Source organism: Xanthobacter sp. SG618 (genome assembly GCF_012932745.1).
GTDB classification, from domain to species: domain Bacteria; phylum Pseudomonadota; class Alphaproteobacteria; order Rhizobiales; family Xanthobacteraceae; genus Xanthobacter; species Xanthobacter flavus.
In genome coordinates this window covers 1-55987 of record NZ_JABBHL010000004.1, presented here as the reverse complement: position 1 = coordinate 55987, position 55987 = coordinate 1, and the positions used below count along the sequence as shown (strand labels likewise).

Below are 55987 nucleotides of genomic sequence, written 5' to 3'. Positions count from 1 at the left end.
CACGGCGAGGATGAGCGGCGTGGTCATCGGGCGTCCTCCGCGGCACCTGAGAGGCCGGCGAGGCGCTCCACCCAGGCGGCAAGCCCGACGCCGGGGATGGCCCCCTCCGCGCCGAGCCGCGATAGCAGCCGGTCATAGCGGCCGCCGGCCACCAGCGGGCCGGCGCCGGGACGGGCCGGGTCGTGCAGCTCGAAGACCATGCCGCTGTAATAATCGAGCGGGCGCCCGAAGGCGGTCGAGAAGCGCACGGACGACAGGTTCACCGCATAGGCGGTGAAGAAGCCGGTGCGCCGGTCGAACAGATCGAGGGCCGCGTTGAGGTCGATGCCCGCATCCGCTGCCAGCGCCCGCATCCGGGCCGAGGCGTCGTCCGGTGTGCCGGAGATGGCGAGGTAGCGCGAGAGGATGTCCGAGGTTTCCTTCGAAAGCCCGCCACCTGCATCGAGTGAAGACTGCTCCAGGAACCGTTCGGCGATCTCGGACACGCTGCGCCCGCCCACCGTCGAAATGCCGGCGATGGAGAGAAGATCGGTGATGAGCGCGCGGGCCGCAGCCGGGTCCGCGCCATCGAGCGCCGCCAGCACGCCGGCATGGGCGGGCGCGCCCTCGCGGCTCTTGTCGTTGAGCTGGGCGAGATCGAGGTTCACCCGTCCCTGGCCGAAATCCTTCAGCAGCCGGCGGCGCATGGCAGGCGCCAGCGGCAGGGCGTCGAGCAGCGCCGTGAACAGGCCGACGTCGCCGAGCCGGATGTCCGGCTGCGGCAGGCCGTAGAGCGCGCAGGCGTTGAGGCCGAGGGACAGGATTTCCGCATCCGCCGCCTCGATGTCGGTGCGGCCGAAGGATTCGACGCCGGCCTGCCGGAACTCGCCGGGGCCTTCGCCGCGGAAGCGGAAGACGGGGCCGAGATAGCTCACCCGCGCCGGCATCGCCATGCCCTCGGCCAGCACCGCGCGGGCGACCGGGATGGTCAGGTCCGGCCGCAGGCACAGCTCGTGGCCTTCGGCGTCGGCCGTCAGATACATGCGGCGGCGGATGGATTCGCCCGAAAGATCGAGGAATACGTCGGCCGGCTGGAGGATGGGCGGATCGAGGCGCGCGAAGCCGGCGGCCGCGAAGGTGGCGACCAGCGCCTCCTCGAGGCTCGGGGACGTGCGGGAGGTGAGGGGCGCGGGCGCCGCGGGCGACATGGGTGCAAGGTTTCCGTGAGGTCTTGCGGGCTTCTAGCAAAGCCGGCGCCCCGCGACCACCCCGGCGCGGCCATGCGGGGGGGGCAAGTCAGCATGGCAAGTCGGCATGGCAAGGCGGCGTGGCATCTGGCGCGGCTTTCCCGCTAAGCTGCGGCCGCCGGCGATGGGGCGGCGCAGCAGGGGATCGTGATCGCATGGCGGAAGGGCCGGCAGGAGACGAGGACGCGGGGCGCGAGGGAAGCCTTCCGGGCGCGCCGGGTCACCTTCTCGATCCCACCTTCCGCAACGGCTCCGTCACCGCCATCGGCGTGGTCGGCGGCTTCTCCCTCGCCTTTCTTTCCAACTGGACGTTCATGCCCGGCCGCTGGGGCGGCTCGGCCTTCGTCGCCTTCATCCTGCTGGCGCTGGGCATCGCCTTCCAGCTCCGTGCCCTCGTGGGAATGCTGGAGACGCAATCGCTCCGCCGGGTGCGCTACAACCGGCTGGTGAAGGTCTTCGCGATCGGCATCTACCTCACGGCAGCCGGGGTTCTGCTGGCGCTCGTCGCCGAACTGCCGGTCGTCTCACGCTATCTGCATTTTTGAGCCGCGCTTCGGGTGGCGGCGGGTGTCGTCTATGGTGGGCGCCTGTCGAATCAGGAGGCGGCCATGGCAGGCGCGAGCGGAGCAAAGGGCGGCACGGCGGTTGCCGGCGTCGAAAATCTCTCGTTCGAGCAGGCGCTTGCCGAGCTGGAAGCCATTGTCGCCAATCTCGAGCGGGGGAACGTGCCGCTGGAGGAATCCATCGCCATCTATGAGCGCGGCGAAGCCTTGAAGCAGAGGTGCGAGGCCTTGCTGAAGGCCGCCGAGGCGCGGGTGGAGACCATCACCCGCGACGCCGCCGGGCGCCCGGCGGGCACCCAGCCCCTCGATCCGGACGCCTGAAAAGCGTCCCGAAACGGGACGGTTGCAGGATTTGTCCGGGACAGCAGGGGAACGCAGCGGGACCGAATCGCTTCGGCGCCCGTTTTCCCGGTCTGTTCAGTAGATGCCCGGAATGACGCGCTTGGTGCGACGGGCGTAGGCGTCATACTCGGCGCCGAAGGCTTCCCGCATCATCTGCTCCTCGCGCCCGACGCGGAAGAAGAACAGGATGCCGAAACCGATCAGGCCAGCCGGTCCGGCGATGAAGTTCGGCAGAAGCAGCACCTGCGCCAGGGCCCACAGGAAAAAGGCCGAATACATGGGGTGGCGCACCTTCTCATACACCCCCGAGGTGATGAGCTCGTGCTTGTCCTTGATCTCCAGCGTCACCGACCAATACTTTCCAAGCTGCCGGTGGGTTCGCCAGAACAGCAGGAGCGAGCCGGCGAACACCACCACGCCCGCCACCACCTGAAGCCCAGTCGGCGGGTAGGCGGCGAACCCGGGGAAGCCCGTCGCCGCATAGATCGCGGGGATGATCCCGAGCCCCAGCGTGGAGATGGACAGAAGGATCATCTCGCGCAGATTGCGGTGCCGCGCATCCGCCACGCGCTGGCGTTTCGCCTTTCGTTCGAAGGGGATACGCAGGACGTACCAGGATACGACGCCCACGGCCCAGGCGATCTTGGCGAAGGTCAGGAGGCTCATGCGGCGGTCTCGGATTCCGGGAGGGGGAGGATGCAGCCGGCCGCGTCGAAGACGAGGGGGCGCAGGGTTCCGTCGGGCAGCAGATAGGCCCGTAAGCTATTGGTATGTGAGGCCAAAACGTCGAACGAGAGGGGCCCGCACACATAGGCGTAGAAATCGTGGGTGGAGCGGATGTCGCCGGCGAGGAAGCACTGGCAATGCAGGCGCATCACGTCGAACCAGTGGCGGCGGTAGATGGCCGGCGAGATCATCTGGCGGATTTCCACATGCCGGATCAATGGCTTGAGCGAATAGTCCCCCGGCGGCAGCAGCACCGGGGCGAAGCTGACAGGACCCAGGGTGACGGGGTTCACCTTGTAGAAGGAGACGATGTCGTCGCGCGACTGCACCTCCACCCAGCCGATCTGCTCCGCCGCCGCAACCCGTTCTGCTGCCTCGCGAAAACGTCCGCCGGCGGGGTGCAGGGCGAACTTGGCGGTGGTCGAGCCGAGGGTGAGGATTCGCACCCGCGCGCGGGTGCCGAAGGCGGGGTCGGCAGCGAGCGCGGCGGCCACCGCGCTGACCGCGAGCATGGCGCCAAGGCTGTGGCCTGCAACGATAATCTCGTCCACGCCCTGCGCCGCCGCCTCCGCTTCCACCGCCCGCAGACGGTCGGCGAAGGCGCGGATGCGGGCTTCCACTTGGGGGTGCCGGCCGCGGACGAAATCCACTGAAAATTCAGCCAGATCCAGCGACTGCTTCAGCCGGAAGCGGCGCCCCGGCCAGCGCATCAAAAGCAGGCCGCCGGCGAGGGTCACGGCAAGGCCGGCGACCGTAGCGACCAGCGTGCCGAACTCCGCAAGCCATTGATATGCAAGGATTCCCGCCGCCGCGGCCAGCCCCCAGAACACGGCGAGCAGCATGTAGGTGAAGAGAAAAAACAGGCCGTAGCGCCGGCTGGAGCGGAAGTAGTTGGCGATGGTGCCGCTCGACACCATGTCCGCCATGGCCCGCACCGAGCCCTTCATGTGGCTCCAGACGGAACGGCCCATGTCAGCCCGAGTCAGGTCATGCCACCCGAGGTTTTCGAACGCAGTATCGGTATGCCAGTTGGGGCCGTCAGCTTCAGTTCGCCAGAATCCGCCCGTGGGGGTCGGCACCGGTGCCGAGTCGCGGCAGTGAGTCCGTACATTCCACACGTCGCCGAAGCGTTTTAGCTCGCGGACGAAGATGCGGTGGTGTCCTTCCACCGCCATGGGATCGAAGCCGGCGATGAAGAAGACGTGGCGGCGGCGGACCCGGGCGCGCGCGTCCGCGTCCTGGGGCGGGATACCGCGCGCTTCGGCGTCGGTCCCGGCGGTGGGGCCTGCGAGCGTTCCCTCGGCGTCGTGCATGGGGCGCGTTCTAGCGAAGATGGCCGGGCGTGGCTAGTTGCGGCAACGGCAGGCGCCGGGATAATGGAGCCGTTGCACCTCGGCAGGGCAGGGGCGGCGGGCAGGCCCCTCAACGCGGCGGGCATGGAGAGGGCATGGCGAGGCTGCGGGATCTGCTGACCGCCATGTGGAGGCCATCGGCGCCGACGGGCGGCGATGCGGCCTCCCCTTCGGTGTCCGAGTCTCCGGCCTTGCCCCCGGCCGAGGCGGAACCGGTTGAGCCCATCCCTTTGCCCAGCTTCGCGCCCGGCCTCTGGGACAGCCCCCTGTCTCGCCTCGCCGCGCTTGGTCCAGCGCCATCGCTGCTGGTGGTGAAGCTCGATCACGCTGGGGATTTCGTCACCGCGCTGCCGGCGATCCGGCGGCTTCGCGAGGCATTTCCCGCCTCGCGCCTGACGCTGCTCTGCGCGCCCTTCATTCGCGACTTCGCCGCCGCGACCGGCCTCTTCGATGCGGTCCACGGCTTCGATTATTATCCGGCGCGGGGCCATCCGCCCGCTTCCGTGCCGGACGCGGCGCTGGCGGCGGTCGCGGCGCTTAATCTGCCGGCCGCCGACATCGCCATCGACCTGCGCCACGCCGACGATTCCCGCGCGCTGCTCGCCGCGCTGCCAGTGCGGTTTCGCGTCGGCTTCGCCGGGCTCGGCACCCGCCATGATCTCGACCTCGCTCTGCCGGAGATGGAGGCCTCGGCCCGCGCAAGCGGCCTGCTGGCGCCGCTGCCGGCGGGGGTGCGCCTCTCCGCCCTCGCTGAGGTGCTGGCCGGTGCCTTTCGGGCGGTCCAGGCCGATCCCGCGGCGCCCATCCCCCTCGGTGCCCCGCCGGCTCTGCCGGATTTTCCCGATGGCTATGTGGTGCTCGCCCCCGGCGCCCGCCTCGCCATCAAGCTCTGGCCCGTGGAACACTGGCGGGCGCTGGCGGAGCGGCTGCTGGACGCCGGCGGCCTCGGCCTCGTGCTCACCGGCACGGCGGAAGAAGAACCGCTCTGCGCCGCCATCGCTGCCGGACTGCCGGCGGATTGCGTGGTCAACTTGGCGGGCCGTCAGGATCTCGCCGGGCTCGCCGCTGTCATCGACGGGGCGCGAGCCGTGGTGGCGCTGGATTCCGCGCCCGCCCACATGGCTGCGGCCCTCGGCCGGCCGACCCTGTGCCTCTTCTCCGGCCTTGCCGATATCCAGAGCTGGGCACCGGCCGGCCCGCGCGTGGCGGTTCTGAGCGCCCATGCGAGCTGCGCGCCGTGCCTGCTGAGCGATCTGGCCGACTGTGCCCACGGCCATGGCTGCATGACGCGGCTGACGCCGGACCACGCGCTGGCGGGGCTCGCCGCCCTCGGCCTTGAGTTTGCCGGCGTTCCGCTGCACTAGAGCGCGCATGACGCGCCCCTTTGCGACCGTGGCGGAGGCCCCGCCCGATGAGGACGGCCCAAGGCCCGGTCCCGCCGACGTGACGGTCGTGTTCGTCACCTACAACAGCTCGGCCGTCATCGGCCGGGCGGTGGCGAGCGTTCCGGCCGAATGTCCGGTGGTGGTGGTGGACAATGCGAGCCCCGAGGGGACCGCCTGGACCGCGACGCTCGCCCGCCCCGCCGACATTGTCGCCATGCCGGTGAATGCCGGCTTCGGCACGGCCTGCAATGCGGGCGCCCGGCGGGCGGCGACGCCCTATGTGCTGTTCCTCAATCCCGACGCGGTACTGGGGCCGGACACCATCCCCCGCCTGCTGGCGGCGGCACGGCTCTATGGCGCGCCGTCCATTCTCATGCCGGCCATCGTGGGCGAGAACGGCCGGCTCATGCGCAAGGAAGGCTCCATCCTGGAGAAGGTGCCGCGCAGCGCGCGCCTCGCGCCGGAGGAGATTGCGGGGGATTATTGCACCCGCTTCGTCCACGGTGCCGCTTTCATGGTGTCCCGCGCCGCCTTCCTTGAGCTGGGCGGCTTCGACGAGGCCATATTCCTCTACCATGAGGACGACGACCTCTCGCTCCGCGCGCTGGCCCGCCGCATCCCCATCGTGGTGGTGACGGAAGCGCGGGTGACCCATGCGGGCGGGCGCTCCAGCACGCCCTCCTTCGGCCAGACCTTCCGCATCAATCGCGCCAAGATGCACTCGGAACTCTATGTGCGGGAGAAGTACGGCGCCGCCGGGGGGCGGGCCTCTCGGCTCGTCTGGCTGGGGGCCGGCTGCGCGCTGGCGCTGGCGCTGTTCGACCTCCACCGCGTCGCCATCCGGGCGGGAAAATTCGCCGGCTGCCTCGATGGAGTGCGCCGGAATGCCCCGCCGCACGTATAGATTTCCGACCTAGACGAAGGTCACCGGAAAGCCGCCGTAGCGCCTTCCTTTGTACGTTGCATACCAGCGAGCCCCTGTGTAAGGCTCGGTTTCCCGGTTCGTTCCGGTCGGAGTGGTCCGTGACTTTGCTGAAGACCCCGTTGCTCGATACCATCCGCGAACCCGCAGATGTGCGGCGGCTGCCCCAAGAGAAGCTGGCCCAGCTTGCGGCCGAGCTGCGCGCCGAGACCATCGATGCGGTTTCCGTCACCGGCGGGCATCTGGGCGCGGGCCTCGGCGTGGTCGAGCTGACGGTGGCATTGCACCACGTGTTCAACACCCCCCACGACCGGCTGATCTGGGACGTGGGCCACCAGTGCTATCCCCACAAGATTCTCACCGGGCGTCGCGAGCGCATCCGCACGCTGCGCACCGGCGGCGGCCTCTCCGGCTTCACCAACCGGGCCGAGAGCGAATACGACCCCTTCGGCGCCGGCCACTCCTCCACCTCCATCTCGGCCGGCCTCGGCATGGCCGTGGCGCGCGACCTTGGCGGTGGCGAGCGGAACGTGGTGGCGGTGATCGGCGACGGCGCCATGTCGGCGGGCATGGCCTATGAGGCCATGAACAATGCCGGCGCCATGGATTCGCGCCTCATCGTCATCCTCAACGACAACGACATGTCCATCGCCCCGCCCACGGGCGCCATGTCGGCCTATCTGGCGCGGCTCATCTCCGGCCAGACCTATCGTTCGCTGCGCGAGATCGGCAAGCAGATCGCCGGCCACCTGCCCAAGTTCGTGGAGCGCGGCGCCCAGCGGGCCGAGGAGTTCGCGCGCGGCTTCTGGACCGGCGGCACCCTCTTCGAGGAGCTGGGCTTCTATTATGTCGGCCCCATCGACGGGCACAATCTCGACCACCTGCTCCCCGTTCTGAAGAATGTGCGGGACGCCAAGACGGGGCCGATCCTCGTCCATGTGGTCACCCAGAAGGGCAAGGGCTACGGCCCGGCCGAGCAGAGCGCGGACAAGTACCACGGCGTCGTGAAGTTCGACGTGGTGACGGGCGCGCAGGTGAAGGCCAAGTCCAACGCCCCGTCCTACACCCGCGTGTTCGCCGAGAGCCTGATCTCCGAGGCGCGGCGCGATCCCAAGATCGTCGCGATCACCGCCGCCATGCCCTCGGGCACCGGGATCGACCTGTTCGGGCAGGCCTATCCCGACCGCACCTTCGACGTGGGCATCGCCGAGCAGCATGCGGTGACGTTCGCGGGCGGCCTCGCGGCGGAAGGGTTCAAGCCCTTCTGCGCGCTCTATTCCACCTTCCTCCAGCGGGCCTACGACCAGGTGATCCACGACGTGGCCCTGCAGGGCCTGCCCGTGCGCTTCATCGTGGACCGCGCCGGCCTCGTGGGGGCGGACGGGGCGACCCATGCGGGCGCCTATGACCTCGCCTATCTCGGCTGCCTGCCCGGCATGGTGCTGATGTCGCCCGCCGACGAGGCGGAGCTGATGCACATGATCGCCACCGCCGTGGCCTATGACGACGGCCCCTCCGCCGTGCGCTTCCCGCGCGGCGAGGGCGTGGGCGTGGAGCGGCCCGACCGGGCCGAGGCGCTGCCCATCGGCAAGGGCCGCATGGTGCGCGGCACCGGCGAAGGCGATGTCGCCATCCTCTCCCTCGGCACGCGCCTTGCCGCCGCGCTGGAGGCCGCCGAGCGGCTGGAGGCGGCGGGCTTTGCCGTGACGGTGGCCGACGCGCGCTTCGCCAAACCCATCGACCGCGATCTCGCACTGAAGCTGGCGTCCGGCCATTCGGCGCTGGTGACGGTGGAAGAGGGCTCCATCGGCGGCTTCGGCAGCCAGGTGCTGCAATTCCTCACCGATGAGGGCGTCCTGGATCGCGGCACCGTCAAGGTGCGATCCATGGTGCTGCCCGACATCTATATCGACCACGACACCCAGGCCCGCCAGATCGCCGAAGCCGGCCTCGACGCCAACGCCATCGTGGCGAAGGTGGAAGGCCTGCTGGGCAAGGCCAAGGCCGGGCGCGAGCTGTCGCGGGCGGGGTGAGGTTAGGGGGGGCTGCGCGGGGGGGGGGCTTGCCGACCACGTAACCCTTACCGCCGTCATGGCCGGGCTTGTCCCGGCCATCCACGTCGTGACGCTAGCATCAACGTCCGAATGCTGTTCCCGGCCTAACCACGTGGGTGCCCGGCACAAGGCCGGGTATGACAGGGGTGCGATGGTGGCACGGGCGGTTTGCGTACGGCTCGGAAACCGCCAAACCCCCGCCGCCCCACCCCTCAGCTCACCGCCGCCTGCCCGTCGCGGCGCGGGTCGCTTGCGGCGGCGTAGCCTTCCACCGCCGGATCGCCCATGCGCCAGATGAACTGGCCGGCGCCGAAATCCTGATAGGTGTCGTTGAGCACGGCCACCTCGTGGCCCAAAGCCGCGAGGCCGTCCAGCAGCTCCGGCGTGTTGCCCGGTTCGAGGTTGATGGACAGCCCCTCGTCGAAGCGCCAGCGCGGCGCGTCGCAGGCGGCCTGCGGGTTCTGGGCGAAGTCGAGCATCCGCACCAGCGTCTGCACATGGCCCTGCGGCTGCATGTTGCCGCCCATCACGCCGAAGCTCATCACCGGCTGGCCGTCCTTGGTGAGGAAGCCGGGAATGATGGTGTGGAAGGGCCGCTTGCGCGGCGCCACCACGTTGGCGCGCTCCGGGTTCAGGCTGAAGCCGAAGCCGCGGTTCTGCAGCGACACGCCCCATTCCGGCAGCACCACGCCGGAACCGAAGCCTTGATAGTTGCTCTGGATGAAGCTCACCATCATGCCCGAGGCGTCCGCCGCCGTGAGATAGATGGTGCCCCCGCGCACCGGATTGCCCGGCGCGAAGCGCTGCGCGCGGCGCGAGTCGATGAGGCGGGCGCGGCCGGCAAGATAGTCGGCATCCAGCATGTCCGCCGGGCTGATCTCCATGGCCCTGGGATCGGCCACGTAGCGATAGACATCGGCGAAGGCGAGCTTGATGGCCTCGATCTGGAGGTGCTGCGCCTCCACGCTATCGGCTGTAAGGCCCTGAAGGTCGAAATGGGAGAGGATGCCCAGCGCCATCAGGGCGGTGATGCCCTGCCCGTTGGGCGGGATCTCGTGGACCTGATAGCCGCGATAGTCCTGCGCGACGGGCGTCACCCATTCCGGGGCATAGGCGGCCATGTCGGCGGCGGTGAGGGCGCCGCCATTGGCCTTGGCGTTCGCCTCCAGCGCATCGGCGATCTCGCCGCGATAGAAGGCCTCGCCCTTCGTCTCGCCGATCAGCCGCAGCGCGCGGGCGGCGCCCGGCATGCGCACATGCTCGCCCACGAAGGGCGCCCGGCCCTTGGGCAGGAACACCTCCTTGAAGCCCGGCTGTGAGGTGAGCTGGGGCAGGGTCGCGGCCGCCGCCCATTTGTGCTGCACGTTGGTGGAGACCAGGAAACCGCGCTCGGCGATGGCGATGGCCGGCTCCATGAGGTCCGCGAAGGGCAGCTTGCCGAAGCGCTCCGAGAGCGCCACCCAGCTCGCCACGGCGCCCGGCACCGTCACCGCATCCCAGCCGCGCTGCGGCAGGGTCTTGGCGTCGGCACCGTACCTGGCGCGGAAGTAGTCGGGCGTCCAGGCGGCGGGCGCGCAGCCGGAGGCGTTGAGGCCGTGCAGGCCCTTGCCGTCCCACAGGATGCAGAAGGCGTCCGAGCCGAGCCCGTTGCTGCACGGCTCCACGATGGCCATCACGGCGGCGGCGGCGATGGCGGCGTCCACCGCATTGCCCCCGCGCGCGATCATGGAGAGGCCCGCCTGCGCCGCCCGGGGATGGGAGGTGGAGACCACATTGTTGCCGAACACGGGCAGGCGCCGCGAGGGATAGCCGGCGGACCAATCGAACGACGCAGTCATGGTGCGGTCCCGAAGAAGGAGGAACTCACGGCTGAGGGCCGAATACGGCATCGAGCCGCGCGATGTGGGGCGACAGATCGATGCCGTGCTCGGCGAGCCAGGCATCGTCATACAGGGTGGAGCGGTAGCGCGCCCCGGAATCGCACAAGAGGGTCACGATGGACCCGCCTTTCCCCTGCGCCGCCATCTCCTCGATGAGGTCCACGCAGGCGGAGATGTTGGTGCCGGTGGAGCCGCCGCAGGCGCGGCCGATCACGGCGCTGATCCGCCGCGCGGCGGCGATGCTCGCCGCATCGGAAATCACCGCCATGCGGTCCACCACCGAGGGGATGAAGGAGGGCTCCACCACCGTGCGGCCGATGCCCTCGATGACGCTCTTGCAGGCATCCACCTGCATCACCGAGCGGTCGGCATAGTGGCGGTGGAAGACGGAGGCCTCCGGGTCCGCCACGCACAGCCGCGTGGGGAACTTGCGATAGCGGATGAAGCGCCCGATGGTCGCCGCCGTGCCGCCCGTGCCGGCGCTGCACACCACCCAGTCGGGGATCGGATACGGCTCCCACGCCATCTGCGAGAAGATGCTCTCGGCGATGTTGTTGTTGCCGCGCCAGTCGGTGGCGCGCTCGGCAAACGTGAACTGGTCCATGTAATGGCCGTCCAGCTCCTCGGCGAGCCGGCGCGCCTCCTGCGAGGTGTTCCAGCCGTCGATGAGGTGCGGCTCGCCGCCCTCGAAGGCGATGGCCGCCACCTTCTCCGCCGAGGTCCGCCGGGGCATCACCGCGATGAAGCGCAGGCCCAGAAGCCGGGCGAAATAGGCTTCCGAAATGGCGGTGGAGCCGGACGAGGATTCGATGATCGTCGTGTCCGGCCCGATCCAGCCGTTGCACAGGGCATAGAGGAAGAGCGAGCGCGCCAGCCGGTGCTTGAGGCTGCCGGTGGGGTGGCTCGATTCGTCCTTCAGATAGAGCGTGATGCCCGGCACGCGCGGCAGCGGGATGCGGATGAGGTGGGTGTCCGCCGAGCGGTTGATGTCCGCCTCGATGCGCGCGATGGCCTCGGCCACCCACGCCTGGTCCGGGACGGCGCGGGGCGGGGAGATGACGTTCATGCCGGGGTCCCCACGGCGCTCAGTTCGGCCACCGCGCGCCGCTTCAGCGCGCTGCGGTCGATCTTGTTGGTGGAGGCGAGCGGCATCTGGTCGAGGAACCAGACCCGGCGCGGATGCTGGTAGGCGGGGGCGTTGGCGAGCATGAACTGCTTCAGGGCCTCCTCGCTGATGTCGGCGCCGGCGCGGCGCACCACGAAGGCCACGGGTTTCTCGCCCTTGATATCATCCGGCACCGGCACGACGCAGGATTGCTGCACCTGCGGGTGCTTGTCGAGCACCGCCTCCACCTCGCCGGGGAAGATGTTCTCGCCGCCGCAGACGAACATGTCGTCGGTGCGGCCGAGGAAATAATAGAAGCCGTCCGCGTCGCGGCGGAACACGTCGCCGGTGCGGTAGAAGCCATCCGCCGTGAGGGGCGAGCGCACGTCCGGGCGGTTGTGATAGCCGAGCATCACCGCCGGGCTCTTCATCTCCAGCTCGCCGGTCTCCGGCGCCTCCGGCCCCACGAGGCGCACGGCAACTTGCGGATGGGGATAGCCCACCGAGCCCATGGGCACGGGCCGCCCGTCCGGGTGCCCGGAGAATACGATCGGCCCGCCTTCCGTCGTGCCATAGGCATTGATGATGGCGGCGTTGGGCAGAAGCTGGCGGATCTGCTGGGCCAGCGAATCCGTCACCGGCGCCGAGCCCATGCGCAGCATGCGCACGCCGGAGAGGTCGGCCTGCGCCAGCGCCGCCTTCTCCCGGAGCATCATGGCGATCATGGGCGGCACGGCGGTGAGGAAGGTGCAGCCGTGGCTGGCGATGGCCTCGATATAGGGCACCGCGCGGAACTGGGGCAGCAGCACCGCCGTGCTGCCGGAGGCACAGGCGAGCAGCGCCAGCGCCAGCGCGTTCATGTGATAGAGCGGCGCGGCAATCAGCATGCGCTCGCGGGAGAGGTCGGTCTCGGTGCGGCGGGTGTCCGCCACCCAGCGGTGGGCGGCGTGGGAGAGCAGCACGCCCTTCGGTCGCCCGGTGGAGCCGGAGGTGTAGAGGCTGAGCGCAGGCTCGTCGGGCGCGGGCACCACCGGCTCGAACGGGCCGGGATCGAGGAGGCCGGCGAGCGTGCCCGGCCCGGTGCCGTCGAAGTCCACGAAGGCGATGCCCTCGGGCGGCGTGGCGGGCAGCAGGGCGCGGCGCTCTCCGTCATGGATCACGAGGCGGGCGCCGCAATCGGCGATCACGTCGGCGATGGTCGCGGCCGGGAACTTGAAATTCACCGGCACCGGCACGATGCCGGCGCGCATGGCCCCCATCACCACCGCCACATAGTCCGGGCGGTTGGCCGCGAGGATGGCGATGCGGTCGCCGCGCACGAGCCCCTGGCGGAGGAGGCCGCGGGCCACGGCGTCGGCGAGGGCGTCGAAAGCGGCGCGGGTGAGCACGGTGGTGCCGCCGTCGAAATCGAGGCCGATGAGCAGCGGGTGGTCCGGCGCATGGGTGCGGCAGACGAAATCCCCGAGGTTCGCGGGCAAGCTCATCGGCTGCTCCTGCAGGTCAGGTTCAAATCAAAGGCGGGCAGGCTGAGCACGCCCGCGTCAGTGCCGAGCACCTGCCATCCGGCATCGCTCCGCCCCCGGGCACGCGCCGCGATATCGTCCAGGCTGGAGAAGCGGAGCGTCGCGGTGCGGAAGCCCGCTGTCTCGCCCGGCACCACCAGCACGTCGGCATCGTCCAGCGGGATGCGCCAGCCGTCCGCCACGGGCGTCGCCGTGCTCTCGAAGGCGGTGGCGAGGCGGCGCGCCTCTTCTTCCGGTTCGGGCGAGGAGACGGTGAAGCTGTCGATGGCAAGGAAGCCGTTGGGATGGGCCATCCATTCCGGCCGCCAGACCAGTTCCGGCGTCAGGTGCTCGCAGAAATAGACGCGGCCGGCGGGGAAGGTCTCCGGCGGGAAACGCACGGTGCGGAAGCGGGCGTCGTGCTCCACCCCGTCCACCTCCACCGGCCGCGAGAAGGCCACCGGCCCCGCCGGGGCGAAGCCCGCGGCCGCGAGGCGGTCGCGGGTGGCGTCGGCGTCGAAGGTGCGCAGCACCAGGCCGTTGAGGCCGAACGGGCTGTCCAGCACCTCCTGGCGCTGGCGGCCGGTGTCCGGCACCCCCACCAGCTCCAGATAGGCGCCGGGCGTCATCATCAGGTGGTTGATGGACCCGAGCGAATGGTGCCCCCGCGGCGTGAGCGTGAAGCCCAGCGCCGCAAAGAGGTCCGCGGCCGCGTCCATGGACTTGAGGGTGTTGATCACCACATGGTCGAGCGCGGCCACGGGTTTCCTCCTCAGGCCTTGGGCGGGATCATGTAGACCCCGCGCCCGGAGGCGAGCAGCTTGCCGTCCTCGTCCAGGATCTGCGCCTCGGAAACGCAGAGCTGGCCGCCGAACTTGATGACCTTGCCCACGCAGATAAGGTCGTGCTGCATGGCCGCGCGGTGGTAGTCCACCCGCAGGTCCACGGTGGGCACGCCGCGGCCGGTCTTGGACACCAGCGCCCAGTCGGCGGTGAGGTCCACCAAAGTGGCGAGGATGCCGCCATGGGCATAGCCCCGGTCGGCGTTCACCACCCATTCCGGCCGCCACTTGGCGCGCAGGCGGATGGTGCCCTCGCCCACGTCCTCGACGGTGAGGCCGAGCCACTGGTGGAAGGGGCCCTTCAGCAGGAGGGCTTCGACCTGTTCCTTGGTCAGGGGAGCGTCAGACATGGCAGCCTCTCAGGGGGTGACGACGATCTTGCCCATGACCTCGCGGTCGCGGATCATGCGCAGGCCCTCGGCGGCCTCTTCAAGCGGCAGGACCTTGTCCACCACCGGCTTCAGCTCGCCCTTCTGGATCATGTCCATGAGGGCGGAGAGGTTCTCGTGGTAGAAGCTGTTGGAGCCGATGACCTTCAGCTCGAAGCTCCAGATGTAGCGAAGATCTTCCTTGGGATCGTGGCCGGCGGTGGCGCCGCACACGAGGATGGTGCCGCCGCGCTTCACGCAGCGCAGCGAGGGCACCCAGGTGTCGCCGCCGGTGAAATTCACCACCACGTCCACGCCGCCCTCATAGGTGCGGCGCTGGGGCTTGCCGTACTTCTCGACCGCCCACTTGGAGAAGTCCGTGGTGCGGTAGTTGACGACGTGGTCGGCGCCCAGCTCCTTCAGGCGGGCCATCTTGTCGTCTGAGCCGGCGCAGGCGATCACCTCGCAGCCCATCTGCTTGGCGAGCATCACGCAGCCCGTGCCCACGCCGCCCGAGGCGCCGAGGATGAGCACCTTGTCGCCCGCCTTCACCGTGTTGTGGGTGACGAGCATGCGGTGCGCGGTGCCGTAGGCCACCGGCAGGGAGGCGGCTTCCACGAAGCTCACGCCATCGGGCATCTTGATGAGCTGGCCGGCGGTGACGGCGCAGTATTCCGCCATGCCGCCGTCCATCATCTCGCCCATCAGCCCCACCTTGGGGTTGAGGGGGTTCACCAGCACCCGGTCGCCCACCGACCAGCCGGTGACGCCCTCGCCCAGCTCCACGATCTCGCCGGCCATGTCGAGGCCGATGATGACGGGCAGCGGCACCTTGATGCCGGGCATGCCCTTCACCGTGAACACGTCGTGATAGTTGAAGGACGACGCGCCGACGCGGATCACCACCTCGCCCGGCTTGGGGCTGGGGACGGGATAGTCGTTGACGACCACGAGATCGCTCACGTCGCCATGTTGCTTCAGCAGCAGGGCCTTCATCGTTTTTGTCATTTCTCTTCTCTCTGCTTGGAACGTTTCTTGGGGACGTCGTGGCGGCTTTTGCGCCAGGGCGACTACTTGACGGCCTTGGATGCTTCATAGGGAGAAGGATTCAGGGCCGCGTCGGGCAGGTCGCCCTTTACTGCGCCGACGCTCTTGAAGACTTCGAACTCGGCCTTCATCGAGGCGATGTCGGCGGGCTCCATGGAGACGGTGTAGATGCCGTCCCACAGGGCGGCGTAGGCCTTGGCGTCGTCCTCGGGGATGTTGCCGGCGGCCATGAGGGCCTTGGCGACGGCGGCCTTGTCCGCCTTGCCGGCCTCGAAGGCGTTGCGCATGCCGGCGATGACCTTTGCGGCGGCCTCGGGGTTCGCCTTCATCCACTCGTTGCGCATGAGGCCGACGCCGAGCACGGGCGCGGCCGGCTTGCCGGTGATCTTCGCCCACTCGGCGCGGAAGGTGGACAGCTTGCGCAGCTTCACGTCCGGCAGGAGCGCGATGGTGACGGTGCGCAAGGCGGCGGCATCGATGTTCTTCTGCACCAGGAACTGCGCGAGGCGCGGATCGGCGCCGGGCACGGCCTCGAAATCTCCGGCAGTCATGCCGTAATTCTTGATGAGGATGGCCGAGCTGATGGCCGCGGTGGCGCTGCCGGACGGCGACATGCCGATCTTGTTGCCCTTCAGCTCCTCCATCTTGGTGATGGGGGAATCCGCCATCACCACGAAGTCGAGGTCGGCCACCTGGGTGGCGAGCACGATGCTCATGGGCAGGCCGTCGGCGGCCACCGAGAAGGCGCTGCCGGCGCTCGCGCCGATGGCGAAGTCGATGGCGCTGGCCGCCATGGCCTTGGTGGGCGCGTTCACATCCGGAAACTTCACGAACTCGGCTTCGAGCCCCTGCTTTTCCATGAACTTGCCGGCTTCCAGAAAGGAGCCGAAGCCGAGGCTGACGCCGGAGCTCCAGTATCCGATCCGCACTTTCGCGGCCTCAGCGGGAAGAGATGACAGGCCGATTGCGACTGCCGCGGCCAGTAGAGCAAGACGCTTCATATCGAATCCCCGTAATGGAAGGTTGTAATGTTTCTTGTCTTTATGGATGTCAGGCCGGGCGCGGCTTGCGCCAGGCGAAGAGATGGGTCTCGAGGGGCTTCAGCAGCACCGCCTCGATGAAGATCATCAGGATGACGAGGGTGAGGGTCCAGGCGAACACCTGGTCCGTCTGCACGAGGTCTGCCGCCTGCCGCAGCCGATAGCCGATGCCGCTCGACGCGCCGAGCGCTTCCGCCACGATGGAGACGCGGGCTCCGAAGCCGAAGGCGAGGCGCGCGCCGGCGAAGAACTGGGGCAGGATGGTGGGCAGGTAGATCTTCAGAAGAACCTGCAGCCGCGACATGCGGAATGTCTGCGCCAGCTCGATGAAATCGCGGTTCACCGTGCTCGTGCCCTGCCAGACATTGGTGAGGATGAGCGGCATCGCGGTCATGAACACCACGAAGATGGTCGACCAGTTGGACAGGCCGAACCAGATGAGCGCGAAGATCGCCCAGATGGACGAGGACACCGTGTTGATGACCACCAGCAAGGGCTGGAAGAAGTCGCCCAGCGTGCGGCTCGCCCCGAGCAGGAGGCCGAGCACCACGCCCACCACGGTGGCGAAGATGAACCCCATGGCGATGCGGTAGAAGGTGATGCCGAAATCGGCCCAGAAGCCTGGCGTGATGACGAGCTGCGTCCACACCCCGAACACCCGGCGCGGGCTCGGCAGGATGAAGGCCGGCGCCCCGAGAGAGCCGATCCCCCAGATGCCGATCACGACGATGAGGAGCAGCAGCCTGAGGCCGATGAGGCGCAGCCGGCGGTCCTGGGTCATCTGGAGGGGAGAGCGCTTCATCTGGCTCGGCTTCTGAGAAGGAGGACGGACGCGGCGGAATGGGGCAGGGCCTTGGGGCGTGGGGCTTTGGGCCTGCTGGGGCTTTAAGCTCACAGGCTGAGGCGCAGCAGGCGCACCTCCTCGGCGACCTCGGGCGAGAGCGGATTGCGGGGGTAGGGCAGATCGATCTCGCGGGTTTCCTTCACCCGACCGGGCCGCGGCATCAGCACCACGATCTTGTTGGCGAGGACCACCGCCTCCTCCACGTCGTGGGTGACGAACAGCACCGACATCTGCCGGAGGGCGGCGATGCGCAGCACCTCGTCGTGCATCTGCGTGCGGATGGAGGGATCGAGCTTGGAGAAGGGCTCGTCCATGAGCAGGATCGAGGGCTCGGTGACGAGGCTGCGCCCCAGCGCGGCGCGCGAGCGCATGCCGCCGGAGAGCTCGTGGGGGAAGGAGTCGGCGAACTTTTCGAGCCCTACCAGCTCCAGCACCTGCATCACCCGATCGCGCCGTTCCGCGCGCGGCATGCCGGCGGCCTCGAGGCCGAGGGCGATGTTCTGCGCGGTGGTGCGCCAGGGGAACAGCCGGTCCTCCTGGAACATGTAGGTCATGCTGCGCCAGTCCTTGAAGGCGCTGGATTTCTGGCCATTCAGATAGACCGTGCCCTGATCCGGCGGGATGAGGCCGGCGACGATGTTGAGCAGGGTGCTCTTGCCGCAGCCCGAGGCGCCGACGAGGGCGACGATGGAGCGCTCCGGCACGTCGAGATCGATGTTGCGCAGCACTTCGAGCTGCTCGCCATCGCGGCGCATGAAGCTCTTGCCGACGCTTTCCAGCTGAACGACGCTCACCGCTCCCTCCCGCTCAGGCTGGAGAGCGGGGAAACCGGCACCACCGCGGCGGAATCCCGGAGCGAGGCGATGACCTTCTCCATGGTCATCTCGCGGAACGTCTCCACATGCCGCCGCGCCACCTCGGCGGCGGCCGCCGCGTCGCCGGCCGACAGATATTCGATGAGCAGCACGTGATCGTTGGCGATGTTGGGCCGCACGCCCTGCACGCCAAAACCGAGCGCCACGAGGCGCGTCATCTCGTCGAGGAGGCCGGAGAGCGAGCGGCACAGGCGCTGGTTTCCGGCGGCCTCGGCGATGGCCATGTGGAAGCTGCGGTTGGCTTCGAGGAAGAAGTCGATCTGGTTGCCCACGTCGGTGGGCAGCTTCACCCGGCAGGCCTGTTCGAGGCGCTCCAGATGGGCCCGGTTGACCCGCCCGGCGGCGCCGCGCGCGGCCAGCGGCTCTAGCACGAGGCGGAGCGCGAAGACCTCTTCCACATCCTTCACGGTGATGGGCGTCACGCGGTAGCCGTGGCGCGGCATGGAGGCGACGAAGCCGTCCTGGATGAGCCGCTGGAGGGCGATGCGGCAGCTGGCCTTGCCGATCTCCAGCCGTTCCATCAGCTCGGCCTCGGTGAAGCGCGTGCCGGGCAGGATGCGGCAGGAGACGATCTCGCGCCGGAGCAGGTCGTAGGCCTGCCGGCCCTTCAGGGTCGCGCTCGGAATTTCGAGGACATGCCCCGCTTCCGACCCCCGGTCGCTGTCGCGCTCCTCGGTCACGCTCATCACCTCTCGGCTGACTGGTGAGAAGCCTACAGAAGGCACCCGGTGGGGAGAAGGCTAAATAGATAGCACGCTATGAAAAAATTTATCGATGCAAATCAATTGGGTAATACGTGGCTGTCGCAAAAGCGGGCGGTTTTGGTGGGAGGCTCACAAGGCACTGCCCAAGAATGGTCCAGTCGCGGTGCCGGCGTGCGACTCCGGAGGGGGCGGGAGAGCGGGGCCTTGGAAATCCGGCGCCTCTCCCTCTAAAACCGAAAGGGGGACGCGGCCCGCAGGGGCTGCGGAAGATGGTGCGCGGTGCTCGACGCCCGCCCGGATGGGTCTGCAATCGAGCGGAGGGGTGAGGATGGCGGCCAAAGGCAAGCATCAGGCGCAGGAGACGCAGGCGCCGGAGGGCTTCGAGGTCGCCCCGCAGCACCGGATGACGCTCGGCTATCTCATCAGCCTGCTGGCGCGGCTGCTCGCCCAATCCCTGAAGGTGCGAAACGGGCCGGATGGAATCCTCCCCGGCCAGTATCCCATCGCCGTGGAACTGCTCGCCCAGGACGGCATGAGCCAGCGCGATCTGTGCGAGGTGGTGCGCATCGAGCAGGCCACCATGGCCAATACCCTGAAGCGCATGGAGCGCGACGGGCTGATCACCCGCCGCCAGAGCGCGGAAGACGGCCGGCTCGCTACCATCCATCTCACCGAGGAGGGCGCCCGCCTCGCCCGCGATGCCGTCCGCAACGCCGCCGAGGTGAACAGCGCGGCGCTGGAGGGGCTGGATTTGGCGGCGCAGATGGCCCTGCGGGACATGCTGATCGATCTCACGGAGCGGCTTGAGGCGGATATCAAGCGGCGCGGGTGATCGTCTGCCCAATATTCAGGCATGACGATTATATAGACTTACATATCAAGCTATGTATTATGTCTTCCGTGGTCGCTGGTCTCCGGCCGACCCCGCATGGCGGGCGGAGACCGCGTTTCACCAATGTGAAAACCGACATCGCTCGGGTCGACGGGTACTCCAAAGCGGGTGCCTTCGGCACGACGGGGCATCCTTTGGTGCCTGAGCCTCGCGGCGCGGTCATCCGTGCCACGGCAGCCTATTGAGTGTTGATCCCGCAGCGCCTGACCGGTCCCAAAGCATCGGTCAAGATGCGCGCCCGCAATTGGTGCGCGTTTGCAAGGTTTTCCGTCTCATGACCGATGCGACAACTGCAAGGCGTCCAGATTTCCTCAGTCAAAACCTGACCATCACGCGCGGGTCGTTTCGCTGCGGGCTTGGAGCCTGCGCGGCGCCGTCGAAGTGATCGGGGGCTCGGCGGCAGGCCGGGCCTTTCTTATGGCGCGTCCACGGCACGTGGCGCGTGTGGAGCGTGACAGATGCGGCACGATACCGAGACGTTTCGCGAGTTTCTGGGCCGGCTTCGCGATCAGGGCGAGTTGATCGACCTCCATCAGCCGATCGACATCCGCCACATCGCGACGCTCGTGGACCAGTCCGACAAGGCTTTGTACTTCCACAACGTCATCGGCTACGACGTGCCCGTCGTCTCCGGCATCATCCGCTCGCAGAAGCGGGCCATCATGTCGCTCGGCTGCACCGCCTATCCCGAAATCGAGATGAAGCTGAGGGCGGCCATCGACCGGCCGGTCAACCCCAACATCGTCAACACCTCTCCCACGCAGGAAGTGGTGATGGAGGGCGACGCGGTCGACCTCTACAAACTGCCCATCCCCATGAGTTCCATCTATGACGGCGGCCCGATGATCACCGCCGGCGTGGTGATCGCGCGCGATCCGGAGTTCGGGCTCAACGCGGGCATCTACCGCTTCATCGTCAAGGAAAAGAACCTCACCGGCATCGATATCGTCACGCCCAACAACATGCGCCTGTTCGCGCAGCGGGCGTATGAGGCGGGCCGGCCGTGTCCCATCTCCATCTCCATCGGCACCCACCCCTACGAGATCATGGGCTCGGGCTTCCGCGCGCCCCTCGGCGTGGATGAGATGGCCATCTCCGGCGGCCTGCGCGGCGGCCCGGTGGACCTTGCGCCCTGCCGCACCATCGACGTGCCCTACATCGCCGACGCCGAGATCGTGCTGGAGGCGGAGATCCTGCCCCACGGCTGGATCTATCCGGAAGGCCGCTTCGGCGAGTTCACCCGCCTCATGGGCGGGCTGCACTGGAACCCCATCGTGCGCATCAAGTCCGTCTCCATGCGCAAGGATGCCGTCTATTACGCGCTCCACATGCCGTGGGAGAACACCTGGCTCGCCGCCCCCACCCGCTACGCAGCCATCCGGCAGGCGCTGAAGACCGCCGGCGTGCAGGTGAAGGACATCAACGTCACCCTCGGCGGCTGCGCCTTCTGGCATGCCGTGATCTCCATCAAGAAGCAGCCGGGGGAGGGCAAGAACGCCCTGCTCGCCGCCCTCTCGGTGATGGACCTCAAGCACGTGGTGGTGGTGGACGACGACATCGACGTCTTCAATCCCATGGACGTGGAATGGGCCATCGCCACGCGCGTGCAGGGTGACAAGGACATCATGATCGTCACCGGCGCGCGCGGAAAGCCGCTCGATCCGAGCCTGCCGCCGACGCCGCCCGGCGTGGTGCCCACCACCGCGAAGGTGGGCATCGATGCCACCATCTCCGAGGGCATTCCGAAGGAGCGCTACGAGCGCATCGCCTATGCCTATGCCGACACGGCAAAGATCGGTGACTACGTATCCGGCAAGGCCGACCAGCCCGGCGCCCCGGCGAGCGAGGAAGATGTCGCGGCGCTGGCCGAGAAGATCGCGCAGATGATCGGCGAGGCGCCGCGCTATTACACGGATATCGCGGAAGCGTTCAGCGACTACAACTTCGCCGTGATCGCCCGCGCGCTCGGCCATCTGCACGCCACCGAACGCCTGTGGCAGGACCCGAAGGGCGCCATGTGCCTGCGCGGCTCGCCGTTCGCCGCCAAGCCGCCGGGTGCCTGAGGCGCCCGCGGGCCGCCATGGCCAATCCATAGGCAATTCAAGTCGGCCAGTCCTGAAGACGTAACAAAGAAGAACACATCGCCCGGAAAACAGAATCGGCGAGAGCGCCTGAGGTTGGTGAAGCATTCTTCCACTCTTCAAGAGGGTGAACACATGCGTCGCAGGTTCCAGTCTCTTCTTTTCGCCGCGGCGCTTCTGCCGCTGGCCGGCCTGTCGTCCGTGGCCGCCAAGGCCGAGGACCTGCTCAAGATCGGCGTCGCCCAGCTCTCGGCCGGCGGCCTGCCCATCCTCGTCGCGGATCAGAAGGGCTTCTTCGCCGCCGAGGGCCTCAAATACGAGCGGCTGGACTTCAAGGGCGGCGGGCCGGTGGCGCAGGCGCTCGCCTCCGGCAGCATCGATCTGTGCATCTGCGCCGCCGACCATGCGGTCCATCTGCAGGATCGCGGCCTCGGCGGAAAGGTGCTGGTGGCGCTGGCCGAGCAGCACAGCTACGCGCTGATCGGCAAGGCGGATTCCACCGCCAGGAGCATCGCCGACCTCAAGGGCGAGAAGATCGGCATCACCACGGCCGGCAGCCTCACCGACACCACCGTGCGCTATGCCATCCGCAAGGCGGGCTTCGACCCGGACAAGGACTTCGTCCTGCTCTCGGTGGGCCGCGCGGGCGCGCAGAAAGCCGCGCTTCAGGCCGGCGCCATCGCCGGCGGCATGTTCTCGACGCCGGATATCCAGATCGTCATGGCCGAGAAGGGCGCCTACCGGATCATCGAGGATTTCCGCAAGCTGCCCTATCCGGCGCAGGACCTCATCGCCACCGATACGTGGCTGAAGGCGTACCCGGAAGACGCGCGCAAGGTGGCGCGGGCCGTGGTGAAGGCGCTGCGCCTCATCCAGCAGGACAAGACGGTGCTCTACCCGGCCATCAAGGCCCTGTTTCCCGAGATGAAGGACGACGCCATGGTCGCCCAGCTCGCCGATGACCTGGCCTCCGGCTATCTCTCCAAGGATGGCGTCATGTCGCCCGAGAGCTTCAACTTCCTCATGTCCATGATGACGATCGCCGAGCCGAAGCTGAAGCCGGTGCCCTACGCCGACATCGTGGCCCTCTCCTATCTGCCCAAATGAGGCGCCGCATGAGCGACAGCATCACCACGCGCGGGCCGGCCTTCGCCCGGCCGGGACGGCGGAGCTTCTCCTTCGGGATCGGCACGACGGGGCTGCGGCAGATCGGCCTCATCGCCGTCCTGCTCGGCCTGTGGGAGCTTGCCTCCCACACCCTGTTCAACCCGTTCTGGAGCAGCCGGCCGAGCCTGATCGCGGCGCGGCTGTGGGAGCTCGCCCTCAGCGGCGAATTGTGGCTGCACACCAGCACCACGCTGCAGGAGGCGGGGGCCGGGCTCGTCCTCGCGGCGCTGGTCGGCATTCCGCTCGGCATCGTGCTGGCCCGCGCGCCGGAGGTCGCCCGCACCCTCGATCCCGTCATCATGGGGCTCTACGGCCTGCCGCGCGTGGCGCTGGCGCCCTTGTTCATCCTGTGGTTCGGCATCGGCCTGTTCTCGAAGATCATGATGGCCTTCACCATGGTGGTGTTCATCTTCCTGATGAACGTCATGGAGGGCATCCGCACCATCGATCCCGACCATCTGGACCTCATGCGGTCCATGCGCGCCGGGCGCCTCTATCTGGTGCGCCGGGTGCTGCTGCCGGCGGTGACGCCGTGGATCCTCGCCTCGTTCCGCATCGGCATCGGCCTCGCCCTCATCGGCGCGGTGGTGGGCGAGCTGATCGGCGCCAATCGCGGTCTCGGCTGGTACGTGGAAAGCCGCGGCGGCCAGCTCGACACCACCGGCGTCTTCACCGGCCTCATCGTGCTGATGGTGCTGGCCATGCTGGCCAATCAGCTTGTCGGCTTCGTCGAGCGGAGGATGATCACATGGCGCTGACCGACCTGGCGCTGACCAATTTGGCGCTGACCGCCGAAACGCCGAGGCCCCGTGCCGCGCTGAAAGATCTCTCCATCTCCTTCCCCCGGCCGGACATGCCGCCGCTGGAGGTGGTCTCCGGCATCTCGCTCGATGTGGCGGAGGGCGAGTTCGTCGCCGTGGTGGGGCCGTCGGGCTCGGGCAAATCCACCATCCTGCGCGCCATCTGCGGCCTGCTGAAGCCGTCCGGCGGCCAGGTGCTGGTGGACGGCAAGGCGGTGGCCGCGCCGCCGCCCAAGGTCGGCTTCATGTTCCAGAAGGACGCGCTGCTGCCCTGGCGGACGGTGGCCGAGAACATCCGCGTCGGCGCCGAGCTGGGCGGTACGCCCGCTGGCGAACAGGCGGCGCAGGTGGCGCGGCTCATCAAGCTGCTGCGGCTCGAAGGCTTCGAGAATGCGTGGCCGAAGCAGCTTTCGGGCGGCATGCGCCAGCGCGTGTCGCTGGGGCGCCTGCTCGCCTATCGCCCCTCTTTGATGCTGATGGACGAGCCCTTCGGCGCGCTCGACTACCAGACCAAGATCGCCATGGGCCTCGAACTGCTGAGGGTGTGGGAAGCGGAGCGCCGCTCCATCATCTTCGTCACCCACGACATCGAGGAGGCGGTGGCGCTGGCCGATCGCGTGGTGGTGTTCAGCGCCCGCCCGGCCCGCATCCTTGCCGAATACAAGGTCCACCTGCCGCGCCCCCGGCACATGCGCGCCATGCGCAGCGACCCGGCCTTCACGGAACTGACCGAAGCGATCTGGTCGGATCTGGCGCTGCCGGATTGAGGCCATGAAACAGGAAGCCATGAAACGTCTCGTGGTCGCCATCACCGGCGCATCGGGCGCCATTTACGGCATCCGCGCGCTCCAGCTTCTGCGGGAGCGGGGCGGGGTCGAGACCCATCTCGTCCTCTCCGCCTCCGGAGCGCGCACCGTCATCGCCGAGACCGACTTCACGCCGGACGCGGTGCGCGCGCTCGCCCACCACGTCCACAATCCGAAGGATATTGGGGCGTCCGTGTCGTCGGGATCGTTCGTGACGGAGGGCATGCTGGTCGCGCCCTGCTCCATCAAGACGCTGAGCGGCATCGCCCATTGCTACAATGACGAGCTGGTGGTGCGGGCCGCCGACGTGTGCCTGAAGGAGCGGCGCCGCGTGGTGCTGCTGCTGCGGGAAACCCCGCTCCATGCCGGCCATGTGGAGCTGATGGCGCAGGCCACCCGCAACGGCGCCATCCTCATGCCGCCGGTGCCGGCCTTCTACCACCGGCCGACCTCCATCCTGGAGATCGTGGACCAGACCGTCGCCCGCGCCCTCGATCTGTTCGGCCTCGATCTGCCGACGACCAAGCGGTGGAATGGGAAGGGCGTGGATTAAGGGGGGGGGAGGGCAGAGCCTGCCGATGGCTCACCCCAGCGTCGCCACCGCCTCCACATTCCTCCGGTGCACCGCCTCATAGGGCTCGAAATACGCGATCGCCCCCGTCGCGAAGGCCTGCGCCGCGAACGCGCGCAGGTCGAGCCCCGCCAGCGCCGGCTCGGCCTTCACCCGCAGCAGCTTCTCCACATAGAGCCGCGTCGCGTCGATGAGCGCAGGCCCGTAGCCGCCGGCGGCGATCACGTCCGGGGCGCCGTGGCAGGGCAGGATGCGGGTGGCGCCCAGTGCCGCCAGACGCTCCAGCCCGACAAGATGAGCGGCGAGGCGGTCTGGCTCGTCCACATAGGTGATGGGGTCTTCCAGCGTGTCGCCGGCCAGAAGGATGCCGCCGGGCAGCAGCGCGACGGTGCCGTCGCGGCTGTGGATGTCCACATGGACCAGATCGACGGGCAGGGCGCCGACCGTCAGCGACAGGCGGTCCTCGAACAGAAGGTTGGGCAGGACGAGAGGATTGATGGGCGGGTCCGCCGCCTCCAGCCGGGCGCAATTGGCGCGGAGCAAGGCGTCGGTCTCGCGATTGGCGATGATCTCGCAATCGGCGAAGGCTGCGTTGCCGGCCACATGGTCGTCATGCCAGTGGCTCAGCACCACGCGGATGCGCCGGGCGCCCTTCTCCACCAGCGTGCGGCGGATGAAGCGGGCGTGGGCGAGGGTGATGAGGGTGTCGTAGAGGAGGGCGTCGTCGCCATCGATCACCGCATAGGAGGCGATGCCGAGGGCGAAGGCGCCGTCGTCCAGCCAGTTCTCCTGCGGCCCGTGCAGCCGCACGCCGGGAATGCGCCCGTCATAGAAGGCGAGCACGCCCGGTGCCGGCTCCAGCACGCGCAGGGTGGAGCCGGGCGCGATGGCCTCAGCCCCGCTCGCGTCTCCGTTCACTCCGCCGCTTCGAGATTGTGCCCCAGCCGGTGGGAGAGGGTGCCGAGCAGTTCCTTGGCGGCGTCGGCGATGACGGTGCCGGGCGGGAATATGGCTTCGGCGCCGAAGGCCTTCAGCGCCTCATAGTCCTGCGGGGGCACCACGCCGCCCACCACCACCATGATGTCGCCGCGCCCTTCCGCCTCCAGCGCCGCCTTCAGGGCCGGAACGAGGGTGAGATGGCCGGCGGCCAGGGACGAGATGCCGACGACGTGCACGTCGTTCTCCACCGCCTGCCGGGCGGCTTCCTCGGGGGTGGCGAAGAGGGGGCCGATGTCCACGTCGAAGCCGAGATCGGCGAAGGCGGAGGCGATGACCTTCTGGCCGCGGTCGTGGCCGTCCTGGCCCACCTTGGCGACGAGAATGCGCGGGCGGCGGCCTTCGGCGTGCTCGAAGGCCTCCACCAGCTTCTGCACCTTGCCCACCTTGTCCGTCATGGCGGAAGCCTCGCGCTTGTAGACGCCGGAGATGGCGCGGATTTCGGCGCGGTGACGGCCGAACACCTTCTCCAGCGCGTCGGAAATCTCGCCCACGGTGGCCTTGGCCCGCGCCGCCTCGATGGCCAGCGCCAGCAGGTTGCCGTTGCCGGCGGCGCCGTTGGTCAGCGCTTCCAGCTTCGCGGCCACCTCGGCGGGGTTCCGCTCGGCCTTGAGGCGGTTCAGCTTCTCGATCTGCGCGGCGCGGACCGTGGCGTTCTCCACCTTGAGGACGTCGATGAGACGGTCCTTCTGCGGCTTGAACTTGTTGACGCCCACCACGGTCTGGGCGCCGCCGTCGATGCGGGCCTGGGTGGTGGCGGCCGCCTCCTCGATGCGCAGCTTGGGGATGCCGGCCTCGATGGCCTTGGCCATGCCGCCCAGCGCCTCGACTTCCTGGATGTGCGCCCACGCCTTGGCGGCGAGATCGGCGGTGAGCTTCTCCACGAAATAGGAGCCGCCCCACAAATCGATCTGCCGGGTGGTGCCGCTCTCCTGCTGGAGCAGGATCTGGGTGTTACGGGCGATGCGGGCGCTGAAGTCCGTCGGCAGCGCCAGCGCCTCGTCGAGCGCGTTGGTGTGCAGCGACTGGGTCTGGCCCTGGGTGGCCGCCATGGCCTCGATGGCCGTGCGCATCACGTTGTTGAACACGTCCTGCGCGGTGAGCGACCAGCCGGACGTCTGGGAGTGGGTGCGCAGGGGCAGGGACTTGGGGTTCTTGGCCCCGAGGTCGGTCATCAGGCGCGTCCACAGGAGGCGGGCGGCGCGCAGCTTGGCCACCTCCATGTAGAAGTTCATGCCGATGGCCCAGAAGAAGGACAGGCGCGGCGCGAACACGTCGATGGGCAGGCCGGCGGCGGCACCGGCGCGGCCGTATTCGACGCCGTCCGCCAGCGTATAGGCCAGCTCCAGATCCTGCGTCGCCCCGGCTTCCTGCATGTGGTAGCCGGAAATGGAGATGGAGTTGAAGCGCGGCATCTCCTTCGAGGTGAAGGCGAAGATGTCCGAGATGATGCGCATGGAGGGGGCGGGCGGATAGATATAGGTGTTCCGCACCATGAATTCTTTGAGAATGTCGTTCTGGATGGTGCCCGAAAGCTTGGAGGCCGCCACCCCCTGTTCTTCCGCCGCCACCACATAGAGCGCCAGGATCGGCAGCACAGCGCCGTTCATGGTCATGGACACGCTCATCTGGTCCAGCGGGATGCCGGAGAACAGGGTACGCATGTCGTAGATGCTGTCGATGGCGACGCCCGCCATGCCCACGTCGCCGGCGACGCGGGGGTGGTCCGAGTCATAGCCGCGATGGGTGGCGAGGTCGAAGGCCACCGAGAGGCCCTTCTGGCCGGCGGCGAGGTTGCGCCGGTAGAAGGCGTTGGAATCCTCCGCCGTGGAGAAGCCCGCATACTGGCGGATCGTCCAGGGCTGGGTGGCATACATGGGCGCATAGGGCCCGCGCAGGAAGGGCGCGATGCCGGGATAGGTATCGATGTAGCCGAGGCCCTCGATGTCCGCCGGGCCGTAGAGCGGCTTCACCGGAATGCCCTCGGGCGTCGTCCAGGCCTCCGCGGCGGCGGAGGGGACGGCGGGGGCGGCGGCGCGCCAGTCGATCTCGGCGAAATTGGGGATCCGGCTCATGGCATCCATCCTAGCTCAAATGGACTCGGGTCGCGACGGCGCGGGCCGGAGCGGCGACGGGGTCCGGGATTTCATTTCGTCCAGAATGTCCTGCATTTCGCACAGCGCCAGATGCAGCCGGATGCGCGGCATGCGGGACACCACGTCCGCCAGCGATGTGTTGGCGGCAAAGGCTGAGAGCAGGATTTCGAGTTCGGACGCACTGCTCTGCCGCACCATGGCCGAGAACAGATAGGCGCGCGGGTGCCGCACCGGGCCGCGCCAGCGTGGCGAGGTGCGGATAGGCCCCCCATCGCGTTCCAGCTCTTCCACGTCGGCCCAGATGGCGTCGCAGCGCTTTGCTAGCTCGGCGTCGCTGAGCCGAGCCAGATCGAATCTGAGATTCAAGGCCAGTGTCATTGCGTCCCTGCCCTAAGGGGATGAATGCCAATGGCCTCATTGTATGCCCGCCGCAACCTGAGCGCGAGCCAGAGTCTCCAGCGCATCGCAGCCGGCGAAGATGAAATCGGTTACGCCGACGCCCGCGAGTGTCGCCTGAAGCTCGGCTGCGGGCTTGCCGGCGAGCCAGACGGCGGTGGCGCCGGCGGCCTTCAGCGCCTCGGCCGCCGCCGCGCCCTCGGCGCCGTAAACCTCATCGGAGGAGACGAGGCAGGCGAAGGGCGTGCCGGACGCCTTGAAGGCGGCGACAAGCGCGTCGAGGTCGGCGAAGCCGTCCGGCACCGGGGCGGCAATGCCGCCGGCCTCGAAGAAGTTCTTGGCGAAGGTGGCACGGGCGGTGAAGGCGGCCACCGGGCCGAGGGTCGCGAGGAAGGCCACCGGCGCCTTGGGCGCGGCCTCGGCGGCATCGCGCAGGGCCTCGAAGGCCTCGGCGATGCGATAGGGGGCGAGCGCGCCGTCCGCCACCGGGGCGGGGGTGGGCGAGAGGGGCGCCAGCACCTCCGGCACCTCCTGCACCAGGATGGGGAATTCGGACGTGCCGGTGATGGGGGCCTTGCGGGTGGCGACGTCGGCGTCGCGCTTGGCCTTCACCTCGGCGATCTCGGCCTTGAACCAGCGGTCCTCCAGCACGTCGGCCATGCCGCCGCGCTTCTCGATGGTGCGGAAGAGGTCCCACGCCTTGGCCGCGAGACCGTCCGTGTGCGCCTCCATGGCGCCGGCACCGGCGGCGGGGTCGGCGACGCGGTGGACGTTGCTCTCCTCCAGCAGCATCACCTGGGTGTTGCGGGAGAGGCGGCGGGCGAAGGCATCGGGCAGGCCCAGCGCCTGGGTGAAGGGCAGCACCGTGACGCTGTCCGCCCCGCCGACGCCGGCGGCGAAGGCAGCGACCGTGTTGCGCAGCAGGTTCACATAAGGATCGCGGCGGGTGAGGGAGCGCCACGCGGTGGTGCCGTGCAGCTTCAGAGGCTTTTCCGGCAGGCCGCACTCGCGCAGCACGGCGGCCCAGAGCAGGCGGATGGCGCGGAACTTGGCGATGGTGGCGGTCTGGTTCACGTCTGCGACGAGGGCGGCCTCGATGCGGCCGGCGGCCTCCTCCAGCGCGATGCCGGCTTCGGCATAGGCCTTCAGATAAGCGACCATGGTGGCGAGCACCGCCGCCAGCTCCTGCGCATCCGAGGCGCCGGCCGCGTGATAGATGCCGCCATCGGCGCGGGCGAAGGGGCCCGCAAAGCCGCGGGCGGCGAGGATGGCCGAGGTCTCGGCGAAGCGCTTGGCCAGCAGCGGCCACGCCATGGGCAGGGTGCCGTGGGCGGCGAAGTCGCTCAGGGGGTCGAGGCCGAAGGAGACGGAGACACCCTCCGGCTTGAAGCCGCGCGCCTCCACGAGATCGGCGAAGGCGAGGGCATCCTCGCGGCCCTGGAAGGCGCCGCTCTCGATACGCACGTCGATGAGGTCGAGCAGCACGTCCTTCAGCACGACGGCGAGGTCCGCGCCCTCTGGCAGGCCGAAGCCGTGGGCGGAGGGGGAGGCAGCGAAGACGAGCGCGAGGCCCGAGGCGCCGCCGTCGAGGTCTTCCAGCGCCTGCGCATTGGCCTCGGCAGCGTCGGTCTGGTCCACCCGCATGGAGATGACCCAGGGCGCGCCGGCCGGCCGGCCGGCCACGATGGGCGCATCCGCCTTGCGCTCCGGCAGGGCATCGAGCGCCAGACCCTCATAGGTGCGCGTCACCAGCCGCTTGTCATAGGGCGCGCCCTTCAGCACGCCTTCCACCAGCTTCAGCCAGTCCGCGCGGGTGACGGGAGCGATGTCGGTTGCGAAGGGGAGGGCGGTGGCGTCGGTCATGTCAGGACCTCGGGAGGGAAGGGGAGGCGCCAGTGGGGCGTGTCGCCGGACAAACAATTCGGAGAGCGCAGTCATCATCGTTTGCGCCCCCTCTCCCCGCGCGGGAGAGGGCCGGGGTGAGGGGGTGTTTGACGTTAGACGGAAATGCGGGGCGGAGACGCCTAGGCCCCCTCACCCCCAGCCCCTCTCCCGCGAGGGGAGAGGGGAGGCAAAGGGCGGCGCTTGCTCCCGCCTGCCCCATCACCGCTGCTCCCGCGCGGCGAGCGCGCGCTCGGCGTCCACGATGTAGTCGCGGATCACCGGCACGTCGTCGCGCTTCTCGGAGAGGAGGAGCTGGAACACCATGTTGGAGCCGTGCAGGAAGCCCAGCTCCACGGCGGCGAGGTAGAATTCCCACATGCGGCCGAAGCGCTCGCCCATCATGGCGTCGGCTTCCGCGCGGCGGGCCATGAAGTTCCGGCGCCAGGCGCGGATGGTCCAGTAGTAATGCAGCCGCAGCACCTCGCAATCGTCCACCCACAGGTGCGTGCGCTCGGTGGAGGCAAACACTTCCGACAGCGCCGGCACATAGCCGCCGGGGAAGATGTATTTGCGGATGAACGGCGCCGTGGTGCCGGGGGGCGACATGCGGCCGATGGCGTGGATCAGCGCGAAGCCACCCGCGTCCAAGAGGTTGCGGATGGTGGTGAAATATTCGTCGAAATGGGCGACGCCCACATGCTCCATCATGCCGATGGAGACCACGCGGTCATACTTGCCGGTGAGGTTGCGGTAGTCCACCTCGCGGAAGTCGATGGAGCCCGCCACGCCCGCGGCCTCCGCAAGCCGCCGGCTCTCGGCCAGCTGTTCGGGCGAGACGTTGATGGCCGTGACGTGGGCTCCGCATTCCTTCGCCATGTAGATGGCGAGCCCGCCCCAGCCGGAGCCTATCTCCGCCACCCGCATGCCGGGGGAGATGTTCAGCTTCGCCGCGATGTGGCGGAACTTGTTGCGCTGGGCGTCGGCCAGCGGCTCGTCGGGATGGGTAAAGTAGGCGCAGCTGTACGCCATCGTCTCGTCCAGCCACAGCCGGTAGAAGTCGGCCGGGTGGTCGTAATGGGATGAGACGTTCTCCTTCGCCTTGCCGACGGGGTTCGCCTGCTGGAACCGCCGCACCGAGCGCCACGCCTTGCGCAGCGCCTGCTGCACCGGATGGGAGCCGAGGCCCTTGCGGTTCACCGAGAAGAGATTGAGCAGCTCGAACGCGCCGGCCCCGTCCTCGAAGGAGAGGCGGCCGTCCATATAGGCCTCCGCCGCCACCAGCTCCGGATTGAAGAACAGGTCGCGCTCCAGCTTCTTGTCGTGCATCCGCACCGTGACGGACGGGCCGTCCTTGCCCGAGCCGAACACGTAGCGCTGGCCATCGGCCGTGATGACCGTGAGCTGGCCCTTTTCCACGAAGCGGCTGAGGAGGTGGGAGAGGAGGCGCATTCAGAAGGCTCCGGCAGGCGCCCTGTCCCGCACGAGCGGGAGGGACGGGGAGGGGGCGGGTGTGCCGGACATTTTCACATGACGGTCCGCTAGGCCACCCTCGCGCTCCGGCCAAACCAAACCGAAAGGACTCCCTCTCCCCTTGCGGGAGAGGGTTGGGGTGAGGGGTGTGGCGCCGTTCGTCCCTGCATCCGGAATGCGGCAAGGCACCCCCCTCACCCCCGGCCCCTCTCCCGCAAGGGGAGAGGGGAGGAGCGTGGTGAAGAGATGTCGCGCCGCAAGCATCACGCGAATTCCAGGATCACCGCATCCACCGCGAGGCTGTCGCCGGCCTTGGCGTGGACGGCCTTGACCATACCGTCGCGCTCGGCACGCAGCACGTTCTCCATCTTCATGGCTTCGACGATCGCGAGGATCTCGCCGTTCTTCACCTCCTGGCCGGGCACCACGGCGATGGAGACCACGAGGCCGGGCATGGGGCAGAGCAGCTCCTTGCCGCCGCCCGCATTCTCCTTCTTCGGCATCAGCGCCGCCAGCGAGGCGGACAGCTCGGTATAGACCTGCGCCTTGGTGGAGATGCCGCGATGGGCGAGCACGTAGCCGTTGGGGATGGGGCGCACCTGCACCGCTACCTGGTCGGCGTCGATGGTGCCGGTCCACACCACGTCGCCGGGCTTCCAGGTGGAGCGCAGCAGGTGGATATGCCCGGGGGTGCCGTCCGCCTCGAAGATCTGCACCTTGAAGCCGCCGTCCACCGCCTCGACCTCGCACGGGGTGGAGATGGTCGCCTCGCCGGCCGAGAGGTTGACGATGCGGCGCTTGGCGAAGCGCCACGTCACGCCGGAAGTCTGGCCGGAGATCTGGCGCTTGCGGGTGTTCTGGATGTGGTCGATCACCGCCGCCACAGCGGAGAGCGTATGAGTCAGCTCACCCTCGGGGGCGCGGGCGACGAAGCCTTCGGGATATTCCTCGGCGATGAAGCCGGTGGAGAGGTTGCCCGACTGCCAGCGCGGATGGGACATCAGCGCCGAGAGGAAGGGGATGTTGTGGCCGATGCCGTCGATGGCGAAGGCATCCAGCGCATCCGCCTGCGCCTCGATGGCGATGGCGCGGGTGGGGGCGTGGGTGACGAGCTTCGCGATCATCGGATCGTAGAAGATGGAGATCTCGCCGCCTTCATAGACGCCCGTGTCGTTGCGCACGGTGATGGGGCCGTCCTTGCCTTCCGCCGGGGGCCGGTAGCGCACGAGGCGGCCGGTGGAGGGCAGGAAGTTGCGGTAGGGGTCTTCCGCGTAGATGCGGCTTTCCACCGCCCAGCCGGTGAGCTTCACGTCGTCCTGGGTGATGGAGAGCGGCTCGCCGGCGGCGACGCGGATCATCTGCTCCACCAGGTCGATGCCGGTGATGAGCTCGGTGACGGGATGCTCCACCTGCAGGCGGGTGTTCATCTCCAGGAAGAAGAAGCTCTTGTCCTGCCCGGCGACGAACTCCACCGTGCCGGCGCTGTCGTAGCCCACCGCCTTGGCGAGGGCGACGGCCTGCTCGCCCATCTTCTTGCGGGTGGCTTCATCGAGCAGCGGGGAGGGGGCTTCCTCGACGACCTTCTGGTTGCGGCGCTGGATGGAGCACTCGCGCTCGCCGAGATAGATGACGTTGCCGTGCTTGTCGCCCAGCACCTGGATTTCGATGTGGCGCGGATCGACGATGAACTTCTCCACGAACACGCGGTCGTCGCCGAAGGAGGACTTGGCCTCCGAGCGGGCGCGGTCGAAGCCGTCCTGCACCTCGTCGCGGGAATAGGCGATGCGCATGCCCTTGCCGCCGCCGCCGGCGGAGGCCTTGATCATCACCGGATAGCCGATCTCGTCGGCGATCTTCGCCGCTTCTGCGCCGGAGGCGATCTCACCGAGATAGCCGGGCACGGTGGAGACGTTGGCCGCGGCGGCCGCCTTCTTGGACTCGATCTTGTCGCCCATGGCCTCGATGGCATGGGGGTTCGGGCCGATGAAGACGATGCCGTGCTCGGCGAGGAGCTTGGGGAAGGAGGCGCGCTCGGAGAGGAAGCCGTAGCCGGGATGCACGGCCTCGGCCCCGGTCTTCTTGCAGGCCTCCACGATCTTCTCGGCGATGAGGTAGGACTGGGCGGCCTGCGGCGGGCCGATATGCACCGCCTCGTCCGCCATCTCCACATGGAGGGCGTCCTTGTCGGCGTCCGAATAGACGGCAACCGTCTTGATGCCCATCTTGCGCGCCGTCTTGATGACGCGGCAGGCGATCTCACCCCGGTTCGCGATCAGGATCTTCGAGAACATGGCGTTCGTTCCTTTGCGCCAGCGGCGCTGAATTCTTAGCGGTCCTCTCCGGTGTCTTCCCCTCTCCCCAACGACGTCGGCTGTTGCCGACTTCGTCATTTCTGACCGATCTCGGCGGCTGCCGTGATCGGGCGGGAGAGGGCGCCGGAGCGCAGCGGAGGCGGGTGAGGGGGCTGGCCGGCGTCTGGCGCAGCGGCGCGATACCCCTCACCCCGGCCCTCTCCCGCAAGGGGAGAGGGAGATCACCGAAATCCCGGCCTCACACCGGCATGTTGTCGTGCTTGCGCGGGGGCTGCTCCAGCTTCTTGGTGCGGAGCATGGCGAGCGCCCGGGCGAGGCGGCGGCGGGTGGAGCGCGGCGTGATGACCTCGTCGATGAAGCCCCGCTCGGCGGCGACGAAGGGCGAGAGGAAGCGCTCTTCGTAATTCTTGGTCTGGGCGGCGATCTTGTCCGGGTCGCCCATGTCCTGGCGGAAGATGATCTCCACCGCGCCCTTGGCGCCCATCACCGCGATCTGGGCGGTGGGCCAGGCGTAGTTCACGTCCGCGCCCACATGCTTGGAGGCCATCACGTCATAGGCGCCGCCGAAGGCCTTGCGGGTGATGACGGTGACGAGCGGCACGGTCGCCTGGGAATAGGCGAACAGCAGCTTGGCGCCGTGCTTGATGAGGCCGCCATATTCCTGCGCGGTGCCGGGCAGGAAGCCGGGCACGTCCACGAAGGTGACGATCGGGATCTCGAAGGCGTCGCAGAAGCGCACGAAGCGGGCCGCCTTGCGGGAGGCGTCCGAGTCGAGCACGCCGGCCAGCACCATGGGCTGGTTGGCGACGAAGCCCACCGTGCGCCCTTCGATGCGGCCGAAGCCGGTGAGGATGTTCTTGGCGTAGGCCGCCTGGATCTCGAAGAAGTCGCCCTCGTCCACGACTTTCAGGATCAGCTCCTTCATGTCGTAGGGTTTGTTCGGATTGTCCGGCACCAGGGTGTCGAGGCTGGCGTCGATGCGGCCCGGATCGTCGAAGGAGGGCCACTCGGGCACGCCGTCGATGTTGTTGGCGGGCAGGAAGTCGATGAGGCGCCGGGTCTCCAGCAGCATCTCGACATCGTTCTCGAACGAGCCGTCGGCCACCGAGGACTTGGAGGTGTGGACCTTGGCGCCGCCCAGCTCCTCGGCGGTGACGGTCTCGTTGGTCACCGTCTTCACCACGTCCGGGCCGGTGACGAACATGTAGGAGGTGTCGCGCACCATGAAGATGAAATCGGTCATGGCGGGAGAGTAGACGTCGCCACCCGCGCACGGCCCCATGATGAGCGAGATCTGCGGAATGACGCCCGAAGACAGGACATTCCGCTTGAAGACTTCGCCGTAACCGCCGAGCGCCGCTACACCTTCCTGGATGCGCGCGCCGCCGGCGTCGAACAGGCCGATGATGGGTGCGCGGGTCTTCAGCGCCATGTCCTGGATCTTGGTGATCTTGCGCGCATGCTCCTCGGAGAGGGAGCCGCCGAACACCGTGAAGTCCTTGGCGAAGATGAAGACCTTGCGGCCGTTGACGGTGCCCCAGCCGGTGACGACGCCGTCGCCGGGGATTTTCTGGTCTTCCATGCCGAAATCGACACAGCGGTGCTGCACGAAGGTGTCGTATTCCTCGAACGTGCCGCGATCGAGCAGCAGGCTGATGCGCTCGCGGGCGGTGAGCTTGCCGCGCGCATGCTGCGCCTCGATGCGCTTGATGCCACCGCCAAGGCGGGCGACACCCCGCCGGCTCTCGAGCTCCTCAAGGATGTCCTTCATGCCGGGCGCCTTTCAGTGGGGCCAGAGGTAGATTTGAGACTAGCGGGTTCCAGCGGCCGAGCCAGAGCTTTCCGGCGCGTGGCGCATCTGGCTCCCGCAAGTGCGTCGCAGTTCGGCTAACAGGAGTTGCGGCGTAGTGGAATATGTGAAAAATTGACAATGCGAATTGTAAATCATTCACAATCCGGAACTCGAAGCTCTGGCGGTACAGGACGTTAGGTTGGGTGCGTCCCAATACCATTCCGAGCGTTGGGAGGCGTGATGCGCCAGAAGGTGTTCGCCGGCCATGCGGTGCGCCGGCTGCGCGAGAAGCTGGGCCTCAAGCAGGGCGAACTCGCTCAGCGCCTCGCTGTCTCGCCCTCCTACATCAACCAGATCGAGAGCAACCAGCGCCCGCTCACGGCCTCAGTGCTCATCGCCATCTCGCGCACCTTCGCGGTGGACATCACCTCCTTCGGCGCGGAAGACCTCGACCGTCTGGTCGCCGACCTGCGGGAGACGGCGGCGGACCCGCTGTTCAAGGATCTCGACCTCGGCCTTCAGGACATGAAGGCGGTGGCGAACCTTTCGCCGGCCTTTGCCCACGCCTTCCTGCGGATGCATGTCGCGCTGCGCCGCACGGCAGAATGGCGCGCCTCCCTCGACGACATGATCACGGCCGGCGTCACGCCGGGCGCGGACGAGGCGAAGCTGATCCCCTACGAAGAGGTTCGCGACTTCTTCCATTACATTGACAATTACGTGGATGGACTTGATCGCGCAGCGGAAAATGCCGCAGCGTCACTCTCTATCATGGAGGGGGCGGAGCCCGGCGCAGCCATCGCCGCCCATCTCGCCCGCCGTCACCAGGTGCAGGTGGAGATCGGTCCGGCGGACCCCGACGCTCCCCTCTCCCGCTACGACCCGCGGGCGCGGCGGCTCGTTCTGTCCGGCGTGCTGCCGGCGGCGACGCGTGCCTTCCGCATGGCCGTCACCATGGCCCAGCTGGAGCATGGGGCGCTGGTGGAGCACACGGTCGCTTCCGGCGCGTTCCGCAGCCAGACGGCGGCGGAGATCTGCCGGCTCGCGCTGCAGAACTATTTCGCAGGTGCGTTGATACTTCCTTACCGCCGCTTCCTCGAACTTGCCCGCCGCCTGCGGCACGATCTCGATCGCATGGCGCTGGAGACCGGGGCGAGTCTGGAGCAGGTCTGCCACCGGCTCTCCACCCTCCAGCGGCCGGGGGCGAAGGGCGTGCCCTTCTATTTCGCCAAGGTGGACCGGGCCGGCAACATCACCAAGCGCCACTCGGCGACGCGCTTCCAGTTCGCCCGCCACGGTGGCGCCTGCGCGGCCTGGAACGTCCACGAGGCGTTCGAGGTGGCGGGCCGCACGCTGGTGCAGGTGGGCGAGATGCCGGATGGCGCCCGCTACATTTGCCTTGCCCGCGCGGTGTCGAGCCCGGCGCTGCGCCACGGCCAGCCGGCACGGGCCTTTGCCTTCGGCCTCGGCTGCGAGGTCTCCTTCGCCCATGACATCGTCTATGCGGACGGGCTGGACCTGAAGGCGGCGCCGGTGGCGAAGCTCGGCGTCTCCTGCCGCATCTGCCCGCGCCGCGACTGCGATCTGCGGGCCTTTCCGCCCCTCGATCGGGACATCCGCATCGACGAGAACGTGCGCGATATCGTCCCGTTCACCATCTCCTGACGCAATTCGGCCGCGCCGGCGCTCATGAAACGCCGCGCCTGCGCACACGAAACGCCATGAGGGCGGGTTTAAAGTATCCTCATCGGCTCAATGCGAGTCGCATGGGAGTGGTCCATGAGGGTGCTGAAGCTGACCGGCTGGGTCGCCGGGTTGGCCATGGCGGGGATCGTATCGGCGCAGGCCGCGCCGGCCTTCTCCACGGCAAACGTCAACATCCGGACGGGGCCGGATACGGAATTCCCCAGCCTCGGCGTCATTCCCGACGGCTCGCCCATCGAGGTGGAAGGCTGCCTCCAGGATGAATCCTGGTGCGACGTCATCTGGCAGGATTTCCGCGGCTGGGTGTACAGCGAATATATCGGCTACGAGCAGCAGGGCCGCACCGCGGTGCTGCCCGATTGGGGCCTCGCCGCGGTCGGCGTGCCGGTGGTGGCCTTCGCCGCCTCGCAATACTGGAATACCTATTACGTCAATCGGCCGATCTATGTGAACCAGCCCTGGTACGCGGATCGCTACCGCTGGGAGGGCTACAACCCGCGGCCGCGTCCCGGCTGGGGCCCGCCGCCTCCCGGCCCGCGTCCGCCCGGCTGGTGGCGCACCGGTTATGTGCCGCCTCCCGGCATGAGGCCCCCGCCGGATGCCCCGCGTCCGCCGCCCAACTGGGGCCAGCCCGGCTATCCCGGTAGCCCCGGCTATCCGCCCGGCCGTCCCGGCTATCCCGGTGGACCGGGTGGCCCTGGCGGTCCCGGTTATCCGGGTGGTCCCGGCCAGCCCGGTGGTCCTGGCGGTCCTGGTTATCCCGGCGGCCCCGGTGGTCCCGGTGGTCCTGGTTATCCGGGTGGCCCCGGCCAGCCCGGCGGTCCTGGCGGTCCCGGTCATCCGGGCGGCCCTGGTGGTCCGGGTGGCCCTGGTTATCCGGGTGGTCCCGGTCAGCCCGGCGGTCCTGGCGGTCCCGGTCATCCGAGTGGCCCCGGTGGTCCTGGCGGTCCCGGCTATCCGGGTGGTCCCGGTCAGCCCGGCGGTCCCGGCTATCCGGGTGGTCCCGGTCAGCCCGGCGGTCCCGGTGGTCCGGGTGGTCCCGGCTATCCGGGTGGCCCCGGCCAGCCCGGTGGTCCTGGCGGTCCCGGTGGTCCGGGTCAGGTGCAGCCTGGTCAGCCCGGCGTTCGTCCGGGCCAGCCCGGCGTGCCTCCGGGACAGGGCCAACCCGGTCAGCCCGGCGTTCGTCCGGGCCAGCCCGGCGTGCCTCCCGGTCAGGGCCAGCCTGGTCAACCCGGCGTTCGTCCGGGTCAGCCCGGCGTGCCTCCCGGTCAGGTCCAGCCCGGCCAACCCGGCGTTCGTCCAGGCCAGCCTGGCGTGCCTCCGGGACAGGGCCAGCCCGGCCAACCCGGCGTTCGTCCGGGCCAGCCCGGCGTGCCTCCGGGACAGGGCCAGCCCGGTCAGCCCGGCGTTCGTCCGGGTCAGCCCGGCGTGCCTCCGGGACAGGGGCAGCCCGGTCAGCCCGGCGTTCGTCCGGGTCAGCCCGGCATGCCTCCGGGTCAGGGCCAGCCGGGGCAACCCGGCCAGCCCGGCCAGCCGGGCGCGCGTCCGGGGCAGCCGTCGCCGGCCGAGCGCCAGCAGCAGTTGCGCCAGCAGCAGCAGGAGCTGAACCAGCAGCGCCAGCAGCAGCAACAGCAGCTGCGCCAGCAACAGCAGGAGCAGATCCAGCAGCGTCAGCAGCAGCAACAGCAGCTGAAGCAGCAACAGCAGCAACAGATCCAGCAGCGTCAGCAGGAGATGCAGCAGCAACGTCAGCAGCAACAGCAGCAGATCCACCAGATGAACCAGCAGCGCCAGCAGGAGATGCAGCAGCAGCGTCAGCAGTACCAGCAGCAGCGCCAGCAGCTGATCCAGCAGCAACAGCAGCGCCAGCCGCAGCAACAGCAGCAGCAACCCCCGCAGCGGCAGCAGCCGCAGGGGGGTGGCGGCGGCAACCGGTGCCAGGGCCCGGACTGCCCGCAACCGCGCTGAACGAAAAGGAGAGCCCGGCCGCAACGCCGGGCTCTCTGCTTTCAGGGCCCCGCCCATCGACGCGCGGCCCGAGGCGGGTTATGGGCACACCATGTCCGCTCCCCTGCGAAATCCCGCGCCCGTGCTGCGCTTCGCCCCGTCGCCCACCGGCCTGATCCATGTGGGCAACGCCCGCACCGCGCTCCTCAATGCGCTGATCGCCCGCCGCGCCGGTGGCACCTTCATCCTGCGTTTCGACGACACGGACGCCGCCCGCTCCCGCACCGAATATGCCGATGCCATCGCCGCCGACCTCGCATGGCTCGGCATCGCGCCGGATGTCACTGTGCGCCAGTCGGGCAGGATCGCGGACTATGCGGCGGCGGCGGAGCGGCTGAAGGCCATGGGCCACCTTTATCCCGCCTACGAGACCGAGGAGGAGCTGGACCTCAAGCGCGGCCTCCAGCGCGCCCGGGGCCTGCCGCCGGTCTATGACCGCGCCGCCCTTGCGCTCTCGCCCGAAGACCGCGCGCGGCTGGAGGCCGAGGGCCGCCGCCCGCACTGGCGGTTCCGGCTCGATCATCGCGTGGTGGCGTGGGACGACGGCGTGCGCGGGCCGCAGCAGGTGGATACGGCCACCCTTTCCGACCCGGTGCTGGTGCGCGCGGACGGCAGCTTCCTCTACACCTTGCCCTCGGTGGTGGATGATCTGGCGCTGGGCGTGACGCAGGTGATCCGTGGCGAGGACCACGTGACCAACACGGCGGTGCAGATCGAGATCTTCGAGGCGCTGGGCGGTCCGGTGCCCGGCTTCGCCCACCACAATCTGCTCACCCTTCCCTCCGGCGAGGGCCTCTCCAAGCGGCTCGGCCACCTCTCCTTGTCGGCGCTGCGCGAGGCGGGGCAGGAGGCGCTGGCGGTGGCCGCGCTCTCCGTGCTGGTGGGCACCTCCCATGCGGTGGAGCCGGTGGACAGTCTCGATGCGCTGGCGGCGATGGTGGACCTCTCCGCCATCTCCCGCGCGCCGGCCCGTTTCGATCCCGCCGACCTCGACGCGCTGACCGCCCGCTCCCTCCACATCATGCCCTTCGCCGCCGCCGCCGCGCGGCTTCAGGCGGCGGGCATCGATAGTGGGGAGGCATTCTGGCTCGCGGTGCGGGCGAACCTCGCCCGGTTCGAGGATGCGCGGGGCTGGTGGGAGATCGTCGCCGCGCCGCAGGCGGGCGTCATCGCTGACGCGGATCGCGCCTTCCTCACTGAAGCCGCCGGCCTGTTGCCGGCCGAGCCATGGGATGGTGGAACGTGGAAGGCCTGGACGGGCGCGGTGAAGGCCGCGACGGGGCGCTCCGGCCGTGGCCTGTTCCACCCCCTGCGCCTCGCGCTGACCGGCCGCGAGACCGGGCCGGAACTCGCCGCCTTGCTGCCGCTCATGGGCCGCGCGCGGGCCGAGGGGCGGCTCAAGGGGGCGGTGGCGTGAGGGGACGCAGGGACTAAAGAAGAGCTGTCATGCCCGGGCACGTCCCGGGCATGACGCTTGCTCGGGATAAAGAGGGCCGCCTTTAGTTCAGCGGCACCGTCACGAACTCCTGCTTGCCCTCGCCATCGGAGACGAGGAACAGAGCGGAGCGCTTGCCGGCCTTGCGCAGGGCATCGATCTGCTTCTCCACGTCGGCGGGGCTGGCCACCGCCTCCTGGCCCACCTGCACGATCACCTGCCCCGCCTTCAGCCCCTTGTCGGAGGCCGCCGAGGATCGGTCCACGTCGGTGATGACGACGCCGGAAATCTCGCTCTTGATCTTGTAGCGCTTGCGCAGATCGTCGCTCATGGCGGAGAGCTCGATGCCGAGCGCCTTCCGGGGCGGCACCTTCTGCGCCTCGGGGGCGGGCTTGGAGCCCTCCGGCTTGTCGTCCTCGGGCATGCGGGCGACCTTGACGCGCAGGGTCTCCTCCTTGCCCTTGCGGATGACCACCACCTCCACCTCGCTGTCGGCCATGGTGTCGGCCACCGTGCGGGTGAGGTCGCGCACTTCCTTGATGTCGCGGCCGTTGAACTTGACGATCACGTCGCCGGCCTTGATGCCGCCTTGGGCGGCTGGGCTGTTCTCCGTCACCACGCCGATCAGCGCGCCGCGCGGCTTGCCGAGGCCGAGGCTCTCGGCGATGTCCTCGGTGACGGGCTGGATGCGCACGCCGATCCAGCCGCGACGCACCTCCTTGAACTGCTCGATCTGGGCGATCACCGGCTGGGCGGTGGCCGAGGGCACGGCGAAGCCGATGCCGATGGAGCCGCCCGAGGGGGAGATGATGGCGGTGTTGATGCCGATCACCTCGCCTTCCATGTTGAACAGCGGGCCGCCGGAATTGCCCCGGTTGATGGCCGCGTCGGTCTGGATGAAGTTGTCGTAGGGGCCGGAATTGATGTCGCGGTTGCGGGCGGAGACCACGCCCACCGTGAGCGTGCCGCCGAGGCCGAACGGATTGCCGATGGCCATCACCCAGTCGCCCACGCGCAGCTTCTCGCTGTCGCCGAACTTCACCGCCACGAGGGGCTTGGGCGGGTTGACCTTCAGCAGGGCAAGGTCGGTCTTGGTATCGCGGCCGATCACCTCGGCCTTCAGCTTCGAGCCGTCGTTGAAATTGGCGAAGATCTCGTCGGCGTCCGAGATGACGTGGTTGTTGGTGACGATGAAGCCTGAGGGGTCGATGACGAAGCCGGAGCCCAGCGAGGAGACGCGACGCGAGCGCTGTTCGCTGCCATCTTCCGGGCGGCGCTTGAAGAATTCGTCGAAGAAGTCCTCGTAGGGCGAGCCGGGCGGCAGCTGCGGCGCCGGCACCGAGCGGGAGGGGGCGACGTTCTGCGAGGTGGAGATATTCACCACCGCGTCCATCACCTTCTCGGCCACGTCCGCCACCGTATCGGGCCCCTTGCCGGGCGCGGCATGGAGCGGCGCGCTGCCGATGCCGCCGAAGGCGACCACCGCCGCCAGGAGCAGCGCGGGCAGCCGGGAGCGGCCGGAGAGGAGACGGGAAGGCACGAACGGTGCAGGCATGGCTGTCCTCGAGATCATCCCCTGAGGCTGCGACGCCAGCGCGCCGGGCGCAAGCCCCGCGATGCTCACGATCCGGCGGGCAGGGGAGGGGGCACCCTCGGGGACGATTGCGGCAATCTCATCACCACCCGCCTCCGCTCGCCGACCGCCCATCGTCCGGCAGCCATCGTCACCCGCCTTGTGCGGGTGATCCACCGCGCCGCCTGTCCGCGCTCGGGGACACCTGCGCCCCAAACGACAATCGCCCGCACGAGGCGGGCGATGACGCTGAGGAATGAGAGAGGATCGGGACCTGAGGCGGCGTTGCCGCCTCAGAAGCTCCGCACCAGGAACACCACCAGCACCCCCAGGGCGCCGACGCCGAGGCCGGCGAGGCGCATGGGGGTTTCCGGGGCGTGGAGGACCGCCCGCATGGCCTTGCGCCACGCCGCCGGGAAGGCGGCGAGGCACAGGCCCTCGATGGCCAGCATGAGGCCGAGGGCGGCCAGGAGGTCCTTCATGCCGCCTGCCGGGCCGGTCAGTTGCCGGCCGCGGGAACGGCGACGGGCGCGCCTGCCGCGGGCACTCCCGTCGGGTTCTGGAAGAAGCGGAAGAAGTTCGAATCCGGCGCCAGCAGCATGCGGGTGTCGGACGACTTCATGCTCGCCTCATAGGCCTGCATGGAGCGGTAGAAGGCGAAGAAGTCCGGGTCGCGCTGGTAGGCGTCGGCGAAGATGCGGTTTCGCTCCGCATCGCCCTCGCCGCGCAGTTGCTCGCCCTTGGAGTTCGCTTCCGCCACCACGATGGTGACCTCGCGGTCGGCGCGGGCGCGCAGGCGCTGGGCTGCTTCGTTACCCTGGGCGCGGATTTCCGCGGCTTCCCGCTGGCGCTCGGTCTGCATGCGCTGGAACACGGCCTGGCTGTTGGCTTCCGGCAGGTCGGCGCGGCGGATGCGGACATCCACCACGGTGATGCCGAAGTTCGCCGCCTCGCGGTTCACCTGCTCGCCGATCTGCCGCATCAGCGCTTCGCGCTGGTCACGCAGCACGCTGGTGAAGGTGTTCTCGCCGAGCACCCGGCGCAGGGCCGAGTTGAGCACCGTGGAGAGGCGGGAATTGGCGCCCTGCACCGTGCCCACCGACTGGTAGAAGCGCAGCGGGTTGGTGATGCGGTAGCGCGCGAAGGCGTCCACCACGAGGCGCTTCTGGTCCGCCGCGATCACTTCCTGCTGGGGGTTTTCCAGGTCGAGGATGCGGTTGTCAATATAGACCACGCTGTCGATGAACGGCACCTTCCAGTGCAGTCCAGGCGTGGTCACGGGCGCCAGCGGATCGCCGAGGCGCAGCACCAGCGCCTGCTGGGTCTGGCTGACGATGTAGGCCGACGAGTAGACGAGGACGAGGGCGATGACGCCGAGGACGGCGATGACGCCGCCGAAGACCGGATTTCTCATCGGGCGGCTCCCTGGGGCTGCGTGGCCGGCGCCGGGGCGCGGCGGGACGTATCGGTCAGAGGCAGGACGGGCACGACGCCGCCACCGCCCTGGCGGGCCGCGGAGGGATCGACCAGCACCTTGTCCACGCTGCCGAGCACGCGCTCCATGGTTTCGAGGTACATGCGCTGGCGCGTGACCTCCTTCGCCTTCTTGTACTCGTCGAACACCTTGAGGAAGCGGGCCGCCTGGCCGCGAGCCTCCACCACGGTCCGCTCGCGATAGGCCTGGGCCGCGTTCTCGATGCGGGAGGCCTCGCCGCGGGCTTCCGGCAGCACGCGGTTGGCGTAGGTCTGCGCCTCGTTCTGGGCACGCTCGGCGTCGGCGCGGGCGGCCTGCACGTCGCGGAAGGCGTCGATGACGAGGCTCGGCGGATCGACCTTCTGCATCTGCACCTGGGTGACCTGCACGCCGGCCTTGTAGCCGTTGAGCACCTGCTGCATCAGCTCCTGCACGCCGGTCTCGATGTTCTGCCGGGCGCCGGTGAGGATGGGCTGGATGTTGGTGCGGCCGATGACCTCGCGCATGGCGCTTTCGGCCACGGCCTTGATGGTGCCCTCGGGATTCTGCACGTTGAAGAGGTATTCCTCGGCGTTGTTGATGACCCAGAACACCGAGAAGTCCACGTCGACGATGTTCTCATCGCCGGTGAGCATCAGGCTCTCCTCGGCCACGTCGGTGGTCCGGGTGCCGTTGCGGCGCGTGTCCTCGCTCACCCGCATGCCGATGTCGATGCGGTTGACGAACGTCACCTTGGGCGTGAGCACGGTCTCGATGGGATAGGGCCAGTGATAGTTCAGGCCCGGCTGGGTGATGCCGACGAACTTGCCGAACCGCAGCACCACGCCCTGCTCGTCGGGCAGCACGCGATAGAAGCCGGAGAGGAACCAGCCGGCCACCACGAGCGCGATGACGAGGATGATGCCATTGATCCCGAAGGATCCGGGCATGATGGAGCGCAGGCGGTCCTGGCTGCGGCGGATCAGGTCTTCAAGGTCTGGCGGCGTCGGTCCCGATGAAGAGGGTCCCGAACCCCAGGGACCCCGCGGCCCATTACCCCATGGGCCGCCACTCTGATTCTTCCACGACATCCGTCGTCTCCCGTGGGCGGTGCCGCCACCGGCACCCGCGTCGCTGATCCTGCCACCGGCGCGGATGCGGACTGGCCGCACGCTAGCACGCCGCCCGCAGCGGGTCGCCCGGCGCAGACGACTCCGCTGGGGAGCGCATCTGCCGGACAAACCCGTTCGGCGGGAAGGACCGGGACGTGGCACGCCGCGTCAGGCCTGCCCCGCCGGGCCAGGTGGTTATAGGAAACCGCGCACCGCCTTTCAACGCGGTGCGCGGTCAGCTCAGTGCGCAGATAAGGTTGACCTCGCGCTTACGCAACGGGAGGGCTGGCGACCTGGAGACGTTCTCCTGCGGCCTGGGCGCGCGCCTGCGTGGCCGCGCCGCGATAATGGTCGAGCACGAACAGGCGGATGGCGGAGGAGAGATTCCCCTGCGACCGGCCGGAATCGATGGTCGCCACGAGATCGGACAGGGTAAGCCGGCGGCCGCTCGCAATCTCCTTCAGAGCCTCCCAGAAGGCATCCTCGAGACTGACGCTGGTCTTGTGCCCGGCGATGACGATGGATCTTTTAACCACGGGGCTTTTCATGTTCATCCCTCTCGGTCAGGGCGTGGCCCTCAAGGTGGCGCTCTTGTCGCGCGTGCTCGTCCGCTTGTTGCTGACGCTCAGCCTTGGTCCGACCGAATCGGATCCGATTTTGGCTGGCTGCCGCATCAGCCGCCTGACGGGCCCTCGCCTTGCGCGCCCGGTGAAGATTGACCACGTCGCCCAACGCTTGCCTCACCTTGCCGTCGGATTCCTCCGCGCCGACGGCAGATGATCTTCTGTACGGCCGGCGTCACGCGTCAGGCCACTTAGCCCGCCGAGGAATTTTACCTCATTGAGCACAGTCAAGATATGGCTAAATTCCAAGGAGGTAACATCCCTCCGATACCTCTCTGGAACTATTTTAGGGTAGCGCTGCGCCTCCCCCAGCGGGCGTGAGCTGTGCTAAGGACCCGCCCGCCCGCGTCTTAAGGAAAGGCCCGCCATGACCACCCGCACAGAGACCGACACATTCGGTCCCATCGAGGTTGAATCCGATCGCTACTGGGGCGCGCAGGCGCAGCGCTCGCTCGGCAACTTCAAGATCGGCTGGGAGAAGCAGCCGCTGCCGGTGGTGCGCGCCCTCGGCATCGTCAAGCGCGCCGCCGCGGAAGTGAACCGCGATCTCGGCCGCCTCGATCCCAAGCTCGCCGAGACCATCGTCGCCGCCGCCCAGGAAGTGATCGAGGGCAAGCTCGACGCCCACTTCCCGCTGGCCGTCTGGCAGACCGGCTCCGGCACCCAGTCCAACATGAATGCCAATGAGGTGATCTCGAACCGGGCCATCGAAATGCTCGGCGGGGAGATGGGCTCCAAGAAGCCCGTGCATCCCAACGATCACGTCAATATGAGCCAGTCGTCCAACGACACCTACCCCACCGCCATGCACATCGCCTGCGCGGAGGAGATCGTCCACCGCCTGCTGCCGGCGCTGAAGCACCTGCACGGGGCGCTCGCCGCCAAGTCGGCCGAGTGGAAGGACATCATCAAGATCGGCCGCACCCACACCCAGGATGCGACGCCCCTCACGCTGGGGCAGGAATTCTCCGGCTACACCCAGCAGGTCGAGAACGGCATCAAGCGCATCGAGATGACGCTGCCGGCGCTCATGGAGCTGGCGCAGGGCGGCACCGCCGTGGGCACCGGCCTCAACGCCCCGGTCGGCTTTGCCGAGAAGGTGGCGGAGAAGATCGCCGGCATCACCGGCCTGCCCTTCACCTCGGCGCCGAACAAGTTCGAGGCGCTCGCCGCCCATGACGCCATGGTGTTCTCGCACAGCGCCATCAACACGGTGGCGGCCTCGCTGTTCAAGATCGCTAACGATATCCGCCTGCTCGGCTCCGGCCCGCGCTCCGGGCTCGGCGAGCTGTCGCTGCCCGAGAACGAGCCCGGCTCCTCCATCATGCCGGGCAAGGTGAACCCCACCCAGTGCGAGGCGCTGACCCAGGTCTGCGTGCAGATCTTCGGCAACAACGCCGCGCTCACCTTCGCCGGCAGCCAGGGCCATTTCGAGCTCAACGTCTACAATCCGGTGATGGCCTACAACTTCCTCCAGTCGGTGCGCCTGATGTCCGACGCGGCCATCAGCTTCACCGACAATTGCGTGGTGGGCATCGAGGCCCGCGAGGACAACATCAAGGCGGCGCTGGAGCGCTCGCTGATGCTGGTCACCGCGCTCGCCCCGAAGATCGGCTACGACAACGCCGCCAAGATCGCCAAGACCGCCCACAAGAAGGGCACAACCCTGCGCGAGGAGGCCGTGGGCGGCGGCTACGTGACCAACGAGGAGTTCGACGAGGTGGTGCGGCCGGAGAAGATGATCTCTCCCGGCTGATCGATCCGCGATCATGGAAGCTTGGCGGCGGCACCCGGCACGGGTTGCCGCCGCCTTCGTTTTCGGGCCTGCTCCGGCCATGGCGGAAGCGGGCAGGGGAGAGTGAATGGCGGACCTCACCGAGATCGACATCGCGGCGCTCAACCCCACCCAGCTCACGCTCGGATTGCAGGAGGTGGAGCGGCGCGCCGCGCAGATGCGCAAGTTCTCCCGCCGCGAGCTGAGGACGCTGAAGGAGAACCGGCCCGTGCCCTACGTCGTCGGGCCGAAGCGCCGATTCTACATGATCGACCACCACCATCTGTGCCGGGCGCTCATCGACATCGGTGACAAGACCGTGCTCCTCGGCGAGGCGCGGGCCGACTGGTCGGACCTCGACCTGAAGGCCTTCTGGCATCGCATGGAAGCCGAGGGCCTGTGCTGGCCCATCGATGTGGACGGCAACCGCCGCCCCTGCCTGAAGATCCCCCGCCACGTCAGCGAACTCACCGACAATCCCTGGCGCACCCTCGCCCGCGGCGTGCGCGGGAAGGCCTATGCCAATGAGGACACGCCGTTCCAGGAATTCATGTGGGGCAATTACTACCGCTCCTTCATGACCACGCGCCTGCTGGAAACCGACATCGCGCTGGCCGAAAAGCTTGCCATCAAGGTCTCGCTTCTGGACGAGGCGCAGGATCTGCCGGGCTATCTGGGCAAGGCGTGAGGATGGGGGCTCCGGATTGTCCCGGAACCTTTCTCGACCTTTGCCGTGTTATAAGCACGCCGCAGCCGGATGCGGCGTCAGGGGAGGGGCCACCATGTCCATCGTGCTTCGTGAATTTGCCCGCCTGCGGGCGCCGCTTTTCGCCATGCTTGCCGCGCTGACGCTGGCGGGCTGCGGCATCAATGTGATTCCCACCGAGGAGGAGCGCGCCAAGGCGGCGTGGAGCGAGGTGCTGAACCAGTACCAGCGCCGCTCGGACCTCATTCCCAATCTGGTGGAGACGGTGAAGGGCTATGCCGCCCAGGAGAAGGACGTGCTGACCTCGGTGATCGAGGCACGCGCCAAAGCCACCTCCATCCGGGTGGATGCCTCGACCATCACCAATCCCGAGCAGTTCAAGCAGTTCCAGGATGCGCAGGCGGGGCTGTCCTCGGCACTGGGCCGGCTGATCGCGGTGTCGGAGGCCTATCCGGACCTGAAGTCCAACGCCAACTTCCTCGCCTTGCAATCGCAGATCGAGGGCACCGAGAACCGCATCGCCGTGGCGCGGCGCGATTATATCGAGGCGGTGCGCGTCTATAACACCGAGCTGAAGACCTTCCCGGGGGCGCTTTGGGCCGCCACGCTCTATCGCGCCTACAAGCCCATGGAGACCTTCACCATCTCCGAGCAGCAGATGCAGGTGCCGAAGGTGAAGTTCAACTGATCGGGGAGTGACGGCGATGGGCCACCAGATGGGCCGTCCGCGCGCCCTTGCGGTTCCCCGGCCGGCCACGCGCTTCGCGCTCGTGCTGGCCGGGCTTCTGGCGCTGTGCCTTGCCGTCGCGTCCGTCGCCGTCGCGCCCGCATGGGCTGAGCTGACCTTCCCGCCCCTCACCGGGCGGGTGGTGGATGCCGCCCATGTGCTCGATCCCACCACCCTCGCCGCGCTGGATGCCAAGCTCGCGGCGCAGGAGGCGAAGGCCACCGACCAATTGGTGGTGGCCACCGTTCCCTCGCTACAGGGCACCTCCATCGAGGATTACGCCAACCGCCTGTTCCGCACCTGGCAGATCGGCCAGGCGAAGAAGAACAATGGCGTGCTCCTCCTCGTCGCCCCCAGCGAGCGCAAGGTGCGCATCGAGGTGGGCTACGGGCTCGAAGGCATCCTCACGGACGCGGTGTCGGCCACCATCATCCGCAACGCCATCGTACCCGCCTTCAAGTCCGGCGACATGGCGGCCGGCATCGTGAAGGGCACGGACGCCATTCTCGAAATCCTCAATCTCGATCCGGACGAGGCGAAGGCGCGGGCGAAGACGCTGGAATCGTCCGACTGGACCGAGGAGGAGGTGGACAACCTCATCTTCCTCGCGGTGATGGTCATCTTCATGGGCTTCATCATCTGGCGCGTCGTGCGCGGGGGCGGGCCGGGCGGCCCGGCGGCCCGCAGGAAGCGCGGCGGCGCGGTGGCCGGCGGTCCGATCTCTTGGGAATGGGGCACCGGCAGCAGCTCCGGCTGGTCCGGCGGCTCCTCTGGGGGCGGCTGGTCGGGGGGCGGTGGCTCCTCCGGCGGTGGCGGCGCCTCGGGCGACTGGTAGTGCGGCCCGCCCTTGCGATTTTACCGTGCGCCTGCAAACTGCCGGTTCCGCCGGCGTAGGGTGAGAGCTTTCCGTGAACCAGCAATCCGCCACGACGACCACCACCGAGGATGCGGGCCGCTACGGCCTGCCGCAGCACGCGCTCCAGCGCATCGCCGAGGCGGTGACGCTGGCGGAAGCCAAGACGTCTGCCGAGATCCGGGTGGTGGTGACACGGGCGCCGCTGGTGCAGCACCCCTTCTTCTCCATCCTGTGGGCCTCGCTGGCGGCGCTGGTGCTGCCGTGGCTCATCGTGCTGGCCTATCCCATGTCGGCGCTCTCGGCGCTGGCGCTGCAGTCCATGCTGTTCGTCATCCTCGCCGCGGCGCTGTTGATGCCCGGAATGGCGGAGAAGGCAGTGCCGCGCCTCGCGCTCAAGGCGGCGGCGCGCAACGCCGCCATCGAGACCTTCCTGAGCTACGGCATTCCCCAGACGGCGGGGCGCACCGGCATCCTCATCTTCGCCGCGGCGCGCGAGCGGCTGGTGGAGGTGGTGGCCGATGACGCCGCCCACGGCCCGCTGGGCGCCGCCGCCTGGCGCGACATCTGCGATGCGGTCGCCGCCCGCGCCCGGGAGGGAAGCCTCGCCGAGGGGCTTGTCGCCGGCGTCGAGAAGGCCGGGGACCTCCTCGCCGGTCCCCTGCCGCGCAAGCCCGACGACCGCAACGAGATCCCCAACCACGTGGTGGTGCTGTAACGGCATAAAGCCCTTTGGTTGTCTTATTTCATAAAGCTCGTTTTAGTTGTATTGTCCGGCCCGGCCACCTTGGGGTGGTGGGGGAGGACATCATGCGGGTTACGGTCAATCCGGTGGACGCCAACGGTCAGCGCTACAGCATCACGCTGGAGAAAACGTCGGTCGACAAGGGTTTCATCTACATCGACCCCGACGGGCCCAAGGACGTGACCATCATCAAGCTCTACGACATTAGAGCCAGTGGGGCCGCAGCCATCCTTTGCCGAGGTGATGTGTCGGGCCCGGACGTCACCATCGTCTGCCGCCTGGTGCCCGCCGGGGAGGACACGCCGCCGCGGCTCCGGGTGGAGATCAGCGGTAGTTTCTTCGGGATGTATGACGGCATCTACGACTACGGTGTCACACCGGAGGAGCTTGAGAGCGCGCTCGCCTTCCTCAAGGCCGCCGCCTTTCCGCCTGTCCCGGCCAACGTCTGAAAGGGAAGGCACCGGCCACAAGGCGCTTAGCCGAAGGTCGTGCGGCATGGCCGATTGAGGGGTGCGCGAGCGCCTTTCCATCGGCCGCGCCGCAGCATAGATTGCGCGCCCGAGCCTTCGGGGCTCATCCAAGGCAAAGGGCTTCCTCTCATGACCAAACCCGCCGTTCGCGTCGCAGTTACGGGCGCCGCCGGTCAGATTTGCTATTCTCTCCTTTTCCGCATCGCCAACGGCGACCTGTTCGGCAAGGATCAGCCGGTCATCCTCCAGCTTCTCGACCTCCCCCAGGCGCAGGGTGCGGTGAAGGGCGTGGTGATGGAGATCGAGGACTGCGCGTTCCCGAATTTCGCGGGCGTGGTCATCACCGACGATCCCAAGGTCGCCTTCAAGGACATCGACGCCGCGATTCTCGTGGGCGCCCGTCCGCGCTCGAAGGGCATGGAGCGCGCCGACCTGCTCTCCGCCAACGCCGAGATCTTCAAGGTCCAGGGCAAGGCGCTGAACGAGGTGGCCAAGCGCGACGTGAAGGTGCTGGTGGTCGGCAACCCCGCCAACACCAACGCCTACATCACCGCCAAGAGCGCCCCGGACCTGCCGGCCCGCAACATTACCGCCATGCTCCGCCTCGACCACAACCGCGCGCTGTCGCAGTTCGCGGCCAAGGCCGGTGTCGAGAGCAAGGACATCGAGAAGGTGGCGGTGTGGGGCAACCACTCCCCGACCATGTATGCCGACTACCGCTTCGCCACCGTGAAGGGCAAGCCGCTGCCGGAGCTCATCAACGATGAGACCTGGTATCGCGAGACCCTGCTGCCGACCGTCGGCAAGCGCGGCGCCGCCATCATCGAGGCCCGTGGCCTGTCGTCCGCGGCCTCCGCGGCCAACGCCGCCATCGACCACATGCATGACTGGATCCACGGCACCGCCGGCAAGTGGGTGTCCATGGGCGTGGCGTCCGACGGCTCCTATGGCGTGCCCGAGGGCATCGTTTTCGGCATGCCTGCCATCTGCACCGCGGGCGAGTATGAAGTGGTCCAGGGCCTGCCCATGGACGACTTCTCCAAGGCCCAGTTCGACAAGACCCTCAAGGAGCTGCTGGAAGAGCGCGACGGCGTCGCCGCACTCCTCGGCTGATTCCTTTCAAGATCGCCCCTCCCGCGCCGCGGGAGGGGTCATTTGTTAAAAAAGAATGAATTACCGGCGGGGTGGGTGCGATTTACGGCTGCGGTCACGCCTTCGTAAGCCTCAAAGCCGCGTATTTACGGGAAAGTCCGGTCGATCCTTATTGACTGAACGCGACTCTCCGGTTAGAAGCAGCCCACTTTCGCGGCAGGCGGTCGGCGTCTGAGTGATTGTTCCCTTCGGTTTCAGCGCTCCCAAGTGCTTGAAGGGCCGATCTTGAAGCCGAAACGCTGCCAGGAACAGCACTGCGATAACTTCAGGTGCATGATCGCGGCGCCGGCCGGGAAAAAAGCCCCGGTATAGCGCGCTGTGATCCTCTGTCGCGAGAAAGGCGTGTCTGCCCCCGTTTGGGCGGTGGACGGCGCCTTTCGTGTTCGTCGGTGCGAAGGGAATTCAGGCCCCCTCGGGGCCAGTCGTGGCGATCCTTCACAGGGGTCGTCGAAATGAAGGATGCGGCCAAGGCCGCAGATCAGGACGAGGCGAAGGCGTACATGCCGACGATCAACCAGCTGATCCGTAAGCCGCGCGAAGCGCAGAAGGCGCGCGACAAGGCGCCGGCGCTCCAGGCGAGCCCGCAGAAGCGCGGCGTTTGCACGCGCGTTTACACGACGACCCCGAAGAAGCCGAACTCGGCTCTTCGTAAGGTCGCCAAGGTGCGGCTCACCAACAGCTACGAAGTGATCGGCTACATCCCCGGTGAAGGTCACAACCTTCAGGAACACTCCGTGGTGATGATCCGTGGCGGCCGCGTGAAGGATCTTCCCGGCGTGCGCTACCACATTCTGCGTGGCGTGCTGGATACCCAGGGCGTGAAGAACCGCAAGCAGCGCCGTTCGAAGTACGGCGCGAAGCGGCCGAAGTGATAGTGAGGATCTGAACGATGTCCCGTCGTCACAAGGCCGAGCGCCGCGAAGTCATCCCGGACGCCAAGTATGGCTCGACCACCCTGTCGCGCTTCATGAATTCCGTCATGCGCGACGGCAAGAAGTCGGTTGCCGAAGGCATCGTCTATGGCGCCCTCGACGTGGTCGAGGCCAAGGCGAAGCACGATCCGGTCGAGGTCTTCATCCAGGCGCTCGAGAACGTTGCCCCTGCGGTGGAAGTTCGCTCCCGCCGCGTCGGTGGCGCGACCTACCAGGTTCCGGTCGAGGTGCGCACCGAGCGTCGCCAGACCCTCGCGATCCGCTGGCTCATCGCCTCGGCCCGCGCCCGCAACGAGAAGACCATGGTGGAGCGTCTCTCCGCCGAGCTGCTCGATGCTGCCAACAATCGCGGCTCCGCCGTGAAGAAGCGCGAAGATACGCACCGTATGGCGGAAGCCAATCGCGCGTTCTCGCATTACCGCTGGTGATCGGAGAGGACTGAGCGATGGCCCGTACTCACGCGATCGAGGACTACCGCAACTTCGGCATCATGGCCCACATTGATGCCGGCAAGACCACCACGACCGAGCGGATCCTCTATTACACCGGCAAGAGCCACAAGATCGGCGAAGTCCATGATGGCGCTGCCACCATGGACTGGATGACCCAGGAGCAGGAGCGCGGCATCACCATCACGTCGGCCGCGACGACTGCTATCTGGCAGGGCAAGCGCCTGAACATCATCGACACCCCCGGGCACGTGGACTTCACCATCGAGGTGGAGCGTTCGCTCCGCGTGCTCGACGGCGCCGTGTGCGTGCTGGACGGCAACCAGGGCGTCGAGCCGCAGACCGAGACCGTGTGGCGCCAGGCGGACAAGTACAACGTGCCGCGCGTCGTGTTCGTCAACAAGATGGACAAGATCGGCGCCGACTTCTACCGCTGCGTCGAGATGATCGTGGACCGCGTCGCCGGCAACCCGGTGTGCTGCCAGCTCCCGATCGGCTCGGAGAGCAACTTCAAGGGCATCATCGACCTCGTCCGCATGAAGGCGGTCGTGTGGGAAGACGAAGCCCTCGGCGCGAAGTACCATGACGAGGAGATCCCCGCGGATCTCGCCGACAAGGCCGCCGAATACCGCAACAAGCTGGTGGAAGCCGCCGTCGAGCTCGACGACGACGCCATGGCTGCCTATCTCGACGGCACCGAGCCGGACGAGGCGACCCTCAAGCGCCTGATCCGCCTCGCCGTCATCGGCCGCAAGTTCAACCCCGTGTTCTGCGGCTCGGCCTTCAAGAACAAGGGCGTGCAGCCCCTGCTCGACGCGGTGGTGGACTATCTGCCGTCGCCGATCGATCGCGGCGCGATCAAGGGCATCGACTTCAAGACCGAGGAAGACACCGTGCGTCTTCCCTCGGACGATGAGCCGACCTCCGTGCTTGCGTTCAAGATCATGGACGACCCGTTCGTCGGCACCATCACCTTCTGCCGCGTCTATGCCGGCAAGATGGAAACCGGCATGGGCCTGCTCAACTCCACCCGCGACAAGCGTGAGCGCGTCGGGCGGATGCTGCTGATGCACGCCAACAACCGGGAAGACATCAAGGAAGCCTATGCGGGCGACATCGTCGCTCTCGCCGGCCTCAAGGATGTGCGCACCGGCGATACCCTCTGCGATCCGGCCAAGGCTGTGATCCTGGAGAAGATGGAATTCCCCGAGCCGGTCATCGAGATCGCGATCGAGCCCAAGTCCAAGGCCGACCAGGAGAAGCTGGGCATTGCCCTGTCTAAGCTGGCTGCCGAGGATCCGTCCTTCCGCGTGTCGACCGACTTCGAGAGCGGCCAGACCATCCTCAAGGGGATGGGCGAACTGCACCTCGACATCAAGGTCGACATCCTGAAGCGCACCTACAAGGTCGATGCCAACATCGGCGCTCCGCAGGTCGCCTATCGTGAGACCCTCACGAAGAAGACCGAGGTGGACTACACCCACAAGAAGCAGACCGGTGGTACCGGCCAGTTCGCGCGGGTGAAGTTCACGGTGGAGCCGAACGAGGCCGGCAAGGGCTTCTCGTTCGAGAGCGCCATCGTCGGCGGCGCGGTGCCGAAGGAGTACATCCCGGGCGTCCAGAAGGGCCTCGAGAGCGTGCTTGGCGCCGGCGTGCTGGCGGGCTTCCCGGTGGTGGACGTCAAGGTGACGCTCACCGACGGCGCGTTCCACGAAGTGGACTCGTCGGCCCTGGCGTTCGAGATCGCGTCCCGTGCGGCGTTCCGCGAGGCCCTGCAGAAGGGCACCTCGGTGCTGCTGGAGCCGATCATGAAGGTCGAGGTGGTGACCCCGGAAGACTACACCGGCTCGGTCATCGGCGACCTGAACTCCCGTCGTGGCCAGATCCAGGGCCAGGACATGCGTGGCAACGCCAACGTCATCAACGCGATGGTGCCGCTCGCCAACATGTTCGGCTACGTGAACACCCTGCGCTCCTTCAGCCAGGGGCGTGCCACCTTCACCATGCAGTTCGACCACTACGAGCAGGTGCCGTCGAACGTCGCTCAGGAGGTTCAGGCCAAGTACGCGTGATCGCGTTGGCCTGAACCCCACTTCACCCTTTCTGATCACGCCAGAGAGACCCAACGGAGAGTCCCATGGCCAAAGAGAAGTTCAACCGCTCGAAGCCGCACTGCAACATCGGCACGATCGGTCACGTTGATCACGGCAAGACGTCGCTGACGGCTGCGAT

Annotated in this window: 52 protein-coding genes and 1 pseudogene (1 of these 53 cut by a window edge); 26 read left to right on the top strand and 27 right to left on the bottom strand. The window is 68.1% G+C overall.

All coding sequences use genetic code 11. The features are described from left to right. Positions 1-27, bottom strand: the 5' portion of a protein-coding gene (hisG, locus tag FHT36_RS12285; protein ID WP_169122803.1) for an ATP phosphoribosyltransferase. 951 nt of this gene lie to the left of the window's left edge; the window shows 27 of its 978 coding nt (coding positions 1-27); it begins with the start codon at positions 25-27; its stop codon lies off the left edge, out of view. Continuing rightward, positions 24-1187: an ATP phosphoribosyltransferase regulatory subunit gene (locus tag FHT36_RS12280; RefSeq protein WP_169122802.1), complete on the bottom strand. Its 1164-nt coding sequence runs from the start codon at positions 1185-1187 to the stop codon at positions 24-26. Before FHT36_RS12280 ends, hisG begins: the two co-directional genes overlap by 4 nt. 194 nt (positions 1188-1381) lie before the next feature. On the opposite strand from FHT36_RS12280, the gene FHT36_RS12275 reads away from it, so the two are divergent. Together FHT36_RS12275 and FHT36_RS12270 are read left to right on the top strand one after the other, a co-directional pair. Next, positions 1382-1771 carry a hypothetical protein gene (locus tag FHT36_RS12275; protein ID WP_210257730.1) on the top strand — a complete coding sequence of 130 codons (390 nt, stop codon included), beginning with the start codon at positions 1382-1384 and terminating at the stop codon, positions 1769-1771. A gap of 63 nt (positions 1772-1834) precedes the next feature. Next, a complete protein-coding gene (locus tag FHT36_RS12270) occupies positions 1835-2110 on the top strand; it encodes an exodeoxyribonuclease VII small subunit (RefSeq protein ID WP_029559001.1) in 276 nt (91 codons plus the stop codon). 96 nt (positions 2111-2206) lie between these two features. Here the strand turns inward: FHT36_RS12270 and FHT36_RS12265 are convergent, their stop codons facing one another. Further along, positions 2207-2797, bottom strand: coding sequence for a protein-S-isoprenylcysteine O-methyltransferase (locus FHT36_RS12265; RefSeq protein ID WP_169122801.1), 591 nt, complete (start codon positions 2795-2797; stop codon positions 2207-2209). Further along, complete coding sequence (locus FHT36_RS12260; RefSeq protein ID WP_169122800.1) at positions 2794-4170, bottom strand: hypothetical protein; 1377 nt, start codon at positions 4168-4170, stop codon at positions 2794-2796. The genes FHT36_RS12265 and FHT36_RS12260 overlap by 4 nt, the downstream gene beginning before the upstream one ends. A 134-nt stretch (positions 4171-4304) precedes the next feature. Between FHT36_RS12260 and FHT36_RS12255 the strand changes: the two genes are divergently transcribed. The 3 genes from FHT36_RS12255 (at position 4305) to dxs (ending at position 8549) form a co-directional block, all read left to right on the top strand. Further along, positions 4305-5573, top strand: coding sequence for a glycosyltransferase family 9 protein (locus FHT36_RS12255; RefSeq protein ID WP_169122799.1), 1269 nt, complete (start codon positions 4305-4307; stop codon positions 5571-5573). A gap of 7 nt (positions 5574-5580) precedes the next feature. Further along, positions 5581-6498, top strand: coding sequence for a glycosyltransferase family 2 protein (locus tag FHT36_RS12250; protein ID WP_169122798.1), 918 nt, complete (start codon positions 5581-5583; stop codon positions 6496-6498). A gap of 119 nt (positions 6499-6617) precedes the next feature. Further along, the gene (gene dxs, locus FHT36_RS12245; RefSeq protein WP_169122797.1) at positions 6618-8549 is read left to right on the top strand and encodes a 1-deoxy-D-xylulose-5-phosphate synthase; all 1932 of its coding nucleotides are present in this window, start codon (positions 6618-6620) and stop codon (positions 8547-8549) included. 233 nt (positions 8550-8782) lie between these two features. Here dxs and FHT36_RS12240 read toward each other — a convergent pair whose 3' ends face one another. From FHT36_RS12240 to FHT36_RS12195, 10 genes are all read right to left on the bottom strand, one after another. After that, entirely contained in the window at positions 8783-10408 is a 1626-nt protein-coding gene (locus tag FHT36_RS12240) for a gamma-glutamyltransferase family protein (RefSeq protein ID WP_169122796.1), read from the bottom strand. A gap of 25 nt (positions 10409-10433) precedes the next feature. Further along, positions 10434-11516 carry a PLP-dependent cysteine synthase family protein gene (locus tag FHT36_RS12235; RefSeq protein ID WP_169122795.1) on the bottom strand — a complete coding sequence of 361 codons (1083 nt, stop codon included), beginning with the start codon at positions 11514-11516 and terminating at the stop codon, positions 10434-10436. Then, entirely contained in the window at positions 11513-13039 is a 1527-nt protein-coding gene (locus FHT36_RS12230) for a class I adenylate-forming enzyme family protein (RefSeq protein WP_169122794.1), read from the bottom strand. The genes FHT36_RS12235 and FHT36_RS12230 overlap by 4 nt, the downstream gene beginning before the upstream one ends. Next, on the bottom strand, positions 13036-13818 hold the full coding sequence (locus tag FHT36_RS12225; protein ID WP_348644441.1) for a VOC family protein: 783 nt from the start codon (positions 13816-13818) through the stop codon (positions 13036-13038). Before FHT36_RS12225 ends, FHT36_RS12230 begins: the two co-directional genes overlap by 4 nt. Positions 13819-13829: 11 nt before the next feature. Next, a complete protein-coding gene (locus tag FHT36_RS12220) occupies positions 13830-14249 on the bottom strand; it encodes a PaaI family thioesterase (RefSeq protein ID WP_169122793.1) in 420 nt (139 codons plus the stop codon). A gap of 9 nt (positions 14250-14258) precedes the next feature. Beyond that, positions 14259-15275 (bottom strand): zinc-binding dehydrogenase, encoded by a 1017-nt coding sequence (locus FHT36_RS12215; RefSeq protein WP_169122792.1) that lies wholly within the window; start codon positions 15273-15275, stop codon positions 14259-14261. Between the two features lie 62 nt (positions 15276-15337). After that, entirely contained in the window at positions 15338-16315 is a 978-nt protein-coding gene (locus FHT36_RS12210; RefSeq protein ID WP_169122791.1) for an ABC transporter substrate-binding protein, read from the bottom strand. A 49-nt stretch (positions 16316-16364) separates the two neighbouring features. Then, a complete protein-coding gene (locus FHT36_RS12205; protein WP_210257729.1) occupies positions 16365-17156 on the bottom strand; it encodes an ABC transporter permease in 792 nt (263 codons plus the stop codon). An 89-nt stretch (positions 17157-17245) separates the two neighbouring features. Then, the gene (locus FHT36_RS12200) at positions 17246-17992 is read right to left on the bottom strand and encodes an ABC transporter ATP-binding protein (protein WP_169122790.1); all 747 of its coding nucleotides are present in this window, start codon (positions 17990-17992) and stop codon (positions 17246-17248) included. Further along, positions 17989-18759, bottom strand: coding sequence for a GntR family transcriptional regulator (locus FHT36_RS12195; RefSeq protein ID WP_169122789.1), 771 nt, complete (start codon positions 18757-18759; stop codon positions 17989-17991). Before FHT36_RS12195 ends, FHT36_RS12200 begins: the two co-directional genes overlap by 4 nt. Positions 18760-19105: 346 nt before the next feature. Between FHT36_RS12195 and FHT36_RS12190 the strand changes: the two genes are divergently transcribed. From FHT36_RS12190 to FHT36_RS12165, 6 genes are all read left to right on the top strand, one after another. Next, on the top strand, positions 19106-19609 hold the full coding sequence (locus FHT36_RS12190) for a MarR family winged helix-turn-helix transcriptional regulator (protein ID WP_169122788.1): 504 nt from the start codon (positions 19106-19108) through the stop codon (positions 19607-19609). Between the two features lie 518 nt (positions 19610-20127). Continuing rightward, positions 20128-21732 carry a UbiD family decarboxylase gene (locus tag FHT36_RS12185; protein WP_169122787.1) on the top strand — a complete coding sequence of 535 codons (1605 nt, stop codon included), beginning with the start codon at positions 20128-20130 and terminating at the stop codon, positions 21730-21732. A 153-nt stretch (positions 21733-21885) separates the two neighbouring features. Further along, the gene (locus FHT36_RS12180) at positions 21886-22857 is read left to right on the top strand and encodes an ABC transporter substrate-binding protein (RefSeq protein ID WP_169122786.1); all 972 of its coding nucleotides are present in this window, start codon (positions 21886-21888) and stop codon (positions 22855-22857) included. A gap of 8 nt (positions 22858-22865) precedes the next feature. After that, a complete protein-coding gene (locus FHT36_RS12175) occupies positions 22866-23675 on the top strand; it encodes an ABC transporter permease (protein WP_210257728.1) in 810 nt (269 codons plus the stop codon). Continuing rightward, positions 23666-24484, top strand: coding sequence for an ABC transporter ATP-binding protein (locus FHT36_RS12170; protein WP_169122785.1), 819 nt, complete (start codon positions 23666-23668; stop codon positions 24482-24484). Before FHT36_RS12175 ends, FHT36_RS12170 begins: the two co-directional genes overlap by 10 nt. A gap of 19 nt (positions 24485-24503) precedes the next feature. Beyond that, positions 24504-25076, top strand: coding sequence for a UbiX family flavin prenyltransferase (locus FHT36_RS12165; RefSeq protein WP_169123189.1), 573 nt, complete (start codon positions 24504-24506; stop codon positions 25074-25076). Between the two features lie 30 nt (positions 25077-25106). Here FHT36_RS12165 and FHT36_RS12160 read toward each other — a convergent pair whose 3' ends face one another. The 7 genes from FHT36_RS12160 to FHT36_RS12130 form a co-directional block, all read right to left on the bottom strand. Next, entirely contained in the window at positions 25107-26012 is a 906-nt protein-coding gene (locus FHT36_RS12160) for an MBL fold metallo-hydrolase (protein ID WP_169122784.1), read from the bottom strand. Next, entirely contained in the window at positions 26009-28165 is a 2157-nt protein-coding gene (gene scpA / locus FHT36_RS12155; protein ID WP_169122783.1) for a methylmalonyl-CoA mutase, read from the bottom strand. Before scpA ends, FHT36_RS12160 begins: the two co-directional genes overlap by 4 nt. Before the next feature lie 15 nt (positions 28166-28180). Further along, complete coding sequence (locus FHT36_RS12150; RefSeq protein ID WP_169122782.1) at positions 28181-28564, bottom strand: hypothetical protein; 384 nt, start codon at positions 28562-28564, stop codon at positions 28181-28183. Between the two features lie 36 nt (positions 28565-28600). Then, positions 28601-30445, bottom strand: a complete 1845-nt coding sequence (locus tag FHT36_RS12145) for a methylmalonyl-CoA mutase subunit beta (protein WP_169122781.1) — start codon at positions 30443-30445, stop codon at positions 28601-28603. A gap of 240 nt (positions 30446-30685) precedes the next feature. Then, positions 30686-31915, bottom strand: a complete 1230-nt coding sequence (locus FHT36_RS12140) for a cyclopropane-fatty-acyl-phospholipid synthase family protein (protein WP_169122780.1) — start codon at positions 31913-31915, stop codon at positions 30686-30688. 284 nt (positions 31916-32199) lie between these two features. Then, complete coding sequence (locus FHT36_RS12135) at positions 32200-34227, bottom strand: acetyl/propionyl/methylcrotonyl-CoA carboxylase subunit alpha (protein ID WP_169122779.1); 2028 nt, start codon at positions 34225-34227, stop codon at positions 32200-32202. Positions 34228-34486: 259 nt separating this feature from the next. Continuing rightward, positions 34487-36019, bottom strand: coding sequence for an acyl-CoA carboxylase subunit beta (locus FHT36_RS12130; protein ID WP_169122778.1), 1533 nt, complete (start codon positions 36017-36019; stop codon positions 34487-34489). 261 nt (positions 36020-36280) lie between these two features. Here FHT36_RS12130 and FHT36_RS12125 point away from each other — a divergent pair, with 261 nt between their 5' ends. The 4 genes and pseudogenes from FHT36_RS12125 (at position 36281) to FHT36_RS12115 (ending at position 41168) form a co-directional block, all read left to right on the top strand. Beyond that, positions 36281-37705, top strand: coding sequence for a short-chain fatty acyl-CoA regulator family protein (locus FHT36_RS12125; RefSeq protein WP_169122777.1), 1425 nt, complete (start codon positions 36281-36283; stop codon positions 37703-37705). 90 nt (positions 37706-37795) lie between these two features. Continuing rightward, positions 37796-38053 (top strand): annotated as a pseudogene (locus tag FHT36_RS24935) (SH3 domain-containing protein); the annotation flags it as partial. Positions 38054-39229: 1176 nt separating this feature from the next. Next, a complete protein-coding gene (locus FHT36_RS24465) occupies positions 39230-39712 on the top strand; it encodes a hypothetical protein (RefSeq protein ID WP_246702244.1) in 483 nt (160 codons plus the stop codon). Positions 39713-39803: 91 nt separating this feature from the next. Further along, positions 39804-41168: a glutamate--tRNA ligase gene (locus tag FHT36_RS12115; protein WP_169122775.1), complete on the top strand. Its 1365-nt coding sequence runs from the start codon at positions 39804-39806 to the stop codon at positions 41166-41168. A gap of 82 nt (positions 41169-41250) precedes the next feature. Here FHT36_RS12115 and FHT36_RS12110 read toward each other — a convergent pair whose 3' ends face one another. The 6 genes from FHT36_RS12110 to FHT36_RS12085 form a co-directional block, all read right to left on the bottom strand. Beyond that, positions 41251-42741, bottom strand: a complete 1491-nt coding sequence (locus tag FHT36_RS12110) for a DegQ family serine endoprotease (protein WP_169122774.1) — start codon at positions 42739-42741, stop codon at positions 41251-41253. A 311-nt stretch (positions 42742-43052) separates the two neighbouring features. Further along, on the bottom strand, positions 43053-43241 hold the full coding sequence (locus FHT36_RS12105; protein ID WP_169122773.1) for a DUF2065 domain-containing protein: 189 nt from the start codon (positions 43239-43241) through the stop codon (positions 43053-43055). Positions 43242-43258: 17 nt separating this feature from the next. Continuing rightward, positions 43259-44173: a protease modulator HflC gene (gene hflC, locus FHT36_RS12100; protein ID WP_169122772.1), complete on the bottom strand. Its 915-nt coding sequence runs from the start codon at positions 44171-44173 to the stop codon at positions 43259-43261. After that, positions 44170-45303, bottom strand: coding sequence for an FtsH protease activity modulator HflK (gene hflK, locus FHT36_RS12095; RefSeq protein WP_169122771.1), 1134 nt, complete (start codon positions 45301-45303; stop codon positions 44170-44172). Before hflK ends, hflC begins: the two co-directional genes overlap by 4 nt. 290 nt (positions 45304-45593) lie before the next feature. Next, complete coding sequence (locus FHT36_RS12090; RefSeq protein ID WP_169122770.1) at positions 45594-45872, bottom strand: ribbon-helix-helix domain-containing protein; 279 nt, start codon at positions 45870-45872, stop codon at positions 45594-45596. Continuing rightward, positions 45853-46047 (bottom strand): DUF4169 family protein, encoded by a 195-nt coding sequence (locus FHT36_RS12085; protein ID WP_229647000.1) that lies wholly within the window; start codon positions 46045-46047, stop codon positions 45853-45855. The genes FHT36_RS12090 and FHT36_RS12085 overlap by 20 nt, the downstream gene beginning before the upstream one ends. A gap of 267 nt (positions 46048-46314) precedes the next feature. Between FHT36_RS12085 and fumC the strand changes: the two genes are divergently transcribed. From fumC to FHT36_RS12030, 11 genes are all read left to right on the top strand, one after another. Then, positions 46315-47703 carry a class II fumarate hydratase gene (gene fumC / locus FHT36_RS12080; protein ID WP_169122769.1) on the top strand — a complete coding sequence of 463 codons (1389 nt, stop codon included), beginning with the start codon at positions 46315-46317 and terminating at the stop codon, positions 47701-47703. Between the two features lie 106 nt (positions 47704-47809). Continuing rightward, complete coding sequence (locus FHT36_RS12075; RefSeq protein ID WP_169122768.1) at positions 47810-48409, top strand: ParB-like protein; 600 nt, start codon at positions 47810-47812, stop codon at positions 48407-48409. 94 nt (positions 48410-48503) lie between these two features. Further along, entirely contained in the window at positions 48504-49115 is a 612-nt protein-coding gene (locus FHT36_RS12070; RefSeq protein ID WP_169122767.1) for a LemA family protein, read from the top strand. 16 nt (positions 49116-49131) lie between these two features. Continuing rightward, positions 49132-49989, top strand: a complete 858-nt coding sequence (locus FHT36_RS12065; RefSeq protein WP_246702199.1) for a YgcG family protein — start codon at positions 49132-49134, stop codon at positions 49987-49989. Positions 49990-50062: 73 nt separating this feature from the next. Next, positions 50063-50725, top strand: a complete 663-nt coding sequence (locus FHT36_RS12060; RefSeq protein ID WP_169122766.1) for a TPM domain-containing protein — start codon at positions 50063-50065, stop codon at positions 50723-50725. A gap of 92 nt (positions 50726-50817) precedes the next feature. Next, positions 50818-51201 carry a hypothetical protein gene (locus FHT36_RS12055; RefSeq protein WP_169122765.1) on the top strand — a complete coding sequence of 128 codons (384 nt, stop codon included), beginning with the start codon at positions 50818-50820 and terminating at the stop codon, positions 51199-51201. A gap of 150 nt (positions 51202-51351) precedes the next feature. After that, positions 51352-52335, top strand: a complete 984-nt coding sequence (locus FHT36_RS12050; RefSeq protein WP_169122764.1) for a malate dehydrogenase — start codon at positions 51352-51354, stop codon at positions 52333-52335. Positions 52336-52874: 539 nt separating this feature from the next. Beyond that, positions 52875-53246 carry a 30S ribosomal protein S12 gene (gene rpsL, locus FHT36_RS12045; protein ID WP_012113697.1) on the top strand — a complete coding sequence of 124 codons (372 nt, stop codon included), beginning with the start codon at positions 52875-52877 and terminating at the stop codon, positions 53244-53246. Between the two features lie 17 nt (positions 53247-53263). After that, positions 53264-53734, top strand: coding sequence for a 30S ribosomal protein S7 (rpsG, locus tag FHT36_RS12040; protein WP_024278437.1), 471 nt, complete (start codon positions 53264-53266; stop codon positions 53732-53734). 17 nt (positions 53735-53751) lie between these two features. Then, entirely contained in the window at positions 53752-55827 is a 2076-nt protein-coding gene (gene fusA, locus FHT36_RS12035) for an elongation factor G (RefSeq protein ID WP_169122763.1), read from the top strand. A gap of 65 nt (positions 55828-55892) precedes the next feature. Further along, positions 55893-55987, top strand: a 95-nt coding sequence (locus FHT36_RS12030) for a GTP-binding protein (RefSeq protein ID WP_246702215.1), incomplete at its 3' end; no start/stop codon positions are given.

Bases quoted from the DNA above. Each gene is read 5' to 3' on its own strand.
- FHT36_RS12280 (WP_169122802.1), bottom strand. From the start codon at position 1,187: ATGTCGCCCGCGGCGCCCGCGCCCCTCACCTCCCGCACGTCCCCGAGC.
- FHT36_RS12275 (WP_210257730.1), top strand. From the start codon at position 1,382: ATGGCGGAAGGGCCGGCAGGAGACGAGGACGCGGGGCGCGAGGGAAGC.
- FHT36_RS12270 (WP_029559001.1), top strand. From the start codon at position 1,835: ATGGCAGGCGCGAGCGGAGCAAAGGGCGGCACGGCGGTTGCCGGCGTC.
- FHT36_RS12265 (WP_169122801.1), bottom strand. From the start codon at position 2,797: ATGAGCCTCCTGACCTTCGCCAAGATCGCCTGGGCCGTGGGCGTCGTA.
- FHT36_RS12260 (WP_169122800.1), bottom strand. From the start codon at position 4,170: ATGCACGACGCCGAGGGAACGCTCGCAGGCCCCACCGCCGGGACCGAC.
- FHT36_RS12255 (WP_169122799.1), top strand. From the start codon at position 4,305: ATGGCGAGGCTGCGGGATCTGCTGACCGCCATGTGGAGGCCATCGGCG.
- FHT36_RS12250 (WP_169122798.1), top strand. From the start codon at position 5,581: ATGACGCGCCCCTTTGCGACCGTGGCGGAGGCCCCGCCCGATGAGGAC.
- FHT36_RS12240 (WP_169122796.1), bottom strand. From the start codon at position 10,408: ATGACTGCGTCGTTCGATTGGTCCGCCGGCTATCCCTCGCGGCGCCTG.
- FHT36_RS12235 (WP_169122795.1), bottom strand. From the start codon at position 11,516: ATGAACGTCATCTCCCCGCCCCGCGCCGTCCCGGACCAGGCGTGGGTG.
- FHT36_RS12230 (WP_169122794.1), bottom strand. From the start codon at position 13,039: ATGAGCTTGCCCGCGAACCTCGGGGATTTCGTCTGCCGCACCCATGCG.
- FHT36_RS12220 (WP_169122793.1), bottom strand. From the start codon at position 14,249: ATGTCTGACGCTCCCCTGACCAAGGAACAGGTCGAAGCCCTCCTGCTG.
- FHT36_RS12215 (WP_169122792.1), bottom strand. From the start codon at position 15,275: ATGACAAAAACGATGAAGGCCCTGCTGCTGAAGCAACATGGCGACGTG.
- FHT36_RS12210 (WP_169122791.1), bottom strand. From the start codon at position 16,315: ATGAAGCGTCTTGCTCTACTGGCCGCGGCAGTCGCAATCGGCCTGTCA.
- FHT36_RS12205 (WP_210257729.1), bottom strand. From the start codon at position 17,156: ATGAAGCGCTCTCCCCTCCAGATGACCCAGGACCGCCGGCTGCGCCTC.
- FHT36_RS12195 (WP_169122789.1), bottom strand. From the start codon at position 18,759: ATGAGCGTGACCGAGGAGCGCGACAGCGACCGGGGGTCGGAAGCGGGG.
- FHT36_RS12190 (WP_169122788.1), top strand. From the start codon at position 19,106: ATGGCGGCCAAAGGCAAGCATCAGGCGCAGGAGACGCAGGCGCCGGAG.
- FHT36_RS12185 (WP_169122787.1), top strand. From the start codon at position 20,128: ATGCGGCACGATACCGAGACGTTTCGCGAGTTTCTGGGCCGGCTTCGC.
- FHT36_RS12180 (WP_169122786.1), top strand. From the start codon at position 21,886: ATGCGTCGCAGGTTCCAGTCTCTTCTTTTCGCCGCGGCGCTTCTGCCG.
- FHT36_RS12175 (WP_210257728.1), top strand. From the start codon at position 22,866: ATGAGCGACAGCATCACCACGCGCGGGCCGGCCTTCGCCCGGCCGGGA.
- FHT36_RS12170 (WP_169122785.1), top strand. From the start codon at position 23,666: ATGGCGCTGACCGACCTGGCGCTGACCAATTTGGCGCTGACCGCCGAA.
- FHT36_RS12165 (WP_169123189.1), top strand. From the start codon at position 24,504: ATGAAACGTCTCGTGGTCGCCATCACCGGCGCATCGGGCGCCATTTAC.
- scpA (WP_169122783.1), bottom strand. From the start codon at position 28,165: ATGAGCCGGATCCCCAATTTCGCCGAGATCGACTGGCGCGCCGCCGCC.
- FHT36_RS12150 (WP_169122782.1), bottom strand. From the start codon at position 28,564: ATGACACTGGCCTTGAATCTCAGATTCGATCTGGCTCGGCTCAGCGAC.
- FHT36_RS12145 (WP_169122781.1), bottom strand. From the start codon at position 30,445: ATGACCGACGCCACCGCCCTCCCCTTCGCAACCGACATCGCTCCCGTC.
- FHT36_RS12140 (WP_169122780.1), bottom strand. From the start codon at position 31,915: ATGCGCCTCCTCTCCCACCTCCTCAGCCGCTTCGTGGAAAAGGGCCAG.
- FHT36_RS12135 (WP_169122779.1), bottom strand. From the start codon at position 34,227: ATGTTCTCGAAGATCCTGATCGCGAACCGGGGTGAGATCGCCTGCCGC.
- FHT36_RS12130 (WP_169122778.1), bottom strand. From the start codon at position 36,019: ATGAAGGACATCCTTGAGGAGCTCGAGAGCCGGCGGGGTGTCGCCCGC.
- FHT36_RS12125 (WP_169122777.1), top strand. From the start codon at position 36,281: ATGCGCCAGAAGGTGTTCGCCGGCCATGCGGTGCGCCGGCTGCGCGAG.
- FHT36_RS24465 (WP_246702244.1), top strand. From the start codon at position 39,230: ATGCCTCCGGGTCAGGGCCAGCCGGGGCAACCCGGCCAGCCCGGCCAG.
- FHT36_RS12115 (WP_169122775.1), top strand. From the start codon at position 39,804: ATGTCCGCTCCCCTGCGAAATCCCGCGCCCGTGCTGCGCTTCGCCCCG.
- FHT36_RS12110 (WP_169122774.1), bottom strand. From the start codon at position 42,741: ATGCCTGCACCGTTCGTGCCTTCCCGTCTCCTCTCCGGCCGCTCCCGG.
- FHT36_RS12105 (WP_169122773.1), bottom strand. From the start codon at position 43,241: ATGAAGGACCTCCTGGCCGCCCTCGGCCTCATGCTGGCCATCGAGGGC.
- hflC (WP_169122772.1), bottom strand. From the start codon at position 44,173: ATGAGAAATCCGGTCTTCGGCGGCGTCATCGCCGTCCTCGGCGTCATC.
- hflK (WP_169122771.1), bottom strand. From the start codon at position 45,303: ATGTCGTGGAAGAATCAGAGTGGCGGCCCATGGGGTAATGGGCCGCGG.
- FHT36_RS12090 (WP_169122770.1), bottom strand. From the start codon at position 45,872: ATGAAAAGCCCCGTGGTTAAAAGATCCATCGTCATCGCCGGGCACAAG.
- fumC (WP_169122769.1), top strand. From the start codon at position 46,315: ATGACCACCCGCACAGAGACCGACACATTCGGTCCCATCGAGGTTGAA.
- FHT36_RS12075 (WP_169122768.1), top strand. From the start codon at position 47,810: ATGGCGGACCTCACCGAGATCGACATCGCGGCGCTCAACCCCACCCAG.
- FHT36_RS12070 (WP_169122767.1), top strand. From the start codon at position 48,504: ATGTCCATCGTGCTTCGTGAATTTGCCCGCCTGCGGGCGCCGCTTTTC.
- FHT36_RS12065 (WP_246702199.1), top strand. From the start codon at position 49,132: ATGGGCCACCAGATGGGCCGTCCGCGCGCCCTTGCGGTTCCCCGGCCG.
- FHT36_RS12055 (WP_169122765.1), top strand. From the start codon at position 50,818: ATGCGGGTTACGGTCAATCCGGTGGACGCCAACGGTCAGCGCTACAGC.
- FHT36_RS12050 (WP_169122764.1), top strand. From the start codon at position 51,352: ATGACCAAACCCGCCGTTCGCGTCGCAGTTACGGGCGCCGCCGGTCAG.
- rpsL (WP_012113697.1), top strand. From the start codon at position 52,875: ATGCCGACGATCAACCAGCTGATCCGTAAGCCGCGCGAAGCGCAGAAG.
- rpsG (WP_024278437.1), top strand. From the start codon at position 53,264: ATGTCCCGTCGTCACAAGGCCGAGCGCCGCGAAGTCATCCCGGACGCC.
- fusA (WP_169122763.1), top strand. From the start codon at position 53,752: ATGGCCCGTACTCACGCGATCGAGGACTACCGCAACTTCGGCATCATG.